This window comes from Leisingera aquaemixtae, from assembly GCF_001458395.1.
Taxonomy (GTDB): Bacteria; Pseudomonadota; Alphaproteobacteria; order Rhodobacterales; family Rhodobacteraceae; genus Leisingera; species Leisingera aquaemixtae.
The window spans coordinates 1-56498 of sequence record NZ_CYSR01000020.1; the positions used below are offsets into that span (position 1 = coordinate 1).

At 66.6% G+C, this 56498-nt stretch carries 53 protein-coding genes and 1 pseudogene (1 of these 54 running past the window's edge); 34 read left to right on the forward strand and 20 right to left on the reverse strand.

Translation table 11 applies throughout. The annotated features are described in order from the left end of the window. The first annotated feature begins 369 nt into the window (after window positions 1-369). Window positions 370-1163 (forward strand): annotated as a pseudogene (locus PHA8399_RS21920) (IS5 family transposase). A 284-nt stretch (window positions 1164-1447) separates the two neighbouring features. Here the strand turns inward: PHA8399_RS21920 and PHA8399_RS08030 are convergent. Then, entirely contained in the window at window positions 1448-2053 is a 606-nt protein-coding gene (locus PHA8399_RS08030; RefSeq protein ID WP_158509257.1) for a TetR/AcrR family transcriptional regulator, read from the reverse strand. Window positions 2054-2244: 191 nt separating this feature from the next. Here PHA8399_RS08030 and PHA8399_RS08035 point away from each other — a divergent pair, with 191 nt between their 5' ends. The 10 genes from PHA8399_RS08035 to PHA8399_RS08080 all read left to right on the forward strand — a co-directional run bounded on the left by PHA8399_RS08035 (window position 2245) and on the right by PHA8399_RS08080 (window position 13796). Continuing rightward, window positions 2245-3657, forward strand: coding sequence for an aminotransferase (locus PHA8399_RS08035; RefSeq protein ID WP_058285640.1), 1413 nt, complete (start codon window positions 2245-2247; stop codon window positions 3655-3657). Between the two features lie 51 nt (window positions 3658-3708). After that, window positions 3709-4800 (forward strand): extracellular solute-binding protein, encoded by a 1092-nt coding sequence (locus tag PHA8399_RS08040; RefSeq protein WP_058285641.1) that lies wholly within the window; start codon window positions 3709-3711, stop codon window positions 4798-4800. A 92-nt stretch (window positions 4801-4892) separates the two neighbouring features. Next, window positions 4893-6056: an ABC transporter ATP-binding protein gene (locus tag PHA8399_RS08045; RefSeq protein ID WP_145977007.1), complete on the forward strand. Its 1164-nt coding sequence runs from the start codon at window positions 4893-4895 to the stop codon at window positions 6054-6056. Window positions 6057-6066: 10 nt separating this feature from the next. Beyond that, window positions 6067-6969, forward strand: coding sequence for an ABC transporter permease subunit (locus PHA8399_RS08050; protein ID WP_058285642.1), 903 nt, complete (start codon window positions 6067-6069; stop codon window positions 6967-6969). Further along, window positions 6969-7787, forward strand: coding sequence for an ABC transporter permease (locus tag PHA8399_RS08055; RefSeq protein ID WP_082649496.1), 819 nt, complete (start codon window positions 6969-6971; stop codon window positions 7785-7787). Before PHA8399_RS08050 ends, PHA8399_RS08055 begins: the two co-directional genes overlap by 1 nt. 41 nt (window positions 7788-7828) lie before the next feature. Continuing rightward, on the forward strand, window positions 7829-9244 hold the full coding sequence (locus PHA8399_RS08060; RefSeq protein ID WP_244270177.1) for an aldehyde dehydrogenase family protein: 1416 nt from the start codon (window positions 7829-7831) through the stop codon (window positions 9242-9244). Window positions 9245-9270: 26 nt separating this feature from the next. Then, entirely contained in the window at window positions 9271-10623 is a 1353-nt protein-coding gene (locus PHA8399_RS08065) for an NAD(P)/FAD-dependent oxidoreductase (RefSeq protein ID WP_058285645.1), read from the forward strand. A 671-nt stretch (window positions 10624-11294) separates the two neighbouring features. Continuing rightward, on the forward strand, window positions 11295-12008 hold the full coding sequence (locus tag PHA8399_RS08070; RefSeq protein ID WP_058285721.1) for a VIT1/CCC1 transporter family protein: 714 nt from the start codon (window positions 11295-11297) through the stop codon (window positions 12006-12008). A 61-nt stretch (window positions 12009-12069) separates the two neighbouring features. Next, window positions 12070-13221: a site-2 protease family protein gene (locus PHA8399_RS08075; RefSeq protein ID WP_058285646.1), complete on the forward strand. Its 1152-nt coding sequence runs from the start codon at window positions 12070-12072 to the stop codon at window positions 13219-13221. Beyond that, the gene (locus PHA8399_RS08080; protein ID WP_058285647.1) at window positions 13218-13796 is read left to right on the forward strand and encodes an NAD(P)H-dependent oxidoreductase; all 579 of its coding nucleotides are present in this window, start codon (window positions 13218-13220) and stop codon (window positions 13794-13796) included. The genes PHA8399_RS08075 and PHA8399_RS08080 overlap by 4 nt, the downstream gene beginning before the upstream one ends. A gap of 7 nt (window positions 13797-13803) precedes the next feature. On the opposite strand, the gene PHA8399_RS08085 is transcribed toward PHA8399_RS08080, so the two are convergent. The 4 genes from PHA8399_RS08085 to PHA8399_RS08100 all read right to left on the reverse strand — a co-directional run bounded on the left by PHA8399_RS08085 (window position 13804) and on the right by PHA8399_RS08100 (window position 17789). Beyond that, window positions 13804-14616, reverse strand: coding sequence for a formate/nitrite transporter family protein (locus PHA8399_RS08085; protein ID WP_058285648.1), 813 nt, complete (start codon window positions 14614-14616; stop codon window positions 13804-13806). Between the two features lie 35 nt (window positions 14617-14651). Next, window positions 14652-15497 carry a universal stress protein gene (locus PHA8399_RS08090; RefSeq protein WP_058285649.1) on the reverse strand — a complete coding sequence of 282 codons (846 nt, stop codon included), beginning with the start codon at window positions 15495-15497 and terminating at the stop codon, window positions 14652-14654. A 109-nt stretch (window positions 15498-15606) separates the two neighbouring features. Then, a complete protein-coding gene (locus PHA8399_RS08095) occupies window positions 15607-17049 on the reverse strand; it encodes a sensor histidine kinase (protein WP_058285650.1) in 1443 nt (480 codons plus the stop codon). A gap of 5 nt (window positions 17050-17054) precedes the next feature. Then, window positions 17055-17789 (reverse strand): response regulator transcription factor, encoded by a 735-nt coding sequence (locus PHA8399_RS08100; RefSeq protein WP_058285651.1) that lies wholly within the window; start codon window positions 17787-17789, stop codon window positions 17055-17057. A gap of 228 nt (window positions 17790-18017) precedes the next feature. Here PHA8399_RS08100 and PHA8399_RS08105 point away from each other — a divergent pair, with 228 nt between their 5' ends. From PHA8399_RS08105 to PHA8399_RS08135, 7 genes are all read left to right on the forward strand, one after another. Beyond that, a complete protein-coding gene (locus PHA8399_RS08105; RefSeq protein WP_058285652.1) occupies window positions 18018-19262 on the forward strand; it encodes an ABC transporter substrate-binding protein in 1245 nt (414 codons plus the stop codon). A gap of 59 nt (window positions 19263-19321) precedes the next feature. Further along, complete coding sequence (locus PHA8399_RS08110; protein WP_058285653.1) at window positions 19322-20194, forward strand: carbohydrate ABC transporter permease; 873 nt, start codon at window positions 19322-19324, stop codon at window positions 20192-20194. Continuing rightward, entirely contained in the window at window positions 20187-21083 is an 897-nt protein-coding gene (locus PHA8399_RS08115) for a carbohydrate ABC transporter permease (protein ID WP_058285654.1), read from the forward strand. Before PHA8399_RS08110 ends, PHA8399_RS08115 begins: the two co-directional genes overlap by 8 nt. A gap of 4 nt (window positions 21084-21087) precedes the next feature. Then, a complete protein-coding gene (locus tag PHA8399_RS08120) occupies window positions 21088-22185 on the forward strand; it encodes an ABC transporter ATP-binding protein (RefSeq protein ID WP_058285655.1) in 1098 nt (365 codons plus the stop codon). A gap of 23 nt (window positions 22186-22208) precedes the next feature. Then, window positions 22209-23069 (forward strand): glucokinase, encoded by an 861-nt coding sequence (locus tag PHA8399_RS08125; protein ID WP_244270178.1) that lies wholly within the window; start codon window positions 22209-22211, stop codon window positions 23067-23069. A 203-nt stretch (window positions 23070-23272) separates the two neighbouring features. Next, a complete protein-coding gene (locus tag PHA8399_RS08130) occupies window positions 23273-24637 on the forward strand; it encodes an MATE family efflux transporter (RefSeq protein WP_058285657.1) in 1365 nt (454 codons plus the stop codon). A gap of 210 nt (window positions 24638-24847) precedes the next feature. Continuing rightward, entirely contained in the window at window positions 24848-25711 is an 864-nt protein-coding gene (locus tag PHA8399_RS08135) for a formate/nitrite transporter family protein (protein ID WP_058285658.1), read from the forward strand. A 37-nt stretch (window positions 25712-25748) separates the two neighbouring features. Here PHA8399_RS08135 and PHA8399_RS08140 read toward each other — a convergent pair whose 3' ends face one another. The 8 genes from PHA8399_RS08140 to PHA8399_RS08175 form a co-directional block, all read right to left on the reverse strand. Then, complete coding sequence (locus tag PHA8399_RS08140; RefSeq protein ID WP_058285659.1) at window positions 25749-26756, reverse strand: App1 family protein phosphatidate phosphatase; 1008 nt, start codon at window positions 26754-26756, stop codon at window positions 25749-25751. Window positions 26757-26864: 108 nt separating this feature from the next. Further along, complete coding sequence (locus tag PHA8399_RS08145; RefSeq protein ID WP_008558530.1) at window positions 26865-27203, reverse strand: RidA family protein; 339 nt, start codon at window positions 27201-27203, stop codon at window positions 26865-26867. Window positions 27204-27212: 9 nt separating this feature from the next. Next, window positions 27213-28607, reverse strand: coding sequence for an FAD/NAD(P)-dependent oxidoreductase (locus PHA8399_RS08150; protein ID WP_058285660.1), 1395 nt, complete (start codon window positions 28605-28607; stop codon window positions 27213-27215). Next, on the reverse strand, window positions 28594-28905 hold the full coding sequence (locus PHA8399_RS08155) for a (2Fe-2S)-binding protein (protein ID WP_058285661.1): 312 nt from the start codon (window positions 28903-28905) through the stop codon (window positions 28594-28596). Before PHA8399_RS08155 ends, PHA8399_RS08150 begins: the two co-directional genes overlap by 14 nt. Beyond that, window positions 28880-29980 (reverse strand): NAD(P)/FAD-dependent oxidoreductase, encoded by a 1101-nt coding sequence (locus tag PHA8399_RS08160; protein WP_058285662.1) that lies wholly within the window; start codon window positions 29978-29980, stop codon window positions 28880-28882. Before PHA8399_RS08160 ends, PHA8399_RS08155 begins: the two co-directional genes overlap by 26 nt. A 69-nt stretch (window positions 29981-30049) precedes the next feature. After that, entirely contained in the window at window positions 30050-31042 is a 993-nt protein-coding gene (gene dctP / locus PHA8399_RS08165; protein WP_058285663.1) for a TRAP transporter substrate-binding protein DctP, read from the reverse strand. Window positions 31043-31074: 32 nt separating this feature from the next. Continuing rightward, entirely contained in the window at window positions 31075-32373 is a 1299-nt protein-coding gene (locus PHA8399_RS08170) for a TRAP transporter large permease (RefSeq protein WP_058285664.1), read from the reverse strand. Next, entirely contained in the window at window positions 32370-32840 is a 471-nt protein-coding gene (locus PHA8399_RS08175; RefSeq protein WP_058285665.1) for a TRAP transporter small permease, read from the reverse strand. The genes PHA8399_RS08170 and PHA8399_RS08175 overlap by 4 nt, the downstream gene beginning before the upstream one ends. A gap of 112 nt (window positions 32841-32952) precedes the next feature. On the opposite strand from PHA8399_RS08175, the gene PHA8399_RS08180 reads away from it, so the two are divergent. The 3 genes from PHA8399_RS08180 to PHA8399_RS08190 all read left to right on the forward strand — a co-directional run bounded on the left by PHA8399_RS08180 (window position 32953) and on the right by PHA8399_RS08190 (window position 34739). Beyond that, window positions 32953-33885, forward strand: a complete 933-nt coding sequence (locus PHA8399_RS08180) for a LysR family transcriptional regulator (protein ID WP_058285666.1) — start codon at window positions 32953-32955, stop codon at window positions 33883-33885. Window positions 33886-34067: 182 nt separating this feature from the next. Continuing rightward, entirely contained in the window at window positions 34068-34316 is a 249-nt protein-coding gene (locus PHA8399_RS08185) for a hypothetical protein (protein ID WP_058285667.1), read from the forward strand. A gap of 237 nt (window positions 34317-34553) precedes the next feature. Beyond that, window positions 34554-34739, forward strand: a complete 186-nt coding sequence (locus PHA8399_RS08190; protein ID WP_058285668.1) for a PLDc N-terminal domain-containing protein — start codon at window positions 34554-34556, stop codon at window positions 34737-34739. 84 nt (window positions 34740-34823) lie between these two features. Here PHA8399_RS08190 and PHA8399_RS08195 read toward each other — a convergent pair whose 3' ends face one another. After that, on the reverse strand, window positions 34824-36233 hold the full coding sequence (locus PHA8399_RS08195; RefSeq protein WP_244270179.1) for a mechanosensitive ion channel domain-containing protein: 1410 nt from the start codon (window positions 36231-36233) through the stop codon (window positions 34824-34826). 229 nt (window positions 36234-36462) lie between these two features. On the opposite strand from PHA8399_RS08195, the gene PHA8399_RS08200 reads away from it, so the two are divergent. The 3 genes from PHA8399_RS08200 to PHA8399_RS08210 all read left to right on the forward strand — a co-directional run bounded on the left by PHA8399_RS08200 (window position 36463) and on the right by PHA8399_RS08210 (window position 37734). Beyond that, window positions 36463-36828 (forward strand): hypothetical protein, encoded by a 366-nt coding sequence (locus tag PHA8399_RS08200; RefSeq protein ID WP_058285669.1) that lies wholly within the window; start codon window positions 36463-36465, stop codon window positions 36826-36828. A gap of 191 nt (window positions 36829-37019) precedes the next feature. Continuing rightward, window positions 37020-37217: a CsbD family protein gene (locus tag PHA8399_RS08205; RefSeq protein WP_058285670.1), complete on the forward strand. Its 198-nt coding sequence runs from the start codon at window positions 37020-37022 to the stop codon at window positions 37215-37217. Window position 37218: 1 nt separating this feature from the next. Then, window positions 37219-37734 (forward strand): pyridoxamine 5'-phosphate oxidase family protein, encoded by a 516-nt coding sequence (locus PHA8399_RS08210; protein ID WP_027245959.1) that lies wholly within the window; start codon window positions 37219-37221, stop codon window positions 37732-37734. 123 nt (window positions 37735-37857) lie between these two features. Here the strand turns inward: PHA8399_RS08210 and PHA8399_RS08215 are convergent, their stop codons facing one another. Both PHA8399_RS08215 and PHA8399_RS08220 read right to left on the reverse strand, forming a co-directional pair. Further along, window positions 37858-40437 carry an HWE histidine kinase domain-containing protein gene (locus PHA8399_RS08215; protein ID WP_058285671.1) on the reverse strand — a complete coding sequence of 860 codons (2580 nt, stop codon included), beginning with the start codon at window positions 40435-40437 and terminating at the stop codon, window positions 37858-37860. Then, window positions 40430-40993 carry a biliverdin-producing heme oxygenase gene (locus tag PHA8399_RS08220; RefSeq protein ID WP_145977008.1) on the reverse strand — a complete coding sequence of 188 codons (564 nt, stop codon included), beginning with the start codon at window positions 40991-40993 and terminating at the stop codon, window positions 40430-40432. The genes PHA8399_RS08215 and PHA8399_RS08220 overlap by 8 nt, the downstream gene beginning before the upstream one ends. A 420-nt stretch (window positions 40994-41413) precedes the next feature. On the opposite strand from PHA8399_RS08220, the gene PHA8399_RS08225 reads away from it, so the two are divergent. The 8 genes from PHA8399_RS08225 to PHA8399_RS08260 are packed head-to-tail and all read left to right on the forward strand — an operon-like array spanning window position 41414 to window position 50609. Continuing rightward, window positions 41414-42778 carry a serine/threonine protein kinase gene (locus PHA8399_RS08225; RefSeq protein ID WP_058285673.1) on the forward strand — a complete coding sequence of 455 codons (1365 nt, stop codon included), beginning with the start codon at window positions 41414-41416 and terminating at the stop codon, window positions 42776-42778. 11 nt (window positions 42779-42789) lie between these two features. After that, window positions 42790-44136 carry an FHA domain-containing protein gene (locus tag PHA8399_RS22785; RefSeq protein WP_058285674.1) on the forward strand — a complete coding sequence of 449 codons (1347 nt, stop codon included), beginning with the start codon at window positions 42790-42792 and terminating at the stop codon, window positions 44134-44136. Next, entirely contained in the window at window positions 44120-45088 is a 969-nt protein-coding gene (locus PHA8399_RS08235) for a PP2C family protein-serine/threonine phosphatase (RefSeq protein WP_058285723.1), read from the forward strand. Before PHA8399_RS22785 ends, PHA8399_RS08235 begins: the two co-directional genes overlap by 17 nt. After that, window positions 45085-46287, forward strand: coding sequence for a hypothetical protein (locus PHA8399_RS08240; protein WP_058285724.1), 1203 nt, complete (start codon window positions 45085-45087; stop codon window positions 46285-46287). Before PHA8399_RS08235 ends, PHA8399_RS08240 begins: the two co-directional genes overlap by 4 nt. Window positions 46288-46345: 58 nt before the next feature. Next, on the forward strand, window positions 46346-48406 hold the full coding sequence (locus PHA8399_RS08245; RefSeq protein WP_058285675.1) for a dynamin family protein: 2061 nt from the start codon (window positions 46346-46348) through the stop codon (window positions 48404-48406). Next, window positions 48403-49389 carry a dynamin family protein gene (locus PHA8399_RS08250; RefSeq protein ID WP_058285676.1) on the forward strand — a complete coding sequence of 329 codons (987 nt, stop codon included), beginning with the start codon at window positions 48403-48405 and terminating at the stop codon, window positions 49387-49389. Before PHA8399_RS08245 ends, PHA8399_RS08250 begins: the two co-directional genes overlap by 4 nt. Before the next feature lie 57 nt (window positions 49390-49446). Continuing rightward, window positions 49447-49830: a hypothetical protein gene (locus PHA8399_RS08255; protein WP_058285677.1), complete on the forward strand. Its 384-nt coding sequence runs from the start codon at window positions 49447-49449 to the stop codon at window positions 49828-49830. Then, window positions 49827-50609 (forward strand): hypothetical protein, encoded by a 783-nt coding sequence (locus PHA8399_RS08260; protein ID WP_058285678.1) that lies wholly within the window; start codon window positions 49827-49829, stop codon window positions 50607-50609. Before PHA8399_RS08255 ends, PHA8399_RS08260 begins: the two co-directional genes overlap by 4 nt. 21 nt (window positions 50610-50630) lie before the next feature. Here the strand turns inward: PHA8399_RS08260 and PHA8399_RS08265 are convergent, their stop codons facing one another. The 4 genes from PHA8399_RS08265 to PHA8399_RS08280 all read right to left on the reverse strand — a co-directional run bounded on the left by PHA8399_RS08265 (window position 50631) and on the right by PHA8399_RS08280 (window position 53127). Next, complete coding sequence (locus PHA8399_RS08265) at window positions 50631-51161, reverse strand: redoxin domain-containing protein (RefSeq protein ID WP_058285679.1); 531 nt, start codon at window positions 51159-51161, stop codon at window positions 50631-50633. 76 nt (window positions 51162-51237) lie between these two features. Further along, complete coding sequence (locus PHA8399_RS08270; RefSeq protein ID WP_058285680.1) at window positions 51238-51993, reverse strand: hypothetical protein; 756 nt, start codon at window positions 51991-51993, stop codon at window positions 51238-51240. A 193-nt stretch (window positions 51994-52186) separates the two neighbouring features. Next, window positions 52187-52519: a GYD domain-containing protein gene (locus tag PHA8399_RS08275; RefSeq protein ID WP_058285681.1), complete on the reverse strand. Its 333-nt coding sequence runs from the start codon at window positions 52517-52519 to the stop codon at window positions 52187-52189. Window positions 52520-52668: 149 nt separating this feature from the next. After that, window positions 52669-53127: an Lrp/AsnC family transcriptional regulator gene (locus tag PHA8399_RS08280; RefSeq protein WP_058285682.1), complete on the reverse strand. Its 459-nt coding sequence runs from the start codon at window positions 53125-53127 to the stop codon at window positions 52669-52671. 113 nt (window positions 53128-53240) lie between these two features. Here PHA8399_RS08280 and PHA8399_RS08285 point away from each other — a divergent pair, with 113 nt between their 5' ends. Next, the gene (locus tag PHA8399_RS08285; protein WP_058285683.1) at window positions 53241-54443 is read left to right on the forward strand and encodes a methionine gamma-lyase; all 1203 of its coding nucleotides are present in this window, start codon (window positions 53241-53243) and stop codon (window positions 54441-54443) included. 22 nt (window positions 54444-54465) lie between these two features. Beyond that, window positions 54466-56498 carry the 5' portion of a thiamine pyrophosphate-binding protein gene (locus PHA8399_RS08290; protein WP_058285684.1) on the forward strand. Its footprint extends 364 nt past the window's final position, so only the first 2033 of its 2397 coding nucleotides appear in the window; it begins with the start codon at window positions 54466-54468; its stop codon lies beyond the right edge, outside the window.

Genomic DNA, 56498 nt, shown 5'->3' on the forward strand with positions numbered 1-56498 from the left:
ATCCCCGCTCGCGCCTCCTGTTCCGCCAGTGGCGAAGCCTTCCCTGATTTTCACTTCGGAAGACCTCGTGTCTTCCGGAGGGCAAAGCAGGGTGGGCGCAGCCCGGACTGCGGCCGGACGGTGATCTGACACCCGCGAAATGACAGGATGCGCCGGAGCGGTGAAATCGGGAGGGGCCCGCGCCTGGCGCGGGAGGAATCGGAATTCTTCGTGGAGGCTGACGCGCGAGCTGCATCAGAACCCGTGTTCAGATTGCCGGCCGGATGGCAGGCGGACCAGTCAAACGGAAAATGCCAGGCGCGCTAGGGTCAGGATGCATTGATTTTCAACGCTCTGCGTGATTCACGGCTCGGAAAACGGAGCGGTGACATGAGAGACCTTTTCTGGCTGTCCGACGAGCAGATGGCCAAGCTTTCCCTTTTCTTCCCGAAGTCGCACGGTCAGCCACGGGTCGATGACAGACGAGTTTTGAGCGGGATTATCTTTATAAATCGCAACGGCTTACGATTGCGAGACGCTCCGGAAGCCTACGGTCCGCACAAGACGCTCTACAGCCGGTGGAAGCGCTGGAGCGAGAAAGGCATCTTTGCCCGGATCATGGCAGGCTTGGCCGCCGAACACGGCGAGGAGAAGACCGTGATGATCGACGCAACGTATCTGAAGGCACACCGCACCGCGACCAGCATGGCCGCGAAAAAGGGGGCGCGGTCGCCTGATCGGTTGAACCAAGGGTGGAATAAATACCAAGCTGCATGCCATCTGTGACAGCCAAGGGCGACCGCTCAGTCTGTCCGTCACCGCTGGGCCCCTTCTCGGCGATGCAACCATCGCCTGCCAGGCAGCGGGTCAGCGACTACATCGGTGCGCGGGCGTTGCTGAGCAGCCTTACCCAGGTCAAGTGGCTGCCCGGAGATCGTGGCTATGACGCTGAATGGTTCCGAGATGCGTTGAAAGACAAAGGGATGCGCGCCTGTATCCCTGGCCGGAAGCAGCGAAAGACGAAGGTGAAACACGACAAGCGCCGTTACAAAAGGCGCAACCGTATCGAGATCATGTACGACAGGCTCAAGGATTGGCGGCGTGTAGCGACACGCTATGACCGCTGTCCCAAGGCCTCCCTATCCGCAATCGCCCTCGCTGCAACCGTCATCTACTGGTTATGAATCCTGACCCTAGGCCGGTCTGAGCCCAAATTACTGAATACTGTGCGAGATATGAACTGGCAGGAAACACGCAATGCCGCCTTTGGCCGAAGTAGTACCGACCCAAGCCAGACATCAACACCCACCGGTTTTCGGAAGTGCAACTTCTGCAAAGTGGACCTCTTCGAAGTTTCCGTCGAAGAGGTTTTTTCATTATGACAGGCGTTTGGTCACCAATTTTGCGCCTGGGAATCTCGCTTTTACTGCCCCCTTGCAAAAGATGGCGGCCCATCCGTGCTTACTGTTCAGAAGTATCCCGGGAAGAAGGCGCGGGCGGTGGTTTGGCAGATTTCCACCGCATTTCCCCTGCTGAATTCATCGGGGTGGGCGTGAAAGTCGGTCCACAACCCTTCCAGCAGAGACATGATAGCCATCGCGACTTTCTCGGGATCACCCTGGGTGCCGCAAGCCTTACACAGCACATGGCAGCAGTTGCGCACATGGTCATGCAGGTCGGTTCCGCGGGTTTCGGTATAGCCGGTTCCAAGCGCCTGCAATTCAGGTTCCGCGCGGAAAGCAAAGGTCAGCCGGGCGCTGCGCTTGTTCAGAACTGCTTCCGAAAAATCCGTTTCAAACAGCGCTTGAAGGCGGGCTGCGGCATGTTCCGGGGTGCTCACCTCTTCTGGTGCTTGGCTGGTGAAGTTCTGCCACGCCGCATTGTACTCCCGCGTCATGTGTATCGCGAGTTCGCGAATCAAGTTGTCCTTCGACTGGAAATGCAGGTTGATCATGCCGCGCGACAGGCCGGATTCCTCTTGGATACGGCTGATTGTTGCGCCGCTCACGCCGTGCCGCAGGATCACGCTGGCAGTGGCGTCCAGCAGGACCTCCCGGTGCAGGTCCTTGTCCACCTTCCGCTTTTTCCTTGTATCTTCGGCACTTGTCATTTGCCCGCCCCCTCATTCTCCCGACTGGCCCGCTGCCTTTCCAGCACCTTGCCCGTGATTGCAACAGATTTCCATCGACAATGAACGATCATTCACTTACGTCTAATGTATGAACGTTCATTCATGAAAGCAGCAACTCCGGACAGAGGGCCGAGATGACCAAACTTGGAAACGACTTCGAAAACTTCAAAACCTGGGACAAGGAGAATTACTTCCATCCGTGGGAAGGGCTGGAAGTTCAGGGCGCCGGAAAAGCCGACAGGACGTTCAGCGAGTATGCCGAAGGCATCTATGTTTACGATGAGCACGGCAACAAGGTGATCGACGGCCCCGGCGGCATGTGGTGCATGCAGCTGGGCTACGGTAACGCCGAGATTGCTGATGCGATGGCGGCACAAGCCCGCAAGATGGCCTATTGCTCGCCCTTCAGTGAGGCCACGTCGGTAAGCGCCGAATTTGCCCACGCGATTGCCGAACGGGCGCCGGGCGACCTCAACCGGGTCTATTTCACCACCGGCGGCTCCACTGCAGTTGATACCGCTATCCGCTTTGTCCACTTCCGCAACAACCTGCTGGGCAAGCCCGCCAAGAAGCGGATCATCACCCGCGCGCACGCCTACCACGGCGGCACGTATCTGACCGCCTCGCTCAGCGGCAAGCCGAGCGAGCGCCAGTGGTTCGACACCGATCAGGTCCTTCCCCAATTCCTGCCGGATGTGAACGCCTTCCGCCGCCCCGCAGGCATGAGCATCGAAGCCTTCCTGGACGAAAAAGTGGCGGACCTGGAAAGCGCGATTCTGGAGCTGGGCGCGGACAATGCCGCCGCTTTCATTGCCGAACCGGTGCTGGGCTCCGGCGGCGTGATCGTGCCGCCCGCGGGCTACCACAAGCGCTGCCTGGAGGTCTGCCGCAAGCATGATGTTCTGTACATCTCCGACGAGGTCGTCACCGGATTTGGCCGCCTTGGCCACTGGTTCGCCTCCGATGAGCTGTTCGGTATCACCCCGGACATCATCACCTGCGCCAAGGGGTTGACCTCGGGCTATGCGCCGATGGGGGCGGCGATCTTCTCGGACCGGCTGTTCAAGGACATTGAGGGCGATGTTTCCAAGGATGTCTATTTCACCAGCGGCTACACCTATTCCGGCCATCCGGTCTGCGCCGCCGCGGGCCTCAAGAACATCGAGATCTTCGAGCGTGACGGCATTCTGGAGCATGTCCGCAAGGTGACGCCGCACTTCCAGAAGCGCCTGCATCAGATGCTGGAGCTGCCGCTGATCGTGGATGTGCGCGGCATGGGGCTGGTGGGCTGCATCGAATGCTCGCTGACCCGAGAGGGCCAAGCCAGCGCCGGGATCGACGCCACCATCGGCGCGGTGATCGACGCCCGCTGCCAGGAACTGGGCTTGATGGTCCGCCCCTATGGCAACATGGCGATCTTCTCGCCGCCGCTGGTGATCACCGAAGCGCAGATCGACGACATGTTCGACATGCTGACCGAAGGCGTCCAGCGCGCCACCCGGGAGTTGCTGGAACAGGGGCTCGAACTGGAACAGGAGCGGGCCTAAGGCCCGCATCCCAAAAGAGAAGCAAACAGAAACCCAACACGGGAGGGAACCATGAAATCCAAGCTGACAACTGGCCTGCTGGCCGGAACAGCCGCCATCTGGGGCGCCGCCGCGGCGGCTGAGGGTGAACTGGTGATCTACAACTGGAGCGACTATCTAGATCCAGCGATCATCGAGGCGTTCGAGGTTGAGACCGGGATCGACGTCACCTATGACACCTATGATTCAAACGCGATGCTGGAAACCAAGGTTCTGGCGGGCAGCTCCGGCTATGACATCATCGTTCCCTCCTCCACCGGCACCGCACGGCTGATCTCGGCCGGGGTGCTGCGGAAGATCGACAAGTCTAAAATCCCCAACCTGCAGCACGTCTGGCCCAAGATCGCCGGACTGATCGAAACCTTCGATCCCGGCAACGAATACCTGGTGCCCTACAACTGGTGGACATTCGGCATCGCCTATAACACCGGCAAGCTTGCAGAGCGGCTGGGCGACGACCACCCCAGGTCCTGGGATCTGCTGTTTGACCCGGAGATCTCAGGCAAGCTGGCCGATTGCAGCGTGATGATCGTGGACTCGCCCATAGACGTGATCGGCGCCGCGCTGATCGACATGGGGCAGGACCCGAACACCAGCAACAAGGATCAGATCACCGCCGCCGGGGCGCATATCGGTGCGATCCGGGGCAATATCGCCCAGATTTCCACTGACGCCATGATCGGCGCGCTGTCCGATGGCGATGCCTGCCTCGGCCTGACCTGGAGCGGCGACGCCTATTGGGCCGCCGATGGCGCCAAGGAGGCCAACAATGGCGTTAATCTGGAATACATCATTCCGGAAGAAGGCACGCTGCTGGACTTTGACGGCCTCGCCATCCTGGCCGATGCCAGGAACGTGGAAGAGGCGCATGCCTTCCTGAACTACCTGCTGCAGCCTTCGGTGTCGGCGCAGAACGCCAACTTCATCCGCTACGGCAGTGCCAACCTCACCGCCCAGGCAGAAATCGACCCGGAGCTGACCGGCAATCCCGCCGTCTATCCGACCGAGGCGACCATGGAGATGCTGACCACCCCGGTGCTGCAAGACCGCAAGACCGAGCGTCTTTACACCCGCACCTGGTCCAAGGTCCGCACCGGCCAATGAGCTTTGGCGCGGCTTCAAGGCCGCACCTGTCTTGCCTGCCGCGGCGCCCGCTCATGCAGCGGCAGGCACCTGCAACAGGGGAACCTGCAACAATGAATTTCCATGATCCGGCCAGTACCGCCGCCCAGGCCGAACCCGTCAGTGCGCTGACGCAGGACCGCACCCCCTTGATTCGCTTCGAGAATGTGACCAAGACCTTTGGCAGCTTCACCGCGATCTCGGACCTGAACCTGAACATCCGGGAACGCGAGTTCTTCTCGCTCCTCGGCCCCTCCGGCTGCGGCAAGACCACGATGATGCGGCTGCTGGCCGGGTTTGAGGAAGTGACCTCGGGCCGCATCCTGCTGGACGGCCAGGACCTGACCGGAATCCCGGCGAACCGGCGCCCGGTCAACATGATGTTCCAGTCCTACGCGCTGTTTCCGCATATGTCGGTGGCAAAAAACATCGGCTTTGGCCTGAAACAGGAGCGCTGGAAGAAAAGTGATATCCAGGACCGCGTCGACGAGATGCTGGCACTGGTGCAACTCGAAGACTTCGCTGACCGCAAGCCGCACCAGCTGTCCGGCGGGCAGATGCAGCGGGTGGCGCTGGCACGCTCGCTGGCTAAAAAACCCAAGGTTCTGCTGCTGGACGAGCCGCTGGGCGCGCTCGACAAGAAACTGCGCGAGGAGACCCAGTTCCAGCTGATGGACGTGCAGGACCGGCTGGGCCTCACCTTCATCATCGTGACCCACGATCAGGACGAAGCGATGACCGTTTCTTCCCGCATCGCGGTGATGAAGGCGGGCAAGCTGCTGCAAACCGACACGCCCGCACGGATTTATGAACACCCGGCATCAAGCTATGTCGCTGATTTCATTGGCAACGTGAACCTGATCAATGTCGAGCTTGCGGGCATGGACGGCGAGCTGGCACTGGCCCGCTGGGACGGCGGAACCCGGCTGGCGATCCGCCCGCAGCCCGAGGATGTGCTGACACCCGGCGCCCGCAAGACGCTGGTGCTGCGCCCCGAGAAGATCCACGTCACCAAGGACCAGCCAGCAGAAGCCCCCAACGTGAACAGGGTTGAGGGCACGGTGGAGGAAATCTCCTATACCGGCAGCGCTTCCACCTTCCTGGTGCGGCTCGACGGCGGCCAGCTGATCCGCGCGCAAGAGGCCAACCGCCTCCTGACTTCGCGCCGCGAGGTTGACTGGAACGACCGGGTCTGGCTCAGCTGGCGCGCGGGCGCTTGCGTGCTGGTCGACGCGTGAGGGCCGGACCATGAGCACATCCGGCCCGCGCCGCCTGCTAATCCTTCTGCCCTATCTGTGGCTGGGGCTATTCTTCCTGGTGCCCTTCCTGATCGTCATCAAGATCGCACTGTCGGACTCGGTCACGGCCAGCCCGCCCTATGCCCCCACCTTCAGCCTTGATGAGGGGCTGGCAGGCCTGCGCGCGGCCTTCGCGGCGCTGGACTTCGAGAATTTCGTCTGGCTGGCCGAGGACGGCATCTACCTCAAGGCCTATCTCAACAGCGTGAAGGTCGCCGCCATCGCAACGCTGCTCACCCTGATGATCGGCTATCCGGTGGCCTATGCCATGGCCAAGGCGCCGCAGGACTGGCGCAAAACCCTCCTGCTGCTGGTGATCCTGCCGTTCTGGACCAGCTTTCTGATCCGCATTTACGCCTGGATCGGCATCCTCAAGAACGAGGGTTTCCTGAACCTCACCCTGATGAAGCTCGGCCTCATCGATCAGCCGCTGGCGATCATGCACACCGAAATCGCGGTCTATATCGGCATCGTATATTCCTACCTGCCGTTCATGATCCTGCCGCTTTATGCCTCGCTGGAACGGATCGACGGCCGGCTCCTGGAAGCCGCCGAAGACCTCGGTTGCAGCGCCTTTGCCGCCTTCCGCCAGATCACCCTGCCGCTGTCGCTGCCGGGAGTGGTTGCGGGCTGCTTCCTGGTCTTCATCCCGGCGATCGGCGAATTTGTGATCCCCGACCTCTTGGGCGGCTCCGGCACGCTGATGATCGGCAAGACCCTATGGCTCGAGTTCTTCTCCAACCGCGACTGGGGCGTGGCGGCGGCGGTGGCCATCGTGCTGCTGACCATCCTGATCGTGCCTATCGTGCTGTTCCAGCGCCATCAGCAGAAACATCAGGAGGAACTGGGATGATCCGCCGCTTCAACATGTTCAACCTGACCTCGCTGACCTTTGGCTTGGCCTTCCTCTACCTGCCGCTCTTGCTGGTGGTGATCTACTCCTTCAACGACTCCCGCCTGGTCACCGTCTGGGGCGGCTTCAGCACCAAATGGTACGGCATCGTGCTGAACAACGAGGCTTATCTGGCGGCCGCTTGGATCACCCTGCGCATCGCCTTTGTCTCGGCCACGCTGGCCACGGTGCTGGGCACGCTCAGCGCAGTTGTCATGGTGCGTATGGGCCGCTTTCCGGGCCGCACGCTGTTCTCCGGCATGATCTATGCGCCCTTGGTGATGCCAGAGGTGGTAACCGGCCTGTCGCTCCTCTTGCTGTTCGTCGCCATCGGCCTCGACCGCGGCTTCTGGACCATCACCATAGCCCACGCGACCTTTGCCATGTGCTATGCCTCGGTGGTGGTCTCTTCCCGGCTGGCCAGCTTCGACCGGTCGCTGGAGGATGCGGCGCTGGATCTGGGCTGCACGCCGTTCTCGGCCTTCCGCCAAGTGACTTTGCCAGTGATCGCGCCCGCGGTGATCTCGGCCTGGCTGCTCTCGTTCACCCTGTCGCTCGACGACCTGGTGATCGCCACCTTCACCTCCGGCCCCGGCTCCACCACCCTGCCGATGAAGCTCTATTCCTCCGTCCGGCTGGGCGTCTCGCCCGAGATCAATGCGCTCTCGTCCATGCTGATCGGCATCGTCACCCTTGGCGTCATCGCCGCCTCGCTGATCAACCGGCGGCAGGAGCGGCGCCAGCAACAGGACACCCGCGCGGCGGCCGCCGCCGCGTGATGCGCCCTCAAACCAGATCGGATAGGCCAATGCAGTACAATATGTCCCAATTCTACATCGACGGCAGCTGGATTGATCCCCGCGGCAGCAGTTCCGCCGATGTGATCAACCCCGCCACCGAACAATCGCTCGGCCGGCTGGCGCTCGGCAGCGAAGCCGACGTTGACGCCGCCGTGGCCGCGGCCAAAGCCGCATTGCCCGGCTTTGCCGCCACCAGCCGCGAGGCCCGTATTGCGCTCCTTGAACGGGTGCTGGAGGTCTACACCGCCCGCGCTGATGAATTCGCGCAGGCCATCTCGCTGGAGATGGGCGCCCCGATCACCATGTCGCGCGAGATGCAGGCGCAAGCGGGCATCGACCACTTGGAGGCCATCATCGCCGATCTGAAGGCGCTCGATTTCGAGGAATCCCTGCCCAATGGCGACACGCTGGTGCGGATGCCGGTTGGCGTCTGCGGGCTGATCACGCCGTGGAACTGGCCGATCAACCAAATCGTGCTGAAGGTGGGGCCTGCTCTGGCTGCCGGCTGCACCATGGTGCTGAAACCGTCGGAGCTTACGCCCTTGTCCGCGATCCTCTATGCCGAAGTGCTACACGAGGCCGGTGTGCCCGCAGGCGTCTTCAACCTGGTCCACGGCGAAGGCCCGGTGGTTGGCGCCGCGCTGTCTCGCCACCCTGATGTTTCTATGATGTCCTTCACCGGCTCTACCCGCGGCGGCGTCGCAGTGACACGGGATGCGGCGGAAACCGTCAAGAAGGTGGCGCTGGAGCTGGGCGGCAAATCCCCCAACCTGGTCTTTGCCGATTGCGATCTGGAGACCGCCATCGCCGAAGGGGTCGAGGCCTGTTTCATCAACACCGGTCAAAGCTGCGACGCCGCCACCCGGATGCTGGTGGAATGCAGCGTCTATGGCCGCGCGGTGGAACTGGCGCAGACCAAGGCTGACGAGAAGTCTGTGGGCAACCCGGCTGAGCCTGGCGACCACATGGGGCCGCTGTCCAGCGCGCAGCAATACGCCCGCGTGCAGGAGATGATCGGGGCCGGCATCGCCGAAGGCGCACAGCTGATTGCCGGCGGCCCGGGCAAGCCGGAGGGTTTCGAAACCGGCTACTATGCCCGCCCCACCATTTTTGCCGATGTAAACTCCGCCATGCGTATCGCGCAGGAGGAGATTTTCGGCCCTGTGCTGGTCATGATCCCCTTCGGCAGCGAAGACGAGGCCATCGAAATCGCCAATGACACACCTTACGGCCTGTCGGCCTATGTACAGACCGGTGACAGCGCCCGCGCGGCACGCGTTGCCCGCGCCCTGCAGTCCGGCATGGTGAATGTGAACGGCGCCTTCCTGGGCGCAGGCTCCCCCTTCGGCGGGGTCAAGATGTCGGGGATCGGGCGCGAAGGCGGCCGGGAAGGCATCCTCGAATTCCTCGAAACCAAGGTGATTGCAGCACCCTGACGGGGCTGCCGGAACGGACCAGCGCCATGAAAACCCTCTGCCGCATCTACAACGCCCACGCCTATGACACCAAGGCCCCCGTGGGCAGCTACTGGGACGCCACGCTGCCCGCCGCCCCTGCCTATCCGGCGCTGGACGGCGACCGGCGCACGGGCGTGGCCATCATCGGCGCGGGCTACACCGGCCTCAGTGCCGCGCTGCATCTGGCCCGTGACCATGGCGAGGCGCCGCTGGTGATCGACGCCGCCCAGCCCGGCTGGGGCGCCTCGGGGCGCAATGCCGGCTTTTGCGGTTTCGGCGGCGCCAAGCTGGGCGACAGTGCCATCATCGGCCGTTTCGGCGAGGAGGATCTGCGAGCCTTCTACAGCGCCCAGAAAGAGGCCATCGCACTGGTTCGCGATCTGAATTCCACCGGCGGCATCGCGGCCGATGTGCAGGAAGACGGCGAATACTGCCTTGCCCACAATGCCCGCGCGGCCCGCGCCCTGCCGGAGATGGCGGCAGGTCTCGGCCGCTATGCCGGGGTGAACTGCCAGGTGCTCTCAGCTGAGGAAATGCGCCAGGAGGGCCTGCATAGCGGCAGGTTCCACGGCGGGTTTCTGCTGCCCCTGGGCTTTGGCCTGAACCCGGGCAAATACGCGGCCGGCCTGGCCCGCCTGGCACAGCATGCCGGCGCCGTGATCCACGGCCATACCCCGGCGCTCTCGGTGCAGGAGCAGCCCGGCGGCACCTATATCATTGAAACACCGTCGGGCCGCATCACAGCGGACCGGCTGATCATCGCCAGCAATGGCTACAGCAGCGACAACCTGCCGGACTGGCTGCGCGGGCGCTATTTGCCGGTGGTGTCGCATATCATGGTGACTCGGCCGCTGACGGAGGCAGAGAAACAGGCCCAGGGCTGGACCACCCGCCGCATCGCCTATGACACCCGCAACTTGCTGCACTACTTCCGCCTGCTGCCGGACAACCGGGTGCTGTTCGGGATGCGCGGCACCAGCAACATCACCTCCGGCTCCACGCAGCGGATGCAGCGCCAGATCCGCCGCAATTTTGAGACGATGTTCCCGGCTCTGGCACATGCGGAAACCGCGCATCATTGGAGCGGTCTGGTCTGCCTGACCCGCGGCCTGACGCCTTATGCCGGTCAGATCGGAGACTGGCAGCGCGCCTGGACCGGGTTCGGCTATCACGGCGGAGGAGTGGCCCTGGCAACCTATACCGGGCGGTTGCTGGCAGGGCTTGCGGCCGGTAGGCCCTGCAGTTCCCCCTTGCCACGGCTGATGCAAGCGGAACCTGCAGCCTTCCCCATCCCAAGGTTGCGCCGCCATTGCCTGCCCCTAGCGTACACCTGCTACGGTGCCATGGATCTGCATTAGGAGGTTTCAGTTTCCCTCAATTGACAATGCTCCTCAACCCTTGAGGCAATGAACCAAGTAAAACCGGCGCTCAGTTCTTGTTTCGCCTCAAATTGTTATGTCTGTCGAACACTAGCTTCAGGAGCGGCGGTGCGGAGAGCTGCATGAATTCGTGACCGCGCAGAGCATCGCAACCAGTGCTTACTACGAATGTCCGCTCAGACAGCTGTCCACCAGTGCATTTGCGATTGCAGCGAATGGCCGCTCTCCGCCCTCCCTTTGGATCGCCGCAGGCAAAATGCGCAGTTCGCCGCCTTTGAAGCAGCTCGCAGCGAGTTTTCAGTTTGTCCGGTGCTGCGCGAGTTCGTGATTTCAGAATTGGACCTGCCGCGGGATTGTGCCGCTCCTTTGACCACGTATCGTGTCGCAAAGGCGAACACAGATGGCATCACGGCCGACCGAGGAATCCCGCGACAGGTCCAGGCTTTCGCTGCCCGGGACATGAAAGTCTGCTTCCGTCGATGGAAAACCTATGGGTCGCAAAAGGAAAGACTGGTGCGAGCGTGAGTTCTCCGCTGGCACAAAATCAAAGGCTTGGCGGAGCCTTGATGGAAAACTATGCGGCGCCGCACAGCGGCAACGGCTTGACCTCGCTCAAGGCGGCGGGGGCCCGCTTGGCGGATCATGGGGCCATGAAAGCGGAACACGGGCACAGCAGGGAAGAGATCGCCCGCCGCCTGCAAGGCAGCAGGAAGGAGGGGCGGCTGCGGGATGCGGTTTACGGCGGCATCGACGGCGCGGTGACGACCTTTGCCATTGCGGGGGGAGTCGAGGGGGCGGGGTTTAACTCGTCAGTGATCATCGCGCTGGGGATTGCCAATGTGCTGGCGGACGGCTTTTCGATGGCCGCCGCCAATTACCTGGGGACCAAGGCGGATCTGGACGACCGGCGGCGGCTCTACCGGGTGGAGCAGAGCCATATCCGCGACTATCCGGACGGCGAGCGCGAGGAGCTGCGCCAAATCCTGCAGGAGCTGGGCCTGAGCGGCGGGGTGCTGGAGGGCGCGGTGAAGGCGGTGGCGGCCAAGCCCGAGAAGTGGATTTCCCTGATGCTGGCAAGCGAATACGGGCTGGGGCCTGCGGAGCCCAACCCGGTGGCGGCGGCGCTGACCACGTTTCTGGCCTTCATGCTGGCCGGGATCGTGCCGCTGCTGCCGTTCATCCTGGGGCTGCCGGACCCGTTCCTGCTGGCCTCGGCGGCGACGGGGCTGGTGTTTTTCACCATCGGCGCCAGCAAAAGCATCTGGTCGCTGTCGCCGTGGTGGATTTCGGGGCTGGAAACGCTGCTGATCGGCTCCTGCGCGGCGGCGCTGGCCTATGGCGCGGGCAGCCTGTTCCGGGGTTGAGCCGGATCAATGGGGGATCGGCGCGGCAGCGCTATTAATTGCGGCAGGAGGGGGGAGTTTCATGTTCTCAAACGCAGTCAGGATCGCGCGGCTGCAGGGGTTTGACATCAAGGTCGACCCCAGCTGGCTGCTGATCGCGGCGCTGATCACCTGGAGCCTGGCCACTCAGTTCTTTCCGATGTCCTATCCCGGGGCGGGGCAGGCGGTCTACCTGCTGCTGGCGGTTCTGGCGATGCTCGGCTTCTTTGCCTCGCTGATCCTGCACGAGATGTCGCATTCGGTGGTGGCGCGGCGGTTCGGGGTGGAGATCAAGGGGATCACCCTGTTCATCTTCGGCGGCGTGGCAGAGCTGGGCTCGGAACCCAAGACCGCCGTCAGCGAATTCTGGATTGCCATCGCCGGGCCGCTGATGAGCTTTGCGCTGGCCTTTGGCTTCTGGCTGCTGGCGCAGATCGGCTGGGCGCTGGTGCCGGGCGGGGCGCTGAACCCGGTGCTGGGCTATCTGGCGCTGATCAACCTGGTGCTGGCGGTGTTCAACCTGGTGCCGGCCTTTCCGCTGGACGGCGGCCGCATCCTGCGGGCCTGGCTGTGGAGCCGCAGCCGCGATCTGCTGGCGGCGACCCGGACGGCGACCCGGATCAGCAGCTATTTTGCCTATGCGCTTATTCTCTACGGGCTGCTCGGGTTGTTCTCCGGCAATCCGGTGGCGGCGCTGTGGCAGGTGCTGATCGGGGTTTTTGTGCTGTCGGCGGCCAAGGGCACCTATGCCCATCAGCTGCAAACCGCCGCCTTCAAGGGCAAGACGGTGGCCGACCTGATGACCCGCGATCCGGTGACCGTGGGCCCGGAGATCAGCCTGCAGGCGCTGGCGAACCAAGTGCTGCTGCCCGAGCGCAAGAGCTTTGTGCCGGTGGTGCAGCAGGGCGTGCTGCTGGGCTGCACCGACACCCAGGACCTGGCGCGGGTGCCGCAGGAACGGTGGGCGCAGACCCCGGTGGAGGAGGTCTATCAGCCGCCCGATGGCAGCAACTCGGTCGCGCCTCAGATGCAGGCCGATGCGCTGATGCGGAAGATCTCGGAGACCGGGCGGCGCAAGTTTCTGGTCACCGACAAGGGCCGCCTGCTGGGGGTGATCACCCTGACGGACCTGACCGGATACATAGCCCTGCTGCAGGAGGTGCGGCGGATGGGCGGCAAGGGGGAGAACACATGACACGGATACTGATCATTCAGGGCCACCCGGACAGCAGCCAGGCGCATTTCTGCCACGCGCTGGCGCAGAGCTATGCCAAGGGCGCCAGGGACGCGGGCCATGAGGTGGAGGTCATCGAGGTGGCCGCCAGCGGCGTCACCTGCCTGCGCAGCCGCGCCGAATGGCAAGAGGAAGAGCTGCCAGACTATGTTGCCCGCGGCCAGCAGGCGGTGGCGGCGGCGGATCATCTTGTGTTTGTCTATCCGCTGTGGCTGGGCACCATGCCCGCGCTGCTGAAGGCCTGGCTGGAACAGGTGTTCCGCGAGCAGTTCGCCTTTACCGTCGGAGATAAGGGCTGGCACCCCAAGCTGAAGGGGAAGAGCGCGCGGATCATCGTCACCATGGGGATGCCGTCCGCCTTCTACCGCTGGTTCTACTTCGCCCATTCGCTGCGCAGTTTCGAACGCAACATCCTGAAGTTCTGCGGCATCAGGCCGGTCCGCTGGACGGTTTGCGGCATGGTCGACGACAAGCGGGCGGAACGGCGGGTGGCCTATCTGGCGGAGGCCGCAAGCGACGGGGCCGCGGCCCGCTGAGCGGGCGTCACCGCTTGCGCTGCGCCTTGCCGGCCGCCGGGGCGGTGCGGCCCAGGTAGGCGAACCAGTAGGCAAAGGCGACCCCGCCGGCGCCGCCCGCGATATTGCCCAGCGTCACCCAGAACAGATTGGCCGCAGCGGCATGGAGGGAAACATCGGCACCGGCGGCCCAGCCCTGCGGGAAGAAGAACATGTTGGCCACCGAATGCTCCAGCCCCAGGAGCACAAAGGCGGTGATCGGCCAGAGCACCGCAAGGATCTTGCCCACCGCCGTGCGGGCCGCGAAGGAGAGCCAGACCGCCAGGCACACCAGCCCGTTGCACAGGGCGCCGCGCAGGAAGGCCTCCACAGGGGAGAGGGCGGATTTCGCCTCGGCGATGCGGGCGGCGGTGGCGCCTGCCGAGCCGTCCAGCAGGCCGGTGAAGGCAAAGGCGGCGGCGAGGCCTGCGGCGCCTGCGAGGTTGCCGGCATAGACGATGGCCCAGCTGCGCCACAGCCGCCTGAGCCGGATCTTGCGGTCCACCGCGGCGATCACCATCAGCACGTTGCCGGTGAACAGCTCGGCGCCGCCCACCACCACCAGAATGAGACCCAGCGAGAACACCGCGCCGCCCAGCACCCGCACCGGGCCCGAGGCGGTGTCCGCGCCGGTCATCGCGGTGGTATAGGCGGCGGCGCCAAAGCCGATGAAGGCGCCCGCTAGCATCGCCAGCACAAACATCTGCGGCAGCGGCAGCCGCGCCTTGGCGACGCCTGCGGTTTCCACCAGTGCGGCGATTTCAGCGGGTTTATAGGCATTGAACGCGGCGGGCTCCGTCATCGGCTGCTCCCTTGCGGCTGGGCGGCGGCTGCGGGTCAATGGGCAAACAGGACCGGCAAGGCGGTCTGCTCCAGCAGGCTGCGGGTGGTGCCGCCGAACACCGCCTGGCGCAGGCGGGAATGGCCGTAGGCGCCCATCACCACCAGATCCGCGCCGGTCTCGCGCGCGCGGTCCTGAATGGCGGAGCCGGTATCGCGGCCGCCGCTGGGAAATTGCGACAGGGTGACGGTGCAGCCGTGGTGGCTGAGCCAGGCGGCCATGTCCGCGCCGGGGTCCTCGCCGTCGCGCGTGTCGCTCATGTCCGGGTCGAAGCAGCCGATCACCACCTCTTCCGCGGCCTTGAAATAGGGCAGGGCGGCATGGGCCGCGCGGGCGGCGGACAGGCTGCTGTTCCAGGCCAGGAAGATGCGTTTGCGCGGGGCCAGGGGGCTGCCGTTCACCATCAGCGGCACCGGCGCGCCGAACAGGATGCCGTGCATCGCATCGCGGAACACCTCCGGATCCTCGCGCAGGCCGTCTGCTGCCTCGGCAATGTCGCAGGAAAGCGCCCGGCGGGCAGCCAGCAGCCGGATGTCCGAGTCGCTGCCGGTGGCATACTGCACGTCGCCCGCGGTGTTGCTGCGCGACAGCAGCGCCTCCACCTCTGCCGCGCGGGCGGCCTGGGCGGTGCGGCAGCTTTGCAGGGTTTCCAGCCATTCATCCGGCACCGCCATCACGCCGTAGGCAGAGGCGCCATAGGCGAAATGGGGCATGCCGGGCAGCGTCCTGAGCAGCAGGCAGGCCAGATGCGCCCGCTGTTCGCGGGCGGCCTCGGCGGCGGCGGTGATGGTGGTGTCGCTGGTGCTGCTGCTGATCGCAAAGAGCAACGTTCTGCGGTGCATGGCGGGTCTCCTCCCCGGTCAGCGCGGCAGACGCCAGACGTGCCGCTTCCACCATTAAACCAGTCCCTGCGGCGGATGCTATGATCCTGATCAATGCTTCCGGGCGCGGTCAGTTGCGGCAGATCTCAAGGCAGGCGCGCAGGCCGCGGCGGCCGTCCTCAAAATACAGGCGCCCGCCGTGCTGTTCGGCCACGGTGGCCACAATCGTCAGCCCCAGGCCAAAGCCGTCGATGGCGCGTGTGTTATCGCCGCGGCGGAATGGCGCGATCACCTCCGTGATTTCGGCGGCGGTCATGCCGGAGCCTTCGTCCTCCACCGTGATGATGGCGTGATCGGAATTGGCGCTGAGCCCGATGGCGGCGCGGCGGCCGTATTTCAGCGCATTGTCGATCAGGTTGGAGACCGCCCGCTGCAAGGACACCGGGCGCGCCACCACCAGCATCGGCTGGTCCGCCGGCATCGCGCTGCGGCCGGGGGCAGAGGTAAAGACCGACCGGCCGCCTGCCGCCACCTGCGGCGCGGGGCGCAGCAGTTCGACCGGCTTGCCGAAGTCCTGGTAATCGGCTGCGACCGCCTCCACCAGCGAGGTGAGGGAGAGGCGGCGCGGGGTTTCGGCGCTCATCTCGGCCCGGGTGTAGGTCAGCACGCTTTCGATCATGCCGGTCATGGCGTCCAGATCGGTCTCGAACTTCTGCCGCAGCTCCGCGTCCTGGATCAGCGCCGCGCGCAGCCGCAGGCGGGTGGCGGGGGTGCCAAGGTCGTGGCTGACCCCGGACAGTACCGCCGCCCGGCTGGCAAGCTGTTCGCGCTCGGTCTCAAGGTAGCTGTTCACCGCCGTCACGATCTCCTGCAGCTCTCCCGGGCCCTGCAGCGCATAGGCGTCCGGCCCGCCCAGGCGGCGGCGGTCGCGCAGGGCGCGGGCGAAGCGGTCGAAATGGGCCGAGGTGTCCATCACCAGCGTCGCCAGCACCGCCAGGGCCAGCAGCGACAGCAGCACCGCTGGCAGGCGCAGGTCGCGGGGCGCGGCGGAGCAGCCCCAGACCGCGGTGCCGTCCACCCGCTGCCACGGGCCATAGCCTGCGCGGGCAAAGATCACCGGTTCGCTGCAATAGGCAGCCAGCAGCCGGGTGGCAGCACCCAGTTTCTCTGCCGCGGACTGGCCACCCGCGGGCGGCAGTTCCGCCACCGGATAGCGCAGGTCCGGGGAGGCGATGACCAACGCCAGAACCTCGCCCGACAGGGGATCGGGGCCGCTGTCGAGGAGAGAGACATAGGTGAAGAAAGCTGGTTTCGGGATGCCGTCCAGCCGCAGGTAATCGCCGCTGGCCAGAAACGCCGCCTGCGCCGTGTCCACCTGGGTGACAACCACCCCTTCAGGCGGTGCGGCGCCGCGGCGCAGGGTGCCGTCCAGGGCAATGCCCGCGATGGCGGCGCGGGTCTGGTGCGCCTGCCAGCTGGCGCTGGAGCGGGCCCAGGCCCAGGCCGCCGCCAGCCCCGCGGCAAAGGCCAGCGCCAGCAGGATCAGCCCCCGTGTTCTGAGCCGCAGCGCCACCGGCGTCAGTCCCCGCCGGTTTCGACATCCACCGCAAGGACATAGCCGGTGCCGCGCTCGGTGCGCAGCAGCTTCGGCTCCTTGGGGGTCTGTTCGATCTTGGAGCGCAGGCGGCCCACCAGCACGTCGATGGCGCGGCCCGATCCCTCATCGCTGCCGCCCTCGCCGGTCACATCCAGCGCCGCGGCGATCTCCTCGCGCGTCAGCGGGATATGCGGGTTGGCCAGAAACACCTTGAGCAAGCCGGTCTCGCGCCGCGACAGCGCCACTTGCACGCCCGCGGGGGAGATCACCTCGTCCCGCTTGGCGTCATAGGTCCAGCCGGCAAAGCGGAAGGTCGCCACGCTGCGCCGGTAGATCAGCGAAGAGGACCGCCGCGCGCGCTGCAGCACCGCGCGGACGCGGGCCAGCAGCAGGTCAGGGTTGAACGGCTTGGCGATGTAGTCGTCGGCGCCGGATTCATAGCCCGCCATCCGCTGGTGGTCGGCGGACAGCGCCGACACCAGAATGATCGGCACATCCTGTTTGGCGCGCAGGCGGGTGCAGATCTCCACCCCGTTTTCGTCGCCCAGCATCACGTCGAGCAGGATCAGGTCGATCCGGCCCGCGCCGATCTGGGCGCGGATGTCCGCCTCGCTGGCGCAGGGCAGGGCGATAAAGCCGTTCTGGCGCAGGTACTGGGTCAGCATCATGCGCGTCTCAGTATCGTCATCCACCACTAGAAGCCGCGGAATCGCCATCTGTCCGTATCCTCCCCGAAGACCGCCGGTTGTGGCTGTCCCGCCCGTTTGTCTGTAACATCATGCAACAAAATCAATTGCTGCGTAACAACAGGTAACAGCCGCGCGGAAAAACTGCTGCGGCCCGCGCCCCAGGCTGTGCTGAGCGATTGAAAAGCGGCCCCGCGGTTTTGCAAGCTGATGGGGAAGGCTGCGGGGAGCGGCCGACACATAAGGGAGGAATAAGCGATGAAACGCACCGCTTTTGCGGCCGCATCGGCCGTGGCGCTGGCCTGTGCGGCCCCGGTCTGGGCCGGACCGCAGGCTGAAGTTCTGCACTGGTGGACATCCGGCGGCGAGGCCAAATCGGCGGCCGTCTTGCAACAGGAGTTTGCCGATAACGGCGGCACCTGGACCGACATGCCGGTGGCGGGCGGCGGCGGCGATGCGGCGATGACCGCGCTGCGCGCCCGTGTCCTGTCCGGCAACGCGCCGACCGCGGTGCAGCTCAAGGGCCCTGCGATCCAGGAATGGTACGAGGAAGGCGTGCTGGCCGATATCTCCGCCGTCGCGGAGGCCGAGGGCTGGGCGGATGTGCTGCCCGGCTCCATCGCCGAGCATATGAAATGCGAGGGCAAATGGTGCGCCGCGCCGGTGAACGTCCACCGGGTCGACTGGATCTGGGCCAATGCGGCGGTTCTGGAGGCCAGCGGTATCGAGATGCCAACGACCTGGGAGGAGTTCAACGCCGCCGCGGACAAGCTGCTGGCGGCAGGCGTCACCCCGCTGGCGCATGGCGGCCAGGCCTGGCAGGACGCCACCGTGTTCGAGGCTGTCGCCTTGGGCATTCTGGGGCCGGAGGATTTCCGCAAGGCCTTTGTCGACTTGGACATGGAGACGCTGAAGTCCGGCAAAATGGTCGCGGTCTTTGACCAGATGCGCAAGATGCGCGGCTATGTGGATGCCAACTTCCCGGGCCGCGACTGGAACCTGGCGACCGCCATGGTGATGAACGGCGAGGCCGCGTTCCAGATCATGGGCGACTGGGCCAAGGGCGAGTTCCTGGCCGCGGGCAAGGAGCCGGGCAAGGATTTCCTCTGCGCCTCGGTGCCGGGCGACGGGTTCCTTTATAACGTCGACAGCTTCGCCATGTTCGAGGTCGACGGCGAGGACAAGCAGGCCGGGCAGGACCTGTTGGCCAAGCTGATCGTCGGGCCGAAGTTCCAGGAGGTGTTCAACCTCAACAAGGGTTCGATCCCGGCGCGGGTCGATGTGAAACTGGACGCTTTTGACTCCTGCGCGCATCTGTCGGCCAAGGATATGGGCGAAAGCGCCGAAAACGGCTCTCTGCTGCCGAGCTATGCCCACGGCATGGCGCTGCGCGGCGCGCAGGCCGGCGCCATCACCGATGTGGTGACCGCGCATTTCAACTCCGACATGTCCTCGGACGAGGCCGTGCAGATGCTGGCCGACGCTGTCGCCAACTCCATGTGATCCTCCCCCGGGCCTCGCGTCCTTCGGGATGCGGGGCCGCTTATTCAAGGGCCGTTACAATGTCCCAATGGCTAGAACGTCATATACCGAAGATGGTGCTGGCACCGTCCTTCGCCGCGGTGCTGGTGTTTGTCTACGGCTTCATCATCTGGACCGCCTGGGTGTCGCTGACCCGCTCCCGCCTGCTGCCGAAATACGAGATTGAAGGACTGATCCAATACGAGCGCCTGTTCAATGCGCCGCGCTGGGACACCGCGATGTCGAACCTGTTTGTGTTCGGCACCCTGTTCATCCTGATCTCGATGGTGCTCGGCCTGATGCTGGCGATCTTGCTGGACCAGAAGATCCGCACCGAGGGCGTGCTGCGCACCATCTACCTGTATCCGATGGCGCTGTCGCTGATCGTGACCGGCACCGCCTGGAAGTGGATCATGAACCCCGGACTGGGCATCGAGGCCATGGTCCGCGGCTGGGGGTTTGAAAGCTTCACCTTCGACTGGGTGATCAACCCCGACAAGGCGATCTATGCGGTGGTTATCGCCGGTGTCTGGCAGGCGTCCGGGTTCGTGATGGCGCTGTTCCTGGCAGGGCTTCGCGGCGTCGATGGCGAGATCATCAAGGCCGCGCAGGTCGATGGCATCCCCGCCTGGCGGATCTATACCGCGATTATCATCCCCTCGATGGCTCCGATCTTCCTGTCTGCCTTCATCGTGCTGGCGCATCTGGCGATCAAGAGCTTCGACCTGGTGATTGCGCTGACCGGCGGCGGCCCCGGCTATGCCACCGATCTGCCTGCCACCTATATGTACACGATGGCCTTTTCCCGCGGCGACATCGGCCAGGCGGCAAGCTCCGCCATGGTGATGATGGCTGTGGTTTTTGCGATCATCGTTCCCTACCTCTACTCCGAGCTGAGGGCCAAACATGACTGATGCGACGCTTGTCCCCGCCCGCGCGCCTGCGCAGAACTGGAGCCGCATCGCCCTGCGCTGGCTGCTGTTCACTCTCCTGGGCCTGTTTGCCCTGTTCTACCTGATGCCGCTGTTTGTGATGATCACCACCTCGCTGAAAAGCCTGGAGGAAATCCGCACCGGCAGCCTGATCGCCTTCCCGCGCGAGGTCACTTTCGACGCCTGGCGCACCGCCTGGTCGGAGGCCTGCACCGGCATCCAGTGCGAGGGCCTGCGCCCGTTCTTCTGGAACTCGGTGGTGATCGCGGTGCCTGCGGTGGCGATCTCCACCATGCTGGGGGCGGCCAATGGCTATGTCATCGCGCAATGGCGGTTCAAGGGAGCCAACCTGATCTTCTCGCTGATGCTGTTCGGCTGCTTCATCCCGTTTCAGGTGGTGCTGCTGCCGATGGCGCGGATGCTGGGACTGATGGGGCTGGCGGGCAGTATTCCGGGGCTGATCTTTGTCCATGTGATCTATGGCATCGGCTTCACCACGCTGTTCTTCCGCAACTTCTATGTCACCATCCCGCAGGATCTGGTGAAGGCAGCCAAAGTGGACGGCGCGGGGTTCTTCCGCATCTTCTGGTCGATCTTCCTGCCGCTGTCGCTGCCGATCATCGTCGTGACCGTGATCTGGCAGTTCACCCAGATCTGGAACGACTTCCTGTTCGGCGTGTCGTTCAGCCAGGCGGGCACCCAGCCTGTCACGGTGGCGCTCAACAACATCGTCAACTCGACCACCGGCGTGAAGGAATACAACGTCGACATGGCCGCCGCGATCATCGCCGCGCTGCCGACGCTGCTGGTCTATGCCGTTGCCGGCAAATACTTCATCCGCGGCCTGACCGCCGGATCCGTAAAGGGGTAAATCCATGGCACCTATTCTGGACATCACCAACCTGCGCAAGAACTACGGCGCAACCGAGATCCTGAAGGACATCAATGTCAGTATCGAGCCGGGCGACTTCCTGGTGCTCGTCGGCCCCTCCGGCTGCGGCAAGTCCACGCTGCTGAACTGCATCGCCGGGCTGGAGCCGATCTCCGGCGGGCGGATCGAAATCGGCGGGCGCGACATGACCCAAGTCAGCCCCAAGGACCGCGACATCGCCATGGTGTTCCAGTCCTACGCGCTCTACCCGACGATGACAGTGGCCAGGAACATCACATTCGGCATGAAGGTGCGCGGCGCCGATGCCGCGACGCAGGCGCGCAAGCTGAAGGAGGTCGCGGCACAGCTGCAGATCGAGGCGCTGCTGGACCGCCGCCCGGGCCAGCTCTCCGGCGGCCAGCGCCAGCGGGTGGCAATGGGCCGGGCGCTGGTGCGCGACCCCAAGCTGTTTCTGTTCGATGAGCCGCTGTCGAACCTCGACGCCAAGCTGCGCGTGGAGATGCGGACCGAGATCAAGAAGCTGCACCACAACCTCGGCGCCACCATGGTCTATGTCACCCACGACCAGATCGAGGCGATGACGCTGGCGACCAAGATTGTGGTCATGAAAGGCGGGGTGGTGCAGCAGATCGGCACGCCCGCAGAAATCTACAACAAGCCCGCGAACCTGTTCGTGGCCGATTTCATGGGCAGCCCGGCGATGAACCTGATCCCGGCCCGCGCGCAGCCGAACGGGCAGGGCACGCGGATCGAGATGGACTGCGGCGGCAGCGCCCCGATCGTGCTGAAAGACAGCCGCGCCACCGGCCTGCCGCAGGACGTGATCCTGGGGGTGCGGCCCGAAGACATCGCCGAGGCGGGCTTTCGCGCGGGCGAGGGCGTGCAAGAGGCGGCCTGCCTCATCGACATGGTGGAGCCTGCGGGCGCTGACACCTATGTGGTCTCGCAGCTGGGCGGCAAGCAGGTGACGGCGCGGCTCCATGCAGAAACCCGGGCGCAGCCGGGGCAGATGCTGGATCTGGCCTTTGATCTGTCCAAGGTGTCCTATTTCTCGCCCGCCACCGGCGAGCGGCTGAATTGACCGGGCTGCGGCTGGCCGCAGATGTGGGCGGCACGAATACGCGGCTGGGGCTGGCGCGGGACGGCGTGCTGCTGGCGGACACGGTGCAAAGCTTCCGCAACGAGGCGTTTTCCGGTTTTACGGCGGTGCTGGACCAGTATTTGCAGAAGGCCGCGCCCGGCGGCGTGGCGGAGGTGGTGATTGCCGTCGCCGGGCCGGTCACAGGCGCGACCGCGCGGCTGACCAACCGGGACTGGCACTTTGACGCCGCGGCGCTGTCCAGGCACCTAACCGGCGCGGGGGTTTTTCTGCTGAACGACCTGGCGGCGCTGGGGCAGGCCTGCCCGCATCTGGGGGCGGAGTGCCTCGATACCGTGATTGCGCCCGCGGGCGAAGCGGGCGGAGACGGCCAGCGGCTGGTGGTGGGCATCGGCACCGGCTTCAACCTGTCGCCGGTGCTGCACGCGGGCGGGCGGGTGCAATGCCTGAACGTGGAATACGGCCATGTCAGCCTGCCGCTGGACGTGGCGGAGCATCTGCGCAGCCGGACCGGCGACGCCGGGGCGTTCCGCACGGTGGAGCATCTGTTCTCCGGCCGCGGCCATGCGGCGGTGCGGGCGCAGTTCCCGGAGGATACCGCCGGCACACAGGCCTTTCAGACGTTTTACGCCGAGCTGCTGGCGCTGCTGGCGCGCAACCTGATGCTGGCGTTTCTGCCCGCGCAGGGGATCTATTTCGCGGGTGCGGTGGCGCGCAGCCTGCTGGCCTCCCCGGCGCGGCAGGTGTTTGCGGAGGCCTTCCGCCAGCCTTTCGCGCTCGATACTGGGATAGAGGCTCCGGTGTATGTCATCCTCGACGACGCCGCTGCCCTGAAGGGCTGCGCCGCCGTTACGGTCAACCGCTGATCCGCAAGGCCTGCCCGTGCGGGCTGGCTGTGCGAGTTGCCTGCGCGGGTTATCGCTGCGGGTGATAATCAGAGTTATGGTAATTGACTGCCCCGCAGGACGGGGCCGGCTGGCCCCTTAACCTCTTTTGCCGGTGGCCGGGAACGCCGCGCCCGGTTGCGGCGTTGGGTCTGCAACACCCATCCGCAGCGGGAGGTACACGTATGGCGCGGTCTGATCTGACCGAAGGGCCGGTCTGGCGCGCGCTGGCGCGGGTTTCGGCGCCGATGTCGCTGGGCATTCTGGCAGTTCTGTCGATCGGATTGGCCGATGCGTATTTCCTGGGCCAGCTGGGCGGCGCGCCGCTGGCGGCGGTGGGGTTCATCTATCCGGTCACAACGGCACTGGCATCGCTGGCAATCGGGTTGTCGGCAGGCGCAAATGCTGCCGTGTCCCAGGCCCTTGGCCGCGAGGATGAGGACAGCGCGGTGGCGCGGATGTCGCTGCATGCGGCCGGACTGGGCCTGCTGCTGTCGGTGCTGGTGGCGCTGGCCTTTTACGCCCTGCACGGGCAGATCTTTTCCCTGATGGGCGCGCGCGGCAAGGTGATGGCGGAGATCTCCGCCTATGTCCCGCTTTGGGCGCTGTCGTTCCCGTTTCTGGTGCTGATGATGCTGGTCAACGCGCTGTTCCGCGCCCATGGCAATGCGGTTCATGCCTCGCTGTTCATGATCCTGGCGGCGGCTGTGAACATCGCGCTCAACCCGCTGTTCATCTTCGGCTGGGGGCCGGTGCCGGCGATGGAAACCGGCGGCGCGGCGCTGGCGACGCTGGCCGGGCGGCTGGCGGCGGCGGCCGGCGCCATCGCCTTTGCCGTGCATGCGGGATATTTGCGGCTGTGCGGCCGGATCTGGCAGGATCTGTGGCGCAGCCTGCGGGAAATCACCCAGGTTGGCGCGCCGGCCGCCTTTTCCAATGCGATCAACCCGGCGGGCATGGCGCTGGTCACCGCTGCGGTGGCCACGCTGGGCGATGCCGCGGTCGCCGGGTTCGGCGCTGCGACGCGGGTGCAGTCGCTGGCGATCGTGGTGCTGCTGGCGCTGTCTGCCGGGATCGGCCCGGTGGTCGGCCAGAACTGGGGCGCGGGCAAGGAAACCCGGGCGCAATCCGCGGTGGTGCAGGCCTGGGCGTTCTGCCTGGTGTACGGCCTAGCCCTGGGCGCGGTGCTGAGCCTGGGGGGCGGCTGGATCGCCGCGGCCATTGCCGAAGATGCGGAGGCAGCGGACTACACGCGGCGCTACTTGCAGGTCGTCGGCTGGAGCCTGTTCGGCTATGGCATCCTGGTGACCGCAAACGCGGCGATGAACGCCCGCTCCAAGGCGCTGCACTCAATGGGGCTGAGCCTGGGGCGGATCACGCTGATCTATGTGCCGCTGGCCTGGCTTGGGGTCTGGACCTTCGGCTACGGCGGCATCCTGGCGGCAGCGGTTGCGGCCAACCTCGGCGCGGTTGCCGGGGCGGTCTGGGCCGCCCGGCGCACCGGGCTGTGGCCGCAAAGCACCCGCATCACCCGGCACATCGCGGCGTGAGGCCCGCAGACCTTATGCCCGCCGGGACCGTGTGTGCAGTCTCGCGCAACCGCCGGAAAATTGGGCCAAGCCGGGAACATTCCGCTGTTTCGGGCGTTGAATCAGGGACAGAGTGCGCACCCCGACGGGCCATTTGCGGCCTTTGCGGCATGGCGGGCCCCCTCCCCGGCCCCGCCGCGCGGGCTTTCCGAACACGCAGGAGACCGAGTAATGACCCCCACTGACAAGCACCTGCTTGCAGAAGAGCAAAAGGAACGCGACGCAGTGGAGGAGGCCACCGGCCTGTCCGCCAAGCTGATTTTCGAGACCATCAGGCTGGAAGGCGAAGAGGAACTGCGGCGCCCGATGCGGGCGTTGTGGTGGTCCGGTCTGGCCGCCGGTCTGCTGATTTCCTTCTCGGTCTGGGGCGAGGCGATCCTGCGCTCCAGCCTGCCGGACGGGGACTGGCGGTTTATCGTTGAAAACCTGGGCTACAGCTTGGGGTTTGTGCTGGTCATTCTGGGCCGGATGCAGCTGTTCACGGAAAACACAATCACCACCGTGGTGCCGGTGACGCTGTGCCCGACGTGGAAGTCGTTCGGGCGCACGGGGCGGCTGTGGGCGGTGGTGCTGGCAGCAAACGTCACCGGCGCTTTCATCGCTGCCGCCTTTTTGGCCTTCACACCGGTGATGTCCGGTCCGATGGCAGACGCGATGCTGTCGCTGAGCCATCACGCGACCGGAATGCCGTGGGCCGAGGGGCTGGTGCGCGGCATCCCTGCGGGCGTGCTGATTGCGGCGCTGGTGTGGATGCTGCCCCAGGCTAACGGCTCGGCGCTGCCGCTGATCATCCTCATCACCTGGCTGATCGCCTTGGGGGATTTCACCCATATCATCGCAGGCTCTGTCGAGATGGCCTTTCTGATGGTGCAGGGCGAGCTGTCCCTGGCTCCAGCCGTGTTCCGCTTCTTCCTGCCGGTGCTGGCAGGCAATGTGATCGGCGGCACCGCAGTGTTCACCCTGCTGACCTGGGCACAGATCCGGCCTGAGGTGGAAGAAGCAAAAGAGAAGAGGAACGGCAGGCTGAAAACCTGAGCGTCTGAACGCCGCGCGGCCCGCCTCCCGGCCGCCGTCACACGCCCGCGGTTATCTTCTCCAGCTGCTGCGCTGCTCCTTCGAAACTGGGGGCGGCAATCACGGTGATGCCGGTTTCCCTCAGCTTTGCCAAATCGCGCTCGTCGTCCGCGCTCAGACCGTCTGCTGGCACCCGCAGCAGCACCGCGGCGATGCGGCCCGGATGGCGGCGCACCGCCGCTCCGTAGATGGACGCATCTTTTTGGCCGGTGTCGCCCATCAGGATTGCAGGCAGCTCCGGGTGCGCGTTCAGCAGCAGGTCGATGCTTTGCCCCTTGTGGCTGCCATGGCCCGCGGAGATGAACTGGGTCTCGCTCAGCCCGAGGTCGCGCAGGAACATCGGGCCGCGGACCATATCCGCCTGGCGGAACACCTGCTCCAGAAACGCGTGCATGTTCCAGGGGGAGGAGCTGACATAGAACACCGGGTTGCGGCCCTGTTGCGACAGCTTGCGCAGCAGGTCCGCCGAGTCGGGGAACACATGCCGCGTCAGCGCATTGCCGCTGAAGGTGGTCCAGAGGTTGCGCACCAGCGAATAGGCGGAGGTCTTCAGGACCGTGTCGTCGATATCGGAAATGACCAGAAACCGGGCATCCGGACGCGGGATCAGCACCGGGCAGACGGTCTGCGCTGCGCTGTCCGCGATAGCAACCGGGATGTCATGCCAGCCCGGCGCCCGGCCCGGCGGCAGCGGCAGTTGGAAATACCCCTCTTCATCACTGACCGCGGTGGCATCGCCGTGGCAGACCGTAATCCCGGCCGCCTCATCCGTCAGGAACAGCGAAATCATCTGCCGCACATTGCGCAAAACCCCCTGGCCTGCGCGGGGCGCGCTGTGGCGCAGCTGTGTCAGCACCCGGCCGCGCACGATCAGGGCCTCCGGCGTGGCGTAACCGATGTAAGGGTCGATCACCAGATCCGCACCGCTGCGCACCTTGCGGGGCAGCAGCCTGTCCAGCAGATTTTCGGCATGAAGGGCGGTGCGGTGCAGGGCGTGCTTGAACATATCGGACCTCGTTGCTGCTTCAGGTATACAACGCGCGAGGTGCCGGTAAAGTGCCCGGCCCCTGTCAGACGCAAGGGCCGGGTTCGGTGTTTGTGCTAGAGCGCCGTGTCAGCAGGCGGCGGTGACGATGATTTCCACCTTCAGATCCGGCCGCGCAAGCCTGGCCTCGCCGCAGGCCCGTGCCGGGGCATGGCCTTGCGGCACCCAGGCATCCCAGACCGCGTTCATCTCGGCAAAATCCTTCATATCGGCCAGCCAGACAATCGCCTGCAGGATCTGCTGCGGCGAGGAGCCGGCCTTCTCCAGCAGCGCCTCGACGCGGGACAGGCAGTCGCGGGTCTGTTCGGCCACATCGGCGCCGTCCCCGACCTGGCCGCACAGATAGGCCACGCCGTTATGCTTCACGATCTTGCTCATGCGGGGGCCGGTTTCGATCCGTTCGATCATCTTCTTCTCCTATTCAGCGGCAGTGGCGGAGGGGTCTTCCATCGCTGCCAGTTCGCCCAGTGTCACGGGTTTTATCGGCGGCCGGATGCGGTAGTACCCCGTCTCATCCGGGGTCTGCCCGTTGGCCTCAGCCAGCAGCGCAGTCACGGTCAGCCCGCAATAGCGGCCCTGGCACGGCCCCATACCCGCGCGCCCGAAGGCCTTGGCCTGGTTCGGGCCAAGACAGCCGAGTTTGGCAAAACTGCGGATGTCGCCCGCGGTGACCTCCTCGCAGCGGCAGACGATGGTGCTGTCGGCGGGCCGCAGGGCGCCACCATAGGGCGGATAGGCCGCATCCAGGAAGGGCCGCACGGCGGTTTCCCGGCTGCGGCGGCTGAACAGCGGCGCGGCCAAGCGGTCGCGCTCCGCCGCGGTGATCCGGCCCAGCTCCTCCGCCGCTTTCAGCGCCGCAATCCGCCCGGCATATTCAGCCGCCATGGCGCCGCTGATGCCTGCGCCGTCCCCGGCGATCAGGACACCGTCCTTGCCGGTCTCACCCCAGGGGCCGGTTTCGGGCACAAAGCACTGCTGCGCTTCGGACCAGACATGCGGCACATTGATCGAGCGCGCGGCCTGGGTGTTCGGCACCACCCCGTGGTGCAGCAGGACGGTATCGCACGCGATGCGGTGCGCCTGCCCCTTGCTGCGGAAGGTCACCGCCTCGGCCCGGGTGCTGCCCGCCACTGCAATGTCCGTTGCGCCGGTGTAGCGCGGCACGCCGGCGCGTTTGATCTCTGCCAGCATCTTCAGGCCCTTGGCCAGATAACGCCAGCCGCGCAGCGCGCCGGGCAGATGGCGGCTTGCGGCCATCGGGCTGCCGGCGGTCTGGGTTTCGACCAGCGCCAGCGGCGGCGTTCCGGCACGTACCATCTGCGCCGCGATCAGATAAAGCAGCGGCCCGCACCCGGCGAGCACGGCGCGGCGCGGCAGCACGCCGGATTGCTTGAGCAGGATCTGCGCGGCGCCTGCGGTCATCACGCCGGGCAGGGTCCAGCCGGGGAGCGGCATCGGGCGCTCCAGCGCGCCGGTGGCCAGGATCACCCGCGCGGCCTCCAGCTGCTCCCCGCGGCCATCGCGGATAAAGGAGATGCGGAATCCCTCCTCGATGGCCCAGACAACGGCGCCGGACAGATGCGTGATCCCCGAAGCGCCAAGATCCGCCGTCAGGCTTGCGCCGTGCAGATACTCCTGCCCCAGGATGGCGCCGCGCGGACCGCCTGCGCGGTCCACCTCGCGGTAAATCTGCCCGCCGGGGCGGTTTTGTTCGTCCAGCAGGGTGACGCTCAGACCCTGTTGGGCTGCCTCGGCAGCGGCGGCCATGCCGGCCGGGCCAGCACCGATGATGGCGAGGTCACAGTTCCGCATGATCTGCCTCCGCTTCATGCGGGCGGGCAATCCGCATGCCCTCCTCCACATCCAGCATGCAGGCCTGCTGCACGCGGCCGCCAACCTCCACCAGGCATTCGAAACAGGCGCCCATCATGCAGAACGGTGCCCGCGGCGCGCCGGAGACCGGCGTATGGCGGAACACCTGCACGCCAGCGGCCAGCAGCGCGGCGGCCAGGTTGGCGCCTGCTGGCAGGTCCAGCGGCTGGCCGTCGAACCAGACCCGCACGCGGGGGGCATCGCCTGCCAGCTCAAGAAACGGGGAATCGGTCTTCACTGAACACCTCCAGATCAGGGGCGGCTGCGGTGCCTTCCAGCCAGTCGGGCAGGAACAGCGCATGGGCCGCGGCCAAAGTGATGCCGCTGTGGCAGGTGACAAGGTAGGCGCCCGGCATCTCGGGGCTTTCCTGGTAGATCGGCAGCCCGTCGGGCGACAGGATGCGCAGCGCGCCCCAGCTGCGCACCAGCTGCGCGCGGGCCAGTGCCGGGTAGGCCGCGATCGCCTCGGCGGCGAGGCCCGACAGGCCCGGCTGCGTCACGCTGTCGTCCAGCCCCACCTCCTCGTTGGTGGCGCCGATCTGGATGCCGCCCTCGTCCACCTGGCGGGCAATCAGCGAGGGGCGGTTGATCAGTTTCGGCAGCTTCTCGGTGATCAGCACCTGGCCGCGCTGCGGCCGCACCGGCGCCTTGAAGCCCAGCTTGGGGCCCAGCTCCATCGCGCCAAGACCGGCGGACAGCACGACCTTGGCGGCCGTGACCGTGGTGCCATCGCTGCACTGGACCTTGAACGCATCCGGCTTGGAGACCCCAGTGACGGTCTTGCCGTTCAGAACCGTGCCGCCCAGCCGCCGCACGTCGTCGGCCAGCGAGACCAGCAAGCGCAGCGGGTTTGCGTGGCCGTCCTGGTGATGCAGGATCGCGCCTGCCACCTTGGGGCCGATATGCGGCTCTTCGCGGCTTAGGGCATTGCGGCCCAGCACTTCATAAGGGTAGTTGCCGCCCAGCTTGTCCTTCAGCGCATCATACTGCGCGACGGTGGCATAGAGTGTTTCTTCGGAAAAATGCAGGTCATAGCCGCCGTTCTGCTGCAGCCCGACGGAGCGGCCGGTGCCGTCTTCCAGCTCGGCGGCAAATCCGGCCCAAGCCGCGGCGGACTGCTGGCTCCAGCTGGCATAGCGCGGCTGCTTCATGCCCTTGGACTGGACCCAGACCAGGCCGAAATTGCCGCGGCTGGCGCGGAACGATCCGTCATCGCCGTCCAGCACCGTGACGCGCTTGCCGCGCCTGAGCAGCCCCCAGGCCACCGACAGGCCGACAACGCCGCCGCCGATCACTGCATAATCTGCTTCCATCCTGCCGTATCTCCGGGGTTGGCTGCGGTTGCGGGGCGGCGCGCGGCCGCCCCGGTCTGTCCTGCGGGATTACTTGCCGATCTGGTCAAGAATGCCTTGGCCCCACTCGGCGCCAACGTCTTCCAGAACCACCGGCCAGACATCGTTGCGCACCTTGGCAGCCATCGCCGCCAGTTCGTCGTCGCTCAGCTCGACCACTTTGGCGCCCAGGTCATCGGCCAGACGCTGCTCCCAATCGCCCTGTTCTTTTTCGGCAACGGTCCAGCGCTGCGCCTCGAAGTCTGCCGCGGCGGCTTTCAGCGCCTCCTGATCTTCGGCGTCCAGCTCAGCCAGCGAGCCGTTGGAGATGATCATGTACCAGACCTCGAAATGGGTGTTGGCGGGCACGTAGGTCTTGGTCACATCGCGGAACGAGGCATAGTAGCCTTCGGCGCCGGAGCCGATCACACCGTCAACCACACCAGTCTGGATCGCGGTGAAAGCTTCAGAGAACGGGATCGGCGACGGGATGTAGCCAAGCGCTTCGCCGGTCAGCTGGAAGCTCTTGATGCCGGGCACCCGCACCTTGATGCCGTTGGATTGCGACGGGTCGCCCGGGTTGACGGCGTCGGTGTTCAGCGCGATGCCCCCGAAATACACCGGGTAGGCCGCCAGCATGGTGATGTCCTGCTTGGCGTAAAGATCTGCCATCACGTTGCGGACCGGGCCGTCGGGGCCGTAGATCGCGCGCGCCTCGGCCCAGGTGTTGGCCAGGTAGGGGAAGGAGCTGATCTGCATCCGGCGGTCCGCCGCGGCTGCCGCAGGCTGGGTCGCCATGTCGATGGCGCCGACGCTGACGCGTTCCTGCACGGTGGTGTAATCGCCAAGCGCAGACGCCGGGAAGATGTTGATCGAGACGTCGCCGCCGGTGGCCTCATCCACCTGGGCTGCAAAGGCGCGCAACTCCTTGTCGATGGTGGTGTCCTGCGGGCGCACGTGGCTCATCTTGAGATCCGCGGCCTGGGCGAGGCCCGCCAGCGACATCAGGGCAGCGGCGGCGGTGCCGGTCAGAAAGTGTTTCATGGGTAGTCTCCTCCTTAAGGTGTCAGGTGTGTTCAGTAGCCGAAGAAACGCGGCAGAAAGAGCGACAGGTCGGGCCACAGAGAGGTCAGGAAGACCACCGGCACATAGCCTGTCAGGATCAGGATCATCGCGGGCGGGATCACTTTGGTGACCTTCACATTGCCGATCCGCGCGCCAAGGTAGAGGATCGAGGCGTATGGCGGAGTGACGCCGCCCATCGCGGTGTTGACGCCCATGATCGCGGCGAACTGCACCGGGGTGACCCCGATCGCCTGCATCAGCGGCAGCAACAGCGGCGCGATCAGGATGATGGCGGTGACGTCGTTCACGACCATGCCGACCAGGAACAGCAGGATGTTGATGAAGATCAGCAGCAGCACCTTGTTTTCGGTGATCTCGAAGATCGCGCTGACCATCTTTTGCGGGATCGCCTCATAGACGAACATCTGGCTCAGAATCATCGAGAACAGGATCATCACCATGATCGCGCCCACCGCCGTGGCGGCTTCCTTGCCGGCCTCCAGGAAGCTGTTCCACTTGAGGCCCTTGTAGATGAAGAAGCCGACCGGCAGCGCATAGATCACCGACAGCGCGGCGGCTTCGGTCGGGGTCATGATGCCGCCGTAGATGCCGCCCAGGATGATCACTGGCATCAAGAGCGCCGGGGTGGCGTTGAAGCCCTTCTTTGCCACATCGCCCGCCAGCTCCGAGAAGCTGGGCGTGTCATCCAGCACCAGGTCGAACTTGCGGCTCATCCACAGGTTCATGGCCGAGAAGTTGAACATGATCAGCAGGCCCGGCCCCAGGGTCGCCAGGAAACAGGCCAGGATCGACGTGTCGGTCACCCAGCCATAGACGATCATGGTCACAGACGGCGGGATCAGCAGGCCCAGGATGGACGAATTCGCAATCAGCGCGGTGGCGTATTCCCGCGGGTAGCCGCGCTTTTCCATCTCGGGGATCAGCAGCGGGCCGATGGCGGCGATGCCTGTCAGCCCAGAGCCGGAGATCGCGCCGATGATGGCGCAGCTGACTGCCGCCACAACACCCAGGCCGCCGCGGATATGGCCGATGAAGGCATTGACGAAGTTCAGAAGCGAGGCTGCAATACCGCTGGCCGACATGATGGTGCCGGCCAGCACAAACAGCGGAATGGCCAGCAGCACCGGGTTGCCCAGCTGCTGGGATCCCCACAGCATCATGCCCTTCATGGTCACATCGCCCAGGAAATACATAATCATCAGGGCGGCGCCAAAGCAGTAGGGCAGCGGCACGCCTAGGGTCAGGGTCAGCACCAGAACGGCAATGGCAAGGAGTGCGATTTCAATCATTTTGCGGCTCCCGCGCGCAGGGCGTTGATATGGCGGAGCAGGTGCACCGCGGTGTAGAGCATCATCAGCCCCAGCCCGGCCACGAGCGCCACTTCGGAATAGAATGTCGGCAGGTAGAGCGTCGGGCTCTCTTTCCAGACCCGCCAGGCGTACTGGGTGTATTCCCAGGCCCAGCTCAGCAGCCACAGGCCGACGGTCAGGCTGATGATTTCGCCGATGATCGCCAGAACGGTGTGGCCGCGCTCTGTCTTGATGGCGATTTCCAGCACGTTGGCGCGGATGTGGGTGTCCTCGCGCGAGGCGTTCACGGCACCCAGGATATACAGCCAGATGGTCGGGTAGAGCATGGTCTCCTCCAGCCCCATCACCGGGATCTGCAGCAGGTACCGGGTGACCACCTGTACAAACTGGCCCAGGGCCACCAGACAGATCAGCCCCGTCAGCAAGTATTTTGTGAATGTATCCATCGGTCCTCCTTCCGGTGTCCCCTCACCGGGTTTGGCGGATTTGGCTGGACAAAGGGCATAAGATCAATTTGAAAATATCTCTGACTCCATCAATTTCCTTGATACCCATGCCATGAACTTCTCGATCCGCCAGATCTTCACCTTCCGCGAGGTCATGCGCAGCGGCTCCATTTCCCAGGCCGCGCGCACCGTCGGGCGCACCCAGCCCGCTGTCAGCACCATGATTTCCACGCTGGAGGGGGAACTGGGCTTCAGCCTGTTTGTCCGCGAGCAAGGCAAGCTGATCCCAACCCCGGAGGCCCGTTTCTTTCTGGAGGAATGCGAGGCCGTGCTGGAGCGCATCGAGCGGATCGAGCGCACGGTGAGCAAGATCCGCAGCCACGAGGCCGGCAAGCTGCGGGTCGCCTGCCACCCGGCGGCAGCCGGGCTGTTCATGCCGAGGATTTTAACGGATTTTCTGCAAGGCAAGGATGATCTGGAGGTCTCGCTGATCATGCGGTCGTCGGATGTGATCGAGGATTTGATCGCCTCGCAGCAGTTCGACATCGGCTTTGCCGAAACCCCGGAGCCGCGCCCGTCCATCAAGCAGACGGACTTCGACCTGGAAAGCGTCTGCATCGTCCCGGAAAGCGATCCGCTGGCCGCGGCCGAACAGATCACGCCGCAGGATCTGGACGGGGCACCGATGGCGGTGCTGTTTGAAAAGCACCCCATGACGGTCCGGACCGAGGCCGCGTTCCAGCGCAGCGGCTGCCGGTTCCGCAAGCGGCTGGAGTTGCGCACCTGGGCCCCCGGCCTGCAGTTTGTGGCGGCGGGCATGTGTTACATGATCTGCGACATGATCACCGCCTATGGCTGTTTGCAGCAGCGCCAGACAACCGCAGGGCTGGCGATTCGCCGGTTCACGCCGCGAATCAGTTCCAGCGTCTCGATTCTCACCCCCGGCTACGCCACCCCGTCCCTGACGTCCGAGGCCTTCACGGCGCGGCTGTGCGCCGCAATCGGGCATATGCAGGCGGAAATCGAAGCCAGTCTCAGCCTGTGATCGCGGCCCCGGCCCCGGAAAAGCCACGAAAATGCTGCGGCACGGCGTAATTTTGTTTCTTTTGACTCCAATGCCTTAACCCGGTCTGCCCCTGCGGAAACCTGCAACTGCGGCACTTGGCGCGGGAACCTTTGCGGACTCCGGCGCGTTGACCGGCTGACGAAACCCGAAAGGACAGTACGATGAAACCTTCCTATATCTTCGCCGCCATCGCCGGCATTCTTGTGCTGGTTTTTGCTGTTTACATGGTCGACATCGACCAGACCGAAGAAACCCGCCTGCCTGACGTCGATGTCAAAATTGAGGGCGGCCAGCTGCCCGAGTTCGAAGCCGAAGTCGGCGACATCGAGACCGGTACCAAGGACGTGACCGTGACCGTTCCGACCGTCGACATTCAGAGCCCGGAAGAAGACGCCAAGGAAGACGGCTAATCCGCGCACTACAGGACGGAAAAAAAGCGCAGCGCACGCCGCTGCGCTTTTTTTTGCGCCCTGGTGCGGCCTGCATCGGGCTGCACGGCCCCCGCGGAATGCGGGCGGTCAGGGCCAGACCGCCTGGCACCGCCGCTGGGACCGCAAAAACCCCTGCAAACCAGCCCTGTCGAATAAATTTGGAACAATCGCCGGCTGCACGCGTTGGGCCATCAGAGCATCATTAGGGGATACACAATGGAATATGGACTGATTGGCCTTCTGGTCCTTGCTGCCGACATCTACGCAATTATTCAGGTTCTGGGGTCCGGGGCCTCAACCGCTGCCAAGATCGTCTGGGTGCTTGTCATCCTTGTCTTGCCGGTGCTGGGCTTCATCGCCTGGCTTGTCGCAGGGCCGCGCTCCTCTGCTGCAAAAATCTGATCTTGCCGCATACGGCATGTCCCGGCCCGGCTGTTCACAGCCGGGCCGTTTCCGTTTGCGCGGCAGCGCCGCCTCGCGGCCCTGTCACTCTGCCTGTTGCTGCGCATCCAGCAGGTTTTCGCCGCCATCCAGTCCTTCGCGCTCCCGCCGCGCGGCGCCGGCAGCCGCCAGTTCCGTCCGTTCGGGGTCGGCGGCCTCCGGCAAGTCCGCGCTGACGGCCTCCCGCGGCGCCTGTTTTGCGGCGGTATCCTTGGCCGGGGATGGCGTCGCCTCCGCCGCGCTGTCCAACCGGACCCTGTAGATCGGCTCCGGCAGGCCAAAGCCCGCCGCCTCCAGCGCCATCTTGGCGGCCCGGATCGCCTCGCCGCGCGCCTTGGCGAAATCCACCCGGGTCTGGTCCACCCAGCCGGTGAAGGTCAGGATCACGTTAGAATCCCCGACCTCGCTGATCCAGGCGCCGACTTCGGGATCGTCCAGCACAAAGGGCTGCGCGTCCAGCGCGGCAACGGCGGTCGACAGCGCCGCCGCCAGATCCGCATCCGCATCTACCCCAAGATCAAAGCCGAAGCGCCGCCGCGGGTCGCGGGTGAAATTCACGATACGGCCCTTGAACACCGTGGCATTGGGAATGCGGATGTGGTTGCCCTCTGGCGAAATCAGGATCGTCGCGCGCGAGGTCAGCCGCGCCACGGTGCCCTGATCGCCCTGGATATCGACAAAATCATTGGGCCGGAACGGCTGCCGCAGGCTGAGCAGGATCGAGGCGATGAAATTCTCCACCGTGTCGCGCACCGCAAAGCCAAGCGCCAGGCCGACCACCCCCGCGGCGCCCAGCACCGCGCCGATCAGCGCGGTGGCGTTCATAATGTCGAGCGCCAGCACCAGCCCGGTCAGGATGAACAGGATCCGCGCCACCGCCCGGTAAACATCAGCGATAAAGGGATTGGGCGCCAGCCGGGTCCAGATGCCGATCCGGGTGGTCAGCAGCCAGCCGCCCGCCGCCACCGCCGCAAAGGCGGCCAGCGCCACCAGAAAGATCGGCCCGTTTGCCAGCAGGTTGCGGGTCCGGGCCGCAATCCGCTCCATCGCCGGGGCCAGCCGCTCCTCCAGGGTGCCGCTGATCTCGGTCTCGTTCTCGATCGCCACCACCCCGGCCACCCGGTTGATAATCTGCGTCAGCCGGTCCTGCGCGGCGTTGTCGATCACCTCGCCGGTGATGCGGACCACCCCTTCGGACACCGACACAGTCACCGCCCCGTAGCCCTCGATTTCCGCCAGCAGCTTCTCGATCCGGTTCAGGATTTCGCTGTCGCGCACCGCCGCGTCGCCGACCTCGATCCGCCCGTCGGTCTGCACCGGATCCGCTGTGGTCTGCGCCTGGGCACCGGTGCCGCCAAGGCACAGGGCCGCCAGCAGGATTAATAAATGCAAACCCGCCAGCAGCGCCCGGCGCGCCCCGGGCCAGCGCCCTGCACGCGCGGTTGAACATGTCATGTCGCGGCTCAATTCCGCATCCTCCTGATGAAAAACCTGCCCCGCAAGTTGCAACCGGGGCCCAACCAGTCTTTGCCGCAGCAGACCGCCAGCGCAAGAGCGTAACCGCACCGGATCCGGGCGAACCTCCGCCGCCTGTTTAAATTTTATCCCGCTGATATGTCACAGTTTAATGCGCCTGACCCTACGTCGGTGCCATTCCTCACATTCAAAAAACTGAGGAAGACCAATGAGCACTACAGCCGCCGGCGCGCAAACGCCCGTTCTGATCCTGACCCCCAACGCCCTGGAGGCCGCGGACATCAGCGACTACCTGCTGCGGCGGGGGTACCCGGCGGTGAGCACTGAGACCCGCCTCGACGGGCTTGCCGCAGCGCTGGACTACGCCGCACAGCCGCCGCACCTTGTGTTCTTCGGGTTCCCGCTCAGCGTTCCCGCCGCCCGCGATTGGCTGCAGTCGGCCATGGCCAAGGAATGGCGCCTCATCCTGATCAACGGCGACACCACCGAGCCGGAGCTGCGGTCGCTGCCGATGCTGAGCCGCCCGTTCGCAACCCCGCATCTGGACGCGGCAATGCAGCTTCTGGGCGAATAACCGCCTTTTGCCCGGCGGCAGCAGGCCTGTCTGCCGCCGGGGCCCTGTCCGGGACGGGGCCAGCCGTTTCGCCTGATGGCTGCACGGCAGAGATACCGCGCAATCACGGAACTTCGCAGCCGCCACCGCGTTCTCCTAGTGTTGCCGCCGCAGCGCGGCGGACCCCTGCACTTTCCCAAGGAGGACACGACATGGACGACGACCGCATCACCGGCAAATGGACCGAGCTGAAGGGCCGCCTGCGGGAAACCTACGGCGAGCTGACCGACAACGAGCTGGAAGAAACCAAGGGCGAGCGCCAGAAGCTGGAAGGGCTGCTGCAGCAGCGCCTGGGCAAGACCAAGGACGATATCCGCGAGACTGTCGACCGTATGCTGGAGAGCCTCTGACATGGCCCGCAGACCGGACAGTGACGCCGACGCCGCCGCCCAGCTGTGGAAACGCCTTGAGGACACCCGCACCGGCATGCTGTCGGTCGACGGCAGCAGCCAGCATCCCCAGCCGATGAGCCATTTTTCCGACCCTGACAGCGGCGAAATCTGGTTCATCACCTCCGCCGACACCGATCTGGTGGCTGCGGTCGGACTGGGGGCGGAGGCCACTTTCTGCTACCAGTCGCAAAAGGGCGATTACCACGCCTCGGTCAAAGGCCCGCTGGTGGTCTATCAGAGCGAGGAAAAGCTCGACAGCCTGTGGAGCCCGCCGGTGGCGGCCTGGTTCGAGAAGGGCCGCGAAGATCCCAAGGTCACCCTGCTGCAGCTGACCCCGCGCGAGGCTGCGATCTGGGCGTCGGATTCCAACCCGATCCTGGTCGGGCTGAAGATGCTGAACGCCGCAATGCGCGACGACGTGAGCGAACCGGACGTCGGCATTCACCGGGTGATCAACTTCAGCGACGTGGCCTGAAACGCGGCCTGACCTGCACCCAGCGCGGCAAGCCGCAAACGATCAGGCCCGCCGGACAACACCGGCGGGCCTTTTCCGTTCAGCCCTGATCCATTCAGCGGGTCCGCTGCCCGGCGGCGGCAGTCAGCCCGCGTTGCCGGCTAAGGCCATCGTCTCCAGAACCGCGCTCAGCTGTTCCACCGTGTAGGGCTTTTTCAGGATTTTCAGCCCCGGGAAGCGCTTGGTGATGTCATCCGTTGCTCCGTACCCCGTGGCCAGCACCACCGCGATGCCCAGCTCGCGGCACCTCTCCACCACCGGCAGCGAGTTTTCCGGCCCCAGGTTCATGTCCGCCAGAACAAACTGCGTGCCGCCCCGCTCCAGCAGGTTCAGCGCGGTCTCGACCCCGCTGCAGGTCTCCACCTTTTCAGCGCCCAGCTGAGACAGCATGTCCGCCGCATCCATGGCGATGATCATGTTGTCTTCCAGCACCAGCGCATTGCCGGACAGGCGCGGCACAACCGACGCCTGACGTGCGCCGGTCTTCGGCGCCGGGGCCGCAGGCGTTTCCGCCTTGCGCACATGGCGGGCGGGCAGCACAAAATCCGCCTCCAGCCCGGTGAGCTGGTATTTCACGTTCGCTTCGCCCCGCAGCTCAAACGGCACCGATTGCTCGATCAGCGTGGTGCCGAAGCCCCTGCGCCGCGGTGCCTGGACCGGCGGGCCATCGCATTCGCGCCAGCTCAGCGCGGCGGTGCCGTCGCCGTTCAGCGCGGTGCGGATTTCCACCCGCCCGGAAGAGTCGCTGAGCGCGCCGTATTTGACCGAGTTCGTCACCAGCTCATGAACGACCAGCGCCATGCAGGTAAACGCCGCGGGCGACAGCTCCAGCGCCTCGCCGTCAATCGACACCCGGCTGGCCTTGCCCGACAGAAACGCCTCGGTTTCCGTCCCGATCAGCACCGTCAGCGGGCTCCAGTCCCATTCCGAGCCGGTCAGCTGGTCATGTGCCCGCGCCAGCGCGTGAATGCGCGCGTCCAGCACCTCGCCAAAAGCATCGGCGGATTTCACCGACTCCTTGCCCTGCGACACCAGCCCGCGGATCAGGTTCAGGATGTTGCGCACCCGGTGGTTCAGCTCCGCAATCAGCAGCTCCTGCTGGTCCTGCGCCCGCTTGCGGGCAGCGTTGTTCTCATCCGCCAGCTTCAGAACCACTTCGATCAGGGTTGTGCGCAGGGCCTCGGCAGTGCGCTGCTCGCGCTGCTTCCACGGCTGGCAATGGCCGCGCGCCACCTCCTGCCAGGCCTCGAAACTCTTGCGCGGCGTCAGCCGCAGGCCATTCGGCCCCGGTTCGGCGGGTTTCTCCGGATTGCCCGCCCAGGTCACCGATTTGATCACCTCGCGCCGGAACAGCACAAAATAATCCCGCGGCTTGCGCGACACCGGGATCGCCAGCAGCCCGGCCACCCGGTCCGCAAACCCGTCAGTGGCCGGATAGCGCTTGATCAGGTTGCTGTTGCTATAGACCTGCGCGGGCGGCGTGGTGTTCAGGAACCGCACCAGCCCAAGGAACTCCTCTTCCACCGGGGCGGATCCGGTGGATTTGTACTGCCCGTCCGAATAAATCGCGGCCCCGTCAAAGGGGATGACCTCGCCGATGCCGCTGCACAGGTCTTCAAAAGCCGCAAACAGGTTGGAGCCATTGGACAGCTGCGGCATCAGGCTGTCATGCAGCTCCCTGGAACGGTCGATGTCGCCCAGCTCATCAGCCATTTCCATCTGAGCCAGCTCATAGTTGAACAGCTGCGCAAACAGCTCCACCGAAGTGCGCATTTCATAGCTGAGGTACTGCGGCTTGGGGTGATGGCAGGCGAACAGACCCCAAAGCTGGCCATTGCGCAGGATGGACACCGACATCGAGGCCGCAACCCCCATGTTCCTGAGATACTCCATATGGATCGGAGACACCGCCCGGGTCACCGCCAGCGACAGGTCCAGCGGTTCGCCATTGGGATCGGTTTCCGGCAGCACCGGGTAGACCGGCGCCGTGACGTCGGGAATGATCCGCAGCATGTTGCGCACATACAGCGCCCGGGCCTGCTTGGGGATGTCGCTGGCCGGATAGCGCAGGCCCAGAAACGGCTCCAGGTCCGAATCGCGGGCCTCCGCGATGACGGTGCCGCTGCCGTCTTCCTCGAACTTGTAGACCATGACGCGGCCATAGCCGCTCAGCGCCTTGAGGCCCCTTGCGGCCTCCTTCGCCATCGCGTCCAGCGCATCGTGGCGCTGCACCCGGCCGATCAGCGCCTGCACCATCCCCGGATCATGCACATCACGCGCATCCGCCGCCCGGCGCTCGAACTCCAGGACAAACAGCCGCCCGGACTGGTGGATGGAGACGTCATACCTCTGCCCGTCGCCGCGCAGGTCATAGCCGAACACCCGCACCGCGCTCTGCTGCATCCGCAGCATCTGCATCCGGGTGCGCAGATCGTGCAACGCCTGCGGGCTGAGAATATCCGTCACCGGCCGCCCCGGCAGCTCCGACTCATCCAGTCCCAGAACCTCTGCGCAATTGGCAGAGGCATGGGCGATGATCCAGTCCGCAGAAACCGCCATCAGGCAGCCAAAGCTCTGCACCTGGCCGATAATATGGATCGGCTCCTGATCGCAGGTGGTCAGATCCACCTGCGCCTCGGCGGCACTGGAAGTTTCGTCAGGCATGAACCGCCCTCCCCTCGGCAGACTCAGCAGCAATGCATTCTAAGCAAAATTCGAACAGGCCGGTAGCATCTGTGACAATCCGGTCCGCCGCCGCGCCGCCGGCCGGAAGCGCTTCGGCCCGGGCCACATAGCCGCGCCAGTACTCCATATAGGGCGGCGCCGACAAATAGCCGTCCGCATACATAGTCTCAGGCAGGCCGCTGTCCAGCCAGCGCTTGCGCAGCACCTTCGCGCCCAGGCGCGAGCCGGACACCACGTAATCCACCGCCAGCGGATGCGGGTCCAGCGGCAGCCGCGGCACAGGCGCCAGGCGGCCCAGCTGCTCCAGATCCGCGCCAGCCCGCTGCGTCAGATCACGGATCACCGGCGCGCAGGCGGCGCTCTGGCTCACCGGCTCCAGCGCCGCAAACAGCCGCCACTGCAGCAGCAGAAAGCGCGCATAGCCCTCCGCGCCCTGCTGATCCAGCCGGGTTACCTGATCATCCAGCGCGGCATGGCAGTGCCGCGTGTCCCCGCGCAGCCGGGCACGCAAGTTCTCATATTGGGCCTTAGCCACGGAACCGTTCCCCCTAGTCAGCAGCACTATAGCGTTCGCCAAAACCGAATCAATGGGCTTCCGCCGCGATACCAGAAGGGGAAAAGCAAAGTTTTGCAACGCTTTAGACGCCTTTCCCCGGCGCAAGCCGCGCTGGGGCGGCCCTTACCGCGGGGCACTTGGCCGGCCGGCTTCCGGCCCGGCCCCGCTGCTGCCGGGCTGCCTGCCCTTTAGGCGCCCAGTTTAACTAACTTCAACGCAAGTCGCCGGCAGGCCGTTAACCCAATGTTTACAGCCCTTTCCGCGCAAATGCGGCGGAAATCGGGCAGGTCTGCCGCAATTGCCCGGAAGCTGCCGCGAACATTCCGCAATTGGCTTTCAGCGTGAAGGCCAGCCCGCGCCCTCTGCCCGGGCCCCACGCCGCCACGAGGACCTGACGCCGTGCCGCATGACATCTTTTCCGCCGATCCGGCGCCGGCCAGCGAACTGCCCTGCGGCTTCAAGCTGCTGCAGGGCCAGTACCAGATCGAGCGGCCTCTGCTCAGCGGCGGCTTCGGCATCACCTATCTGGCCCGCGACAGCCTGGAACGCCGCGTCGTGATCAAGGAATGCTATCCGGCGGGACTCTGCCGCCGCAGCGGCACCGATGTGGAACCCAGCTCCCCCGAACACGCCAGATCCTGCCGCAACGTGCTGCGCGCCTTCCTGCGCGAGGCGCATCTGCTGGCCCGCGCCCGGCATCCCGCCATCGTCGGTGTCCACCAGGTGTTCAAGGAAAACCAGACCGCCTATATCGCGATGGAGTTCATCGACGGGCTGGACCTGCTCACCGTGCGCGAGGAGCAGCCGGAGCGGCTGACCGGGCCGGTGCTGCGCCGGATCCTCGATCAGTCGCTGGAGGCGCTGGACTGCCTGCACCGGCTGGGCGTCCTGCACCGCGACATCTCGCCGGACAACATCCTGCTGGGCAAGGACGGCACCGTGACGCTGATCGACTTCGGCGCCGCCTGCGGCAGCACCCCCGATGACAGCACCGCGCTGCCGATGCTGCTGGCAGTCAAGGACGGCTATTCGGCCCATGAGCTTTACAGCCCCGACCTGCCCCAGCGCCCGGCCTGCGACCTCTACGCGCTTGGCGCCACGCTCTACTACCTGATCACCGGCGCTCCGCCCGCGGCCAGCCAAAAGCGGCTGGCGGCGCTGCTGGCGGGCTCCCCGGACCCCTGCCGCCCGCTGCTGGGCGGGCCCTGGGCCGCAGACCCGGCGCTGCTGGCGACCGTGGACATGGCGATGTCGGTGCTTCCGGCGGAACGGTTCCAAAGCGCCAGCGGCTGGGCCGCCGCCCTGGCGGAGGAAGTCGCGCCGCAGCAGGCCGTAGACCCGCAAACCACCCCGGCGGCCCCCGCGGCGGCAGCCGCCTGCGCAGACGACGGCAGCCGGCTGGCCGCGGCAATCTCCGAGCTGGTCGCCAAGACCAATGACAGCCTCAAGCCCGGCCTGCCCCGCTCCGCCCGCCAGGCGCAGACCCCGCCTGCCGCCCCGCCCGCCGGACCGCGCCGCCCGCTGGTCAACATCTTCGGCGAGCCGGTCACCGACCTTGAGGCCTGGCTGGAAGAAGAGGATGCGATCTCCTGGCGCAAGAAAATTGCCCCTTCCGCGCAGCAGCCGCCGGGCGCGGCCCCGGTACCGCTGGCAGATCCGTCGGACCCGGCACTGGGCCTGCGCCGGGACAAGCCGACATTCGCCGGCCGCTTGCGCAGGATCTTCGGGCGTCCCGCCAACAGCCCGCAAACGGTTAAGAACTGAAGGGAATGGGTATGAAGTTCATCAAGGATATCATCGGCGAAAAGCGGGAACGGGTCCGCCTGGACGGCGCCGCCGCCCCAGCCGCGGAACCGGTGCAGCCGCCTGCAGAGGACACCGGCAGCCGCGCGCCCTTCAGCCTCGGCAGCAGCTTCCGGCTGGACCCGGAACCCGGTCCGCCCCCCGCCAGCCCGGACGCTGCCGCGTCCCTGACAGAGGCTTTCCGCGACCCGCCGGACGTGCCCGCGGCAGACCTGGACGGTGAACCGGACGATGATTTCGCCGGTTTGAGCGGGCCCGAACCGGAGGAGGATGCGATTGCCGCCTTCTTCGCCCGCGAGCAGACCCGGACCGCGGCACAGGACCGCCCGGACACCGCCGCCTTCTTCGCCGCCCCGGAGCATGACACCGCAGAGGCGGATCCCGCGGAAGCGCCGGAAGAGGATTTCTTTGCCCAGCCGGAAGACGCAGACGACGACACGGCAGAGGCCTTCGCGGCGGATCCGGATTTCAGCCGCCTGCAGCAGCCGGAGCCGGACGCGGACACCGCCAGGCCCTACCGGATCTTCACGCGCAGCCACACCGCCGGGCGGAGCCCAGACGCCATGGGAGACCGCACCGAAACCGCCGCAGCACCTGCTCCTGAGCCGGACCCGCAGCCGGAAGTGCAGCCCGCAGTGCAGCCGGAACCCGCCTTCATCGCGGCGGACCCCCCGGCCCCTCAGGCTGCCGCGGCCCCGGCAGCGCAGCCCGCATGGGAAGCGCCCCCGGCGGAGGCGCCGCAGGCCGCCGTCTGCGCCCCTGCCGCCGCACCCATCTCAGCCCCCGCTGGCGCGCCGATTGACGTGCCCGCGCCCTCGATGGGCCGCGGCGCCAGCCGCGCGGGCCGGGTCAAGACCCGCCTCCTGGGGTTCAGCCCGGCGCAGGCCGCAGCCAGCGACCCGTTTGCCCGCAGCGCAGAGGCCGCGGCGCCCGGCTACACCCAGTTTCCCGTCGGCTGGCTCGCCATCGTGCAGGGGCCGGGCCGCGGCGCCGCCTTCACACTGTTCAGCGGCGTCACCGTGATCGGCCGCGGCGCGGATCAGACCGTGCGGCTCGACTTCGGCGACAACAGCATCTCCCGCGACAACCACGCCGCCATCGCCTATGACCCGGAGCAGAAGTCCTTCTTCATCGGCCACGGCGGCAAGGCCAACCTGGTGCGCCGCAACGGCCGCCCCGTGCTCAGCACCGAGGCGCTGTCGGCGGGCGACGTGATCCGGATCGGCGAAACCACCCTGCGCTTCGTGCCGCTGTGCGGCGCCGACTTCGGCTGGGACCAGCCGCAACACAGCGATGCCGCAGATGCTGCATTCCGCTGAGATCGAATACGACGCCGCGACGGCCCTCAGCCAGGGCCGCCGCGAGCGTCAGGAGGATGCGGTCGCCGCCGATTTCCCGGCCGGCACCGGCACCGGCTTTGCGGTGCTGGCCGACGGCATGGGCGGCCATGCGGCCGGCGACATCGCCAGCCGGATCGTGGTGACCGAGGTGTTCAGCGAGCTGAAGCTGCAGGCCGGCGATCCCGCGGCGCTGGAACAGGCCATCGGCGCGGTGCTGCAGCAGGCCGCCAATGGCGCCGACGCCTGTCTTGGCGAATATGCCAGCCATCAGCCCCAGGCCCGCGGCATGGGCGCCACCCTGCTGGCGCCGGTGCTGTTTTGCGACCGGCTCTATTGGATCTCGGCCGGCGACTCGCCGCTCTACCTGTTCCGCAAGGGCAGCCTGATCCGGCTCAACGCCGATCACTCGATGGCGTCTGAATTGGATGGCCTGGTGGCCGAGGGCCGGATGGACGCCGCCGAGGCCGCCAGCCACCCGGACCGCCACTGCGTCACCTCGGTGCTGACCGGCGCGGGCATCCCCCGCATCGACTGCCGCAGCGCCCCGGTGCGCCTGCAGGCGGGCGATATCGTGCTGGCCGCCAGCGACGGGCTGCAATTCCTGCCCGAAGCCGAAATCGCCGCCGTGCTGGCCGCCGAATGCCTGAGCCCCAGCGCCCGCATCGGTGCGGTGCTGATGCAGCGGCTGAAGGCTCTGAACGCACCCGAACAGGACAATGCCGCGCTCTGCGTCATCAAACCCTTCGACCCGCGCGCCAGGCACCCTGAACCGGCCCCGGCTCCGGCGCGGGACCTGGCACAGCCCGCGCCCCCGCCGCAAGCCCCGGCTCCGCGCCCCCGCGGCGGCCGCCGCGTCGTGACCCTGCTGGCCTCCGCGACATGGCGCGCCGCGCCCGCCGCCAGCCAAACCAAGACGGATGCACCGGTGTGAGCCTCTCCCAGCGAGACATAACCCCGCTTGCCGGCCAGCTGGAGCACACGCTCAGCACCGGGCTGCTGCCGCCGGACGTGACCGGCTGGGGCAGCCAGCTGCTGCAGCGGCTGCGCCAGCCGGTCCGGGTGGCTGTCACCGGCGCCCCGGGCACCGGCAAATCGGCGCTGATCGACATGCTTCTGGGCCGGGTGGTGATCGGCAGGGCCGCCGCGGGCCTGCCGGTCGAGATCTGCTACGGGCCCGAGGAGCAGGTGGTGTTCGACACCCCTGCCGGCACGCGCCGGCAGCAGGCCGGCTGCCTGGCAGACACCGCCGTGCCGCCGGATGCGCTGCGGGTGCGCCAGCACCTGCCCGACCTGCGGCTGCGCGCCCACAGCTTTTGCGAAATCCCGCTGGCAGGCCCGCCCGGCCGCCAGCAGGACACGCTGCAGCAGGCCGCCGCCATGGCGGACATCATCCTGTGGTGCAGCGAAACCTTCCCCGAGGCCGAGCAGGCCCTGTGGTCGGCAATGCCCGACAGCACCAAGGATCACAGCTTTCTGGTCCTCACCATGGCCGACCGCCAGATCATGCGCGGCATCCTTCCCGGCCTGATCCAGTCGCTGGAGCCGGTCGCCGCAGAGGAGTTTCTCGGCGTCTACCCGGTGGCCGCCATCCAGGGCCTGACGGCGCAGACCGCCGGCGCCCCGGCAGAGGGTCTGTGGCGCTCCAGCGGCGGCAGGCAGCTGGCCGAAGACGTGCAGCGACAGATCGGCCTGGGCCGCGCCTCGGATGCGGATCAGGCGGAACTGCTGATCCGCCAGTTTGGCGGCCCCCTCCCGGCAGACGCTCCGCCGCCGCCCGCGGTCAGCACCGCCCGCCCCGCCGCAGCACCGCCAGCCCCCGCCGCCAGCCTGGCCGCGGCGCTGGACCAGCTGCACAGCGGCGCCGAGGACATGCTGGCCCAGGCCGAAGCGGCCGGCGGCCCGCAGGCAGGCCCTGTCCTGGCGCACTGTATGGACCTGATCCGCAGCCTGTCCGCCTCGCTGGAGGCCCTGCCCGGCAGCGCCGCGGTCAGCGCCGCCCGCGACGCCGCCCAGGACGGCGAGGAGCTGTTGATGCTGTGCCAGCTGGAACAGGACGAAGACGCGGCCATCGACGCGGTGACGCTGCTTTTCCAACTGAAGAAGGAGCTGGCCGAAGTCCCCCCCGGGTAGCGCCCGCGCCCGGAAACGCGCCCAAGAACACGCCAATGCAGGAACAGCAGATTCAGCCATGAACATGGAAGCCCAGATCGAGAGTGCCACCGACATCCGCGCCTCCGCGCGGCCGACCAACCTGAACGCCGGGCTGGAGCCGCTGGCGGCATATGCCCGCAAGGCGCAGCGGCTGGATACCGCGCTGGCCGCCCTTGCCGGGGTGTCGGGCGAGCGGGTCCGGCGCAGCCTGGCCCGGCTGCAGGCGGAACTCGCCGCGTTCGAGCCCAGCGTCACCCTGCTGGGGCAGGTGAAATCCGGCAAGACCTCCCTGGTGAACGCCATGGCAGGCTGGGCCGACCTGCTGCCCTCCGACGTCAATCCCTGGACCTCGGTTGTCACCTCATTGCACCTGGAACCGGACGGGACCCGCACCGAAAACAAGGCCAGCTTCCAGTTCATGACCGAGGACGAATGGGACCGGCTGACCACCAAAGGCGGCCGCATCGGTGAAATGGCGGGCCGCGCAGGCGCCGGCAGCGAGCTGCAGAAGATCCGCGCCCAGATCGAGGAGATGCGCGAACGCTCCCGCCAGCGGCTGGGCCGCAAGTTCGAACTCCTGATGGGGCAGAAGCACGATTACGGCTATTTCGACAAGAACCTGATCGAACGCTACATCTGCCTCGGCGACGACTTCGGCGGCGAAGAGCCGGGCGGCGCGGACGAACAGGGCCGCTTTGCCGACATCACCCGCGCCGCCGATCTGTACCTGAACTGCCAGAGCGTGCCGCACCGCCTCTGCCTGCGCGACACGCCGGGCGTAAACGACACCTTCATGATGCGCGAGCAGATCACCATCCAGGCGATCCGCGACAGCCGCATCTGCGTGGTGGTGCTGTCGGCGGGCCAGGCGCTCACCTCGGTCGATATGGGGCTGATCCGGATGATCTCCAGCCTCAAATCGCGCGAGGTGGTGATCTTCGTCAACCGCATCGACGAACTGGCCGACCCCGCAAACCAGGTGGCCGAGATCGAGGCCAGCATCCGCCAGACCCTGCAAGCGCACCACGGCCCGCAGGAGGCCACCATCCTGTTCGGCAGCGCCTATTGGGCCAACAAGGTGCTGACCGGCGGGCTGGAGGATATGGATCCGGCCAGCTCCGCCGCGCTGCTCAGCTGGGCCGAGGCGTCGGTCAACGCGTCCCACGCCAAGGCCACCGCCCAGAACATGGTGTGGGAGCTGTCGGGCATCCCGGCCCTGAACCGCGCGGTCTCCGAACGCATCGCCGCCGACCTCGGCACCCCGCTGCTGACGCGCATTGCCGCCTCCGCCACCACGGCCGCCACCGGCCAGCAGGCCGCCAACGCGGTCCTGGTGCAGGGCGAGGGCAGCGGCGGCGGCGCCAACCTGCACGACGTCCGCACCGCTTTCGAGGATCTGTGCCAGAGCCACCTTGAGGCGCTGGAGGCGGAGGCGGGCCAGGTGCTCGACGCCTTCCGCGACCGCGCCGACCGGGCGCATGCCACCTTTACCGACCGCGCCACCCACGCGCTGATCGACCATCTGGAGAAATGGGGCGAGGACTGCCATTGGGAATACGACCCGGCCGGGCTGCGGATGCTGCTGCGCTCTGCCTACTCGGTGATGGCCAGCCGCCTGCAATCCGCCGCGCAGACCCGCTACGAGGCCGCGGTGCAGGATGTGGCAGAGCTGCTGTATGACGGCTTCGGCCCGGCGGTCGAGGGCATCCAGCTGGCGGTGCCCGAGGTGCCCCAGCCCGCCTCGCCGGTGGCGCTGGCGCAGTCCATCGCACTGGATTTCAACGACAGCTGGTGGGCCTCCTGGTGGCGCCGCACCCGCGGCTACAAGGCCTTTGCCAAACAGTTCCGCAGCCTGGTCGCTGGCGAGACAGAGGATTTCATGACCCAGCTCAAGACCGTGCAGACCGCGGACGCCCGCGCCGCCATCCTCGCCCGGCTGCAGGGCTTCTTCGACGATCAGCGCGACATCCTGCTGGAAATCGCCGACTGCCGCCGCGGCGGCGGCGACATGCAGGCGCTGTTTGCCGGCGATGAGGCCCGCCGCCGCCAGACCCAGACCGCCACCGCCTTGGAAACCCTCAGGAGCTTCACCGCATGACCCAGCACACCGCCATTCCTGCCCCCCTCGCTCCAGACGCGGCCCCGGCGCGCAAGCCCCGCCTGGCGCTGATGGGGGAATTCAGCGCCGGCAAAAGCACCCTGACCAACCTGCTGGCCGGCCGCGCCCCGCTCCCCACACGCGTCACCGCCACCCGGCTGCCGCCGGTCTGGCTGTCGCACGGGCCGGAGGGCGCCAGCCTCACCGGCACCGACGGCAGCGAAACCCCGGTGCCGCTGGAGGACATCGCCGCGGCACCGCTGGAAAGCACCGCACTGATCCGCCTGACCCTGCCCGCCGAGGCGCTGGAGCTGTGCGATCTGATCGACATGCCCGGCATCTCCGACCCGAACATGCCCGCCAGCGTCTGGCAGGCCCTGCTGCCCGAGGTCGACAGCGTGATCTGGTGCACCCATGCCACCCAGGCCTGGCGCCAGTCCGAAGCCGCCGCGTGGGAGGAGATCTCCAGCCGCCTCAGCGGCCCCAGCACCCTGCTGATCACCCACTTCGACAAGCTGCGCAATCCCCGCGACCAGGACCGCGTGCTGCGCCGCGTGCAAAAGGAAACCGGCGATGCCTTCAACGCCATCTTCCCGCTGTCGCTCAGCCAGGCGCTAACCGCGGGCGAGGATATGGAAGCATGGAAGACCAGCGGCGCCGACCGCTTTGCCGAATATTTGGTGGATCTGCTGCTGAACTGGGCAGAGCCCGGCCGCCGCCCGGCCCAGGCCGCAGCCCCGGCCCAGCCCCAGTCTGCCCCGCAAACCGCACCGCAAGCGGGCGGAGGTCCGCGCGCCGAAGTGCTGGATTTCGGCAGCAAGCGCGAGGCCGCCGCCCAGGCCCAGACACAGGCGCAGGCGCAGACAGCCGCCGGCAGCGCCGATCCCGCCAGCCGGGTGATGCCGCGCCGCGTCGCCCCGCCGGCCAAGCGCAGCCAGCGCCCAGGCCGCGCCCGCCCCGAACCCCAGCCCGCCGGAGACTGACACCGCCATGCCAGCCGCTGCCGCCCCGGATTGCCCGCGCCGCGAAGGAGACCCAAGGTGACGCTTGCCCGCCAGCTCGACACCCTGCGCCAAAGCGCGGACGGCTGCCGCCTGGCGGCCTTCGGCGATCTGGGCGCCAGCATCGTCCTGCGCAGCAGCAGCGCCGCCAGCGACCCGCGGGAATACCTCGACGCGCTGTGCCAGCAGGCCCGCCGCGGCTTCCTGATGCTCGACGCCGCGGTGCAGGCCGGGCCGGAGGCAGCGTGCCCGCCCGCCGATGACATCCTGATGCTGGTCCCGGGCGAGGCCCGCCTCTGCATCCGCGCGCCCGATGGCTCCGGCGACGCGCTCTTGTGCGTCTGCAGCGACGCGGACACCGCCGCCCGCCTGGCGGCACCTGCGCGGGCGCTGCTGGCCGGTCTCGGCGGGGGCGCAGAATGACCAGCCCCGCCCGCCAGCTCCCCGGCGCAAAGCCCGCCCCGGACGCGCTGCACCAGGCGCTGCGGCAGCTGGCGCAGCCGGTGCAGGCGCTGACTGCCCAGGCGCAGCGCGCCGCCGCGGGGCAGGAACCGCTGCTGCCTGCCCTGCTGCGCGAAATCGGGGAAACCGTGCTGCCGCGCGAAATCACCCTTTGCATCGGCCAGACCCCCGCCGCCGTTCTCACCGCCGCCCACCGCAGGCTCGCAGGCCTCAGCCTGGGCGGCACGGCGGAGGCGGGCGCCGCGCCGGAGGACCCCGCCGCCGCCGCCCGGCTGTTTGCCGCCCGGCTGCGCCGGCTGGAGGCGCAGGCCGCAAGCGCCGGCATCACTTTCCGCCGCCGCCCCTGCGCAGCGCCGCAGGGCGCAGGCAGCTGCACCGCCGCCCAGCTGCAGGAAGCGCTCGCCGCTGCCAGCCGCAGCCCGCTCGGCACGCTGCGCAGCGCCGCCGCGGCGCAGGCCCTGGCGTGGATCCATTGCCCTGCCGGTGCGCAGGCGCCGGTCAGCGGCGGCCCTGCCCCCCTGCTGCAACAGCTGCAGGCGGTCCGCAGCGCCTTTGCCGCCAGCGCCGCCCGCCCGGGATCGGCCAGAATGCCCGCCCACAGGCCCGACTGCCTGCTGCTGCCGGTCTCGCCTAATCTGCGCATCCTGGCCGCCGCCCATGAGGATGAGCTGCTGCTTCTGGCGCTGCCGCCCGGGGCCGTCCCCGGCCTGATCGAGACCTGGGACGCCCTGTTCTCCTGACGTCTTCTGCCCCGGCACGGCTCAGACCGTGCAGCCCGCCGGGCCGCAGCCGCCCGCGGGTCCGGCCCCGTCCGGCGCGGCGTCCGACGCCGCCGGCGCGTCCTCCGCCATCAGCGCGGCAATTTCCGCCCCCAGCCGCAGCTCCGAAACCTCGCCGAAGTGATGCGCCCGCAACTCCCCGTCCCTGCCGATCAGCAGCAGGCTCGGGGTGCCGCGCATCCCGTAGGCCTCCATCGTGCGCGGCATCGGCCCGCCGCCGGGCCGGTCCACCCCCACCGGAAAGGTGATCCGGTATTCCTGCAGAAACGCCGCCAGCGACACCGGCGTCATCGCCGCGTGATGCTCAAACACCGTGTGCAGCCCCAGCACCGCCACCCGGTCCTGCGGAAAAGCCGCCCGCACCTTCTGCGCCAGCGGCAGCCCGTGGCGCACACAGCCCGGGCACAGCATCTGAAACGCCTCGATCACCACCACCCTGCCCCGCAGCGACTGCAGGGTGACGGGACCGGGGCTGTTGAACCACTGCACGGTATCAAGTTCGGGTGCGGGCATGTCTGTCTCCTTGTCTCCGCTCGGTCACAGGCGCCGCCCCGGCCCGCCCGCCAAGGGGCCGCCGGGGCAACAGGGGTCACAGCTTGCCCGGCAGGCTCAGATCGCCGGAAGCCACATCGAACACATCGGTGACACACAGCAGCGGCGCGTGGATATCCGCGTTCACCCGCAAGGCCGCCGTCACCCCGTCATAGGCCGCGCCCTCCAGCGCCACCTCCCGGCCAAAGGCCGCTGTCACCGCAATCTCCGGCCCGTCGAACACCGGCGAGAATCCGGGGCTGTCGAGGAAGATCGGGAACCCGGGCCAGGTCGCAGGCAGCTGCGGCGTCTCGCCTTCCGGAATGTCGCGCACCGCCAGCGCGCCAGGGCCGCAGGCTTCAGCCGGGGCCAGCACCACCCAATGGCTGTGCCAGACCACCCCGTCATTGGCCGGGTCGCCGTCCTGGTTCTCGTCATACAGGGGCGTGTCGTCGAAATCCGGGTGGCTGGTCGCCGCCAGCGCCAGAATGCCGGTGCCGCCCTCGAACCCGACTGCAGACGGGTCCAGCGAGGTCGGCCAGACATAAGACAGCACCCCTGCCCCGCCCACGGCGCCCGTTGCCTCCGGCACCTCGGCGCCTGCGGTCCCGTTGGTGGTCATGTGAAAGGTCACCAGGTTGCCCTTGCGGTGCGCATGTGCCGCCAGAATGTCAAAAGCCGCCCGCGTCCCGTCCGCCGATGCCGCCGACAGCACAGCGCCGTCCTGATCCGCCGCGCGGCCGTGGCCCTCATCTGCCAAAGCTGCGCTAGCTGCCAGCATCAGCGCCGCGCCCGAAATAAGTGAAATCCGCATTGCAGTGTCTCCGTTATGTCCTTCGTGATGCTCCTTGTAGTTTCGAGTCGCTATCCTTTGCAAGAATTATTTCGACTCGCTACCTTCAGGCCCGCACCACGCCCGCAGCCGGGCAGGCACACAGAAACTACCGCCGTGCGCCACCGCACGGCGGAGCTGTCAGATCATCCCGGAAATACGGCGCAGGCGGCGCTTACGCCCCAGGCGCCTTGTAGGCGCCGGCAATGCCGCTGGCCTTCTTCTGCATCTCGAGGAATTCGTCCGCGGTAAAGGCCCGCACGGTCCTGAGGTTGCTGACCGCACCGCTGGCGCCCACCGCCAGCAAGCCCGCCAGCAGGGCCGACACATCGTCAATGTTCACATGGATGGCAAAATCGCTGTCCCCCGTGGTCAGGAAAAAGCTTTCCTGGGTGCCGCCCGCCGCTTCGACCAAAGCACGGGACGCAGCTTCGCGGTCGCTGGGGCGATCAACCATCGCCTTCATGGCAGAGGCGGTATAACAACCGGTCACGATAAATCTTGGCATTCTGACTCTCCCTTGGGGTAAAAGGCGAGCCGTTTTCGGGCACGATGCCGGATCGTCCGGCCCGCATCCCCCCAAGCTGCCATGATACCACAAGACGGGGCCGTTTGGCATGCCAAACCGGGCAGCGGGCCGGCGCCTGCCCCTGCCGGTCAGGAGGCGGGCGGGAACACGGCTGTTTTCTTGACCGTGCCGTACACGAAACTGGTGTCGATCGAGGCGATGCCGCCGATCGGGTGTATGCGGTTGCGGATGAAGCTTTCATAGGCTTCCAGGTCCGGCACCAGCACCCGCAGCTGGTAATCCATCGCCCCAGTCAGCACATGGCACTCCAGCACCTCGTCCATCCGCCGCACGCGGCCTTCAAAGGACTGCACGTCGGTTTCATTGTGCCGCTCCAGCCGGATCCGAACAAACACGGTGATCGCCAGGCCATAGGCCGTGGCGTCCACATCGGCGCTGTAGCCGCGGATCACCCCGCTCGCCTCCAGGTTCCGCACCCGGCGCAGGCAGGGCGAGGGCGACAGGTTCACCGCCTCGGCCAGATCCTGATTGGTCATCCGCCCGTCGCGCTGCAAGGCGCGGATGATCTGTCTGTCTTTGCTGTCCATGCGGTCCCCGATTGGCAGATTATGCCAAAATCTACTCACATGCTGGCATAATTGGCAATCCATCACTCTCCGGGCAGGCGCAATATGGCAGCAACACAGATCAGGAGCCCGACATGAAACGTTCCGCAGGATTTGCCACCCGCGCCATTCACCACGCCTACAACCCGCAGGACCACGACGGGGCGCTGACCCCGCCGCTGCACCTGACATCGACCTTCACGTTTGAGACCGCCGAAGCCGGCGGCGAGATGTTCGCGGGCGAGCGTCAGGGCCATATCTACAGCCGCATCTCCAACCCCACCTGCGACCTGCTGGAACAGCGCATCGCGGTGCTGGAAGGCGCAGAGGCGGGCCTGGCCCTGTCCAGCGGCATGGGCGCGATCACCGCGGTTCTATGGACGCTGCTGTCGCCCGGCGACGAGGTGATCGTCGACAAGACGCTCTACGGCTGCACCTTCGCCTTCATGCGCCACGGCCTGGCGAAATGGGGCGTCACCATCACCCATGTCGACATGACCGACCCGGAAAACCTGCGCGCCGCGGTGTCGGAGAAAACCCGCGTGGTCTATTTCGAGACTCCGGCCAACCCCAACATGCGGCTGGTCGACATTGCCGCCAGCTCTGAGATCGCCCATGCGGCGGGCGCCACGGTGGTGGTCGACAACACCTATGCCACCCCCTACCTGACCCGCCCGATCGAACACGGCGCCGACATCGTGCTGCACTCCGCCACCAAGTATCTGGGCGGCCACGGCGATGTGGTGGCCGGTCTGGTCGCGGGCACCGCCGAGCAGATCGCCGAGATCCGCCTGGTTGGCATGAAGGACATGACCGGCGCGGTGATGGCGCCCTTCAACGCGATGCTGATCCTGCGCGGCATCAAGACGCTGAACCTGCGGATGGACCGCCACTGCGCCACCGCCCGCACCGTCGCCGCCTATCTTGAGGCGCACCCCGCCGTCGGCGCGGTGTATTTCCCGGGCCTCGACAGCTTTGAACAGCACGGTATCGCGGAACGCCAGATGGACCAGCCCGGCGCCATGATCGCCTTCGAAGCCAAGGGCGGCCTGGCCGGCGGCATTGCCTTCATGAACCGGCTGGAGATGATCCAGCGCGCGGTGTCGCTGGGCGACGCCGAAACCCTGATCCAGCACCCGGCGTCGATGACCCACTCCACCTACACGCCTGAGGAACGCGCCGAGCACGGCATCAGCGACGGCCTCATCCGCCTGTCGGTCGGGCTGGAAGACGCCGAAGACATCATCGCCGACCTGGAGCAGGCCCTGGCCCCCGCCGCCCTGCAGGCCGCCGAGTAAACCGCCCCTCAAGGAGACCGCCATGCGCCCCGATCCCGCCCATCTGAAGACCATCGAACAGCGGCTCTTGTGGCTGTCGCACTGGATGGTCCACCACGCCAACCACATCCGGCCCAAGGCGGACGGGATCAAGGTGGGCGGGCATCAGGCATCCTCGGCCTCGATGGTCTCGATCATGACGGCGCTCTATTTCACCGCCCTGCGGCCCGAGGACCGGGTGGCGGTGAAACCCCACGCCGCCCCTGTCTTTCACGCCCTGCAGTACCTGATGGGCAACCAGACCCGGGAGAAGATGGAGAACTTCCGCGGCTTCGGCGGGGTGCAAAGCTACCCCAGCCGCACCAAGGACACCTGCGACGTGGATTTCTCCACCGGCTCGGTCGGGCTGGGGGTGGCGATCACCTCCTTCGCCTCGCTGATCCAGGACTACATCACCGCCAAAGGCTGGGGCGCTGACGCCCCGATGGGCCGCATGGTCGCCCTCGTTGGCGACGCCGAACTGGATGAGGGCAACATCTACGAGGCCCTGCAGGAAGGCTGGAAGAACGATCTGCGCAATTGCTGGTGGATCATCGACTACAACCGCCAGTCACTCGACGGCATCGTCCGCGAGGGCCTGTTCGAGCGGATCGAGAAGATCTTCGACGCCTTCGGCTGGGACGTGGTGCGGGTGAAATACGGCGTCCTGCAGCGCGCCGCCTTTGCCGAACCCGGCGGAGACAAGCTGCGCGGCTGGATCGACGCCTGCCCGAACCAGGACTATTCCGCCCTCACCTTCATGGGCGGCGCGGTCTGGCGCCAGCGCCTGCTCGACGACCTCGGCGATCAGGGCGACGTCACCGCCCTGATCGAACGCCGCAGCGATGCCCAGCTGGCGGCGCTGATGGAAAACCTCGGCGGCAACTGCGTGGAGACGATGGCCGAAACCTTCGACGCCATCACCCACGACCGCCCGGTCTGCTTCCTGGCCTATACGGTCAAGGGCTGGGGCACGCCGATTGCGGGCCACAAGGACAACCACGGCGGCCTGATGAATTCCGCCCAGTTCGCCCAGTGGCAGGCGCATATGGGTGTGCCCGAGGGCCAGGAGTGGGATCCCCTCGCCACCGTCCAGGACCCGGAAGGCCTGCGCCAGTTCCTCTCCGAAGTCCCCTTCTTTGCCCAAGGCACCCGCCGCTATGCCGACGCCCGCCTTCCGGTGCCCGAAATCGCCGCTCCTACCGGCCGCGAGATTTCGACCCAGATGGCCTTCGGCAAGATCCTCGACAATCTGTCCAAGGGAAGCAGCGACCTGGCCGACCGCATCGTCACAACCTCGCCGGACGTGACCGGCACCACCAATCTCGGGCCCTGGGTGAACCGGCGCAAGCTGTTCTCCCGCACCGCCCAGGCCGATGCCTTCATCGAGCACCGCATCCCCTCCACCGCGAAATGGGAATTCACGCCGGAGGGCCAGCATATCGAGTTGGGCATCGCCGAGATGAACCTGATGCTGCTCTTGGGCGCGGCCGGCCTGTCGCATTCTCTGTTCGGCAAGCGGCTGATCCCCATCGGCACCGTCTACGACCCCTTCGTCAGCCGCGGCCTCGATGCGCTGAACTACGCCTGCTACCAGGACGCGCGCTTCATCCTCGCGGGCACGCCGTCAGGCGTCACCCTGGCCCCCGAGGGCGGCGCGCACCAGTCCATCGGCACCCCGCTGATCGGCATGTCGCAGGACGGCCTGGCCGCCTTTGAACCCGCCTTCGCGGATGAGCTGGCGGTGATCATGCAATGGGCCTTCGACTATGTGCAGCGCGACGGCGAGGGCGACCCGGACGAGCGCACCTGGCTGCGCGACGAGACCGGCGGCTCGGTCTATCTGCGCCTCACCACCAACCCGGTGGAACAGCCCGGCAAACGGGCGGATGACGGCTTCCGCCAGGGCACCATCGACGGCGCCTACTGGCTGCGCCCGCCGGGGCCGAACTGCGAGGTGGTGATTGCCTACCAGGGTGCCGTCGCGCCCGAGGCGATCAAGGCCGCAGGCATGATTGCCGAAGAACGCCGCGACAT

Excerpts from the sequence above, each read along its gene's own strand:
- PHA8399_RS22785 (WP_058285674.1), top strand. The coding sequence starts at position 42,790 with ATGAAGTTCATCAAGGATATCATCGGCGAAAAGCGGGAACGGGTCCGC.
- PHA8399_RS08105 (WP_058285652.1), top strand. The coding sequence starts at position 18,018 with ATGAAACGCACCGCTTTTGCGGCCGCATCGGCCGTGGCGCTGGCCTGT.
- PHA8399_RS08205 (WP_058285670.1), top strand. The coding sequence starts at position 37,020 with ATGGACGACGACCGCATCACCGGCAAATGGACCGAGCTGAAGGGCCGC.
- PHA8399_RS08080 (WP_058285647.1), top strand. The coding sequence starts at position 13,218 with ATGACACGGATACTGATCATTCAGGGCCACCCGGACAGCAGCCAGGCG.
- PHA8399_RS08090 (WP_058285649.1), bottom strand. The coding sequence starts at position 15,497 with ATGCACCGCAGAACGTTGCTCTTTGCGATCAGCAGCAGCACCAGCGAC.
- PHA8399_RS08145 (WP_008558530.1), bottom strand. The coding sequence starts at position 27,203 with ATGATCGAACGGATCGAAACCGGCCCCCGCATGAGCAAGATCGTGAAG.
- PHA8399_RS08140 (WP_058285659.1), bottom strand. The coding sequence starts at position 26,756 with ATGTTCAAGCACGCCCTGCACCGCACCGCCCTTCATGCCGAAAATCTG.
- PHA8399_RS08210 (WP_027245959.1), top strand. The coding sequence starts at position 37,219 with ATGGCCCGCAGACCGGACAGTGACGCCGACGCCGCCGCCCAGCTGTGG.
- PHA8399_RS08245 (WP_058285675.1), top strand. The coding sequence starts at position 46,346 with ATGAACATGGAAGCCCAGATCGAGAGTGCCACCGACATCCGCGCCTCC.
- PHA8399_RS08280 (WP_058285682.1), bottom strand. The coding sequence starts at position 53,127 with ATGGACAGCAAAGACAGACAGATCATCCGCGCCTTGCAGCGCGACGGG.
- PHA8399_RS08135 (WP_058285658.1), top strand. The coding sequence starts at position 24,848 with ATGACCCCCACTGACAAGCACCTGCTTGCAGAAGAGCAAAAGGAACGC.
- PHA8399_RS08200 (WP_058285669.1), top strand. The coding sequence starts at position 36,463 with ATGAGCACTACAGCCGCCGGCGCGCAAACGCCCGTTCTGATCCTGACC.
- PHA8399_RS08170 (WP_058285664.1), bottom strand. The coding sequence starts at position 32,373 with ATGATTGAAATCGCACTCCTTGCCATTGCCGTTCTGGTGCTGACCCTG.
- PHA8399_RS08185 (WP_058285667.1), top strand. The coding sequence starts at position 34,068 with ATGAAACCTTCCTATATCTTCGCCGCCATCGCCGGCATTCTTGTGCTG.
- PHA8399_RS08045 (WP_145977007.1), top strand. The coding sequence starts at position 4,893 with ATGAATTTCCATGATCCGGCCAGTACCGCCGCCCAGGCCGAACCCGTC.
- PHA8399_RS08150 (WP_058285660.1), bottom strand. The coding sequence starts at position 28,607 with ATGCGGAACTGTGACCTCGCCATCATCGGTGCTGGCCCGGCCGGCATG.
- PHA8399_RS08190 (WP_058285668.1), top strand. The coding sequence starts at position 34,554 with ATGGAATATGGACTGATTGGCCTTCTGGTCCTTGCTGCCGACATCTAC.
- PHA8399_RS08235 (WP_058285723.1), top strand. The coding sequence starts at position 44,120 with ATGCTGCATTCCGCTGAGATCGAATACGACGCCGCGACGGCCCTCAGC.
- PHA8399_RS08275 (WP_058285681.1), bottom strand. The coding sequence starts at position 52,519 with ATGCCAAGATTTATCGTGACCGGTTGTTATACCGCCTCTGCCATGAAG.
- PHA8399_RS08040 (WP_058285641.1), top strand. The coding sequence starts at position 3,709 with ATGAAATCCAAGCTGACAACTGGCCTGCTGGCCGGAACAGCCGCCATC.
- PHA8399_RS08285 (WP_058285683.1), top strand. The coding sequence starts at position 53,241 with ATGAAACGTTCCGCAGGATTTGCCACCCGCGCCATTCACCACGCCTAC.
- PHA8399_RS08065 (WP_058285645.1), top strand. The coding sequence starts at position 9,271 with ATGAAAACCCTCTGCCGCATCTACAACGCCCACGCCTATGACACCAAG.
- PHA8399_RS08110 (WP_058285653.1), top strand. The coding sequence starts at position 19,322 with ATGTCCCAATGGCTAGAACGTCATATACCGAAGATGGTGCTGGCACCG.
- PHA8399_RS08035 (WP_058285640.1), top strand. The coding sequence starts at position 2,245 with ATGACCAAACTTGGAAACGACTTCGAAAACTTCAAAACCTGGGACAAG.
- PHA8399_RS08160 (WP_058285662.1), bottom strand. The coding sequence starts at position 29,980 with ATGGAAGCAGATTATGCAGTGATCGGCGGCGGCGTTGTCGGCCTGTCG.
- PHA8399_RS08070 (WP_058285721.1), top strand. The coding sequence starts at position 11,295 with ATGAAAGCGGAACACGGGCACAGCAGGGAAGAGATCGCCCGCCGCCTG.
- PHA8399_RS08260 (WP_058285678.1), top strand. The coding sequence starts at position 49,827 with ATGACCAGCCCCGCCCGCCAGCTCCCCGGCGCAAAGCCCGCCCCGGAC.
- PHA8399_RS08250 (WP_058285676.1), top strand. The coding sequence starts at position 48,403 with ATGACCCAGCACACCGCCATTCCTGCCCCCCTCGCTCCAGACGCGGCC.
- PHA8399_RS08050 (WP_058285642.1), top strand. The coding sequence starts at position 6,067 with ATGAGCACATCCGGCCCGCGCCGCCTGCTAATCCTTCTGCCCTATCTG.
- PHA8399_RS08100 (WP_058285651.1), bottom strand. The coding sequence starts at position 17,789 with ATGGCGATTCCGCGGCTTCTAGTGGTGGATGACGATACTGAGACGCGC.
- dctP (WP_058285663.1), bottom strand. The coding sequence starts at position 31,042 with ATGAAACACTTTCTGACCGGCACCGCCGCCGCTGCCCTGATGTCGCTG.
- PHA8399_RS08270 (WP_058285680.1), bottom strand. The coding sequence starts at position 51,993 with ATGCGGATTTCACTTATTTCGGGCGCGGCGCTGATGCTGGCAGCTAGC.
- PHA8399_RS08120 (WP_058285655.1), top strand. The coding sequence starts at position 21,088 with ATGGCACCTATTCTGGACATCACCAACCTGCGCAAGAACTACGGCGCA.
- PHA8399_RS08180 (WP_058285666.1), top strand. The coding sequence starts at position 32,953 with ATGAACTTCTCGATCCGCCAGATCTTCACCTTCCGCGAGGTCATGCGC.
- PHA8399_RS08130 (WP_058285657.1), top strand. The coding sequence starts at position 23,273 with ATGGCGCGGTCTGATCTGACCGAAGGGCCGGTCTGGCGCGCGCTGGCG.
- PHA8399_RS08085 (WP_058285648.1), bottom strand. The coding sequence starts at position 14,616 with ATGACGGAGCCCGCCGCGTTCAATGCCTATAAACCCGCTGAAATCGCC.
- PHA8399_RS08195 (WP_244270179.1), bottom strand. The coding sequence starts at position 36,233 with ATGACATGTTCAACCGCGCGTGCAGGGCGCTGGCCCGGGGCGCGCCGG.
- PHA8399_RS08060 (WP_244270177.1), top strand. The coding sequence starts at position 7,829 with ATGTCCCAATTCTACATCGACGGCAGCTGGATTGATCCCCGCGGCAGC.
- PHA8399_RS08265 (WP_058285679.1), bottom strand. The coding sequence starts at position 51,161 with ATGCCCGCACCCGAACTTGATACCGTGCAGTGGTTCAACAGCCCCGGT.
- PHA8399_RS08115 (WP_058285654.1), top strand. The coding sequence starts at position 20,187 with ATGACTGATGCGACGCTTGTCCCCGCCCGCGCGCCTGCGCAGAACTGG.
- PHA8399_RS08215 (WP_058285671.1), bottom strand. The coding sequence starts at position 40,437 with ATGCCTGACGAAACTTCCAGTGCCGCCGAGGCGCAGGTGGATCTGACC.
- PHA8399_RS08075 (WP_058285646.1), top strand. The coding sequence starts at position 12,070 with ATGTTCTCAAACGCAGTCAGGATCGCGCGGCTGCAGGGGTTTGACATC.
- PHA8399_RS08175 (WP_058285665.1), bottom strand. The coding sequence starts at position 32,840 with ATGGATACATTCACAAAATACTTGCTGACGGGGCTGATCTGTCTGGTG.